Genomic DNA, 56,951 nt, shown 5'->3' with positions numbered 1-56,951 from the left:
GAATTGAACGCCCGTTCGATCGGGTGGAATGGTTGAAAACCTATCCAAGAGGAATTTGAAAATGGCAGCAATTACTGCAGCGTTGGTCAAAGAACTGCGCGAGCGTACCGGCGAAGGCATGATGGACTGCAAGAAAGCCCTGGAAAAGGCTGACGGCGACATCGAAAAAGCCATTGATGACATGCGTGCTTCGGGTGCGATCAAGGCTGCGAAAAAAGCCGGCAACGTTGCCGCTGAAGGCGCAATCGCCATCAAATCGAATGACAAGGCAGCCGTGCTGCTGGAAGTTAACTCGCAGACCGACTTCCTGGCTCTGCAAGACGACTTCAAAAACTTCGTTGCTGCCAGCGTAGAAAAAGCCTTCGACGAAAAACTGACCGACGCAGCTCCGCTGATCGCCGCTCAGGAATCGGCTCGTGAGGCTCTGGTTGCCAAAGTCGGCGAGAACGTCAACATCCGTCGTCTGGTTCGCGTAGAGGGTGACGTTGTCGGCACCTACCTGCACGGTAACAAGATCGGTGTTGCAGTTGTCCTGAAAGGCGGTGACGTCGAGCTGGCCAAAGACATCGCAATGCACGTTGCTGCAAGCAACCCAGAGTTCCTGCTGCCTTCGCAAGTCTCCGACGAAGCGATCGAGCGTGAAAAAGCTGTGTTCCTGCAGCTGAACGAAGAGAAGATCAAAGGCAAGCCAGAAAACATTGTTGAGAACATGGTCAAGGGCCGTATCAGCAAGTTCCTGGCAGAAGCGAGCCTGGTCGAGCAGGCGTTCGTCAAGAACCCTGAAGTCAAGGTTGGCGAACTGGCCAAGAAAGCCGGTGCTGAAATCGTTTCCTTCACTTACTTCAAAGTAGGCGAAGGCATCGAGAAGCCGGTCGACAACTTCGCTGAAGAAGTTGCTGCCCAGCTGGCTGCCGCCAAGCAATAAGACGGTTTTTCAACTGTCGCCGAAAGAGGCTGCCCGCTCACGCGCGCAGCCTCTTTTCAGATCGGGTACCAGTTTTTTATTGGTTTCCGCTTGGAACTGACTTACAAAGCCATGTTCCGATGGCGCTGAAGCAGCGCCAAGCTAGAGTGAACGGCAGCTGTAAACAGCTCGCACAGAATTTTAAATACGCCGCAGGAGAGATTCGCAATGGCTCAGCAGGGCAGTGGTTATCAGGCTCGCTATAAACGCATTCTACTCAAGCTTAGCGGCGAGGCCCTGATGGGCTCGGAAGAGTTCGGGATCGATCCAAAAGTGCTGGATCGGATGGCGCTGGAAGTCGGCCAGTTGGTCGGTATCGGCGTTCAGGTCGGTCTGGTGATCGGCGGTGGCAACCTGTTCCGCGGCGAAGCCTTGAGCAAAGCCGGGATGGACCGGGTCACGGGCGATCACATGGGCATGCTGGCCACTGTGATGAACGCTCTGGCCATGCGTGATGCGCTGGAACGTGCCAATATCTCGGCCATCGTGATGTCGGCCATTTCCATGGTCGGCGTGACCGATCACTACGATCGCCGCAAAGCCATGCGCCACCTGAACTCCAAGGACGTGGTGATCTTCGCTGCCGGTACTGGCAACCCGTTCTTCACCACGGATTCGGCAGCCTGCCTGCGCGCAATCGAAATCGACGCCGATGTCGTGCTCAAGGCGACCAAGGTTGATGGCGTTTACACTGCAGATCCATTCAAAGACCCGCATGCCGAGAAGTTCGATCATCTGACTTATGATGAAGTACTGGATCGCAAGCTGGGAGTCATGGACCTGACCGCTATCTGCCTGTGCCGCGATCACAAGATGCCATTGCGTGTCTTCAACATGAACAAACCGGGCGCCCTGCTGAACATCGTTCATGGCGGCGCTGAAGGTACTTTGATCGAGGAAGGTCAACAATGATCAACGAAATCCACAAAAACGCCAAAGAGCGCATGCAGAAATCGCTGGAGTCTCTGACCCACGCGTTCGGCCAGATCCGCACCGGCAAGGCTCACCCGAGCATCCTGGGCAGTGTCATGGTGCCTTATTACGGTACTGATACCCCGCTGAGCAGTGTGGCCAACGTCACCGTGAAAGACTCGCGCACCCTGCAGGTTGTGGCCTTCGAGCGCAACATGCTCGCGGCCGTCGACAAGGCGATCCAGAGCGCCGGTCTGAACCTCAACCCGACCAACCTTGGCGAATTGCTGTTGATCCCGATGCCGGCCCTCACCGAGGAAACGCGCAAAGGCTTCACCAAGCAGGCCCGTAGCGCAGCGGAAGACGCGCGTGTTGCCGTGCGTAACATCCGTCGTGACGCGTTGGGTGATCTGAAGAAGCTGGTCAAGGACAAGGAAATCAGCGAAGACGAAGAGCGTCGTGCCATCGCTGATATCGACAAGCTGACCAAAGAGTCCGAAGCCCAGATCACCAAGGCTACGGACGAGAAAGAAAAAGACCTGATGGCCGTATAAGGGTCGAGCTTTAAATGGACAAGACCAAGCAGTCTGCGCCGTCCGCGGTGCCGCGCCATGTCGCGATCATCATGGATGGCAACAATCGCTGGGCGAAAAAACGCTTTATGCCAGGTGTCGCCGGGCATAAAGCGGGCGTGGATGCTGTGCGTGCAGTGATCGAGGTGTGCGCCGAGGCCAAGGTTGAGGTGCTCACCCTGTTCGCGTTTTCCAGTGAGAACTGGCAGCGTCCGGCCGACGAAGTCAGTGCCTTGATGGACCTGTTCTTCAAGGCCTTGCGTCGCGAGGCCAAGCGCCTCAACGACAACAACATCAGCCTGCGCATCATTGGCGATCGCTCGCGTTTTCATCCGGAGCTTCAGGCCGCCATGCGTGAAGCCGAAGCGATGACAGCGGGCGCCAACCGCTTCATCCTGCAGATCGCCGCCAACTACGGCGGTCAATGGGATATCGCCCAGGCAGCGCAGCGCCTGGCCCGTGAAGTCCAGGCCGGGCATTTGCGCCCGGAGGACATCACTCCGGATCTGCTGCAGACCTGTCTGGCAACCGGCGATCTGCCGTTGCCGGACCTGTGCATCCGCACGGGCGGTGAGCATCGCATCAGCAATTTCCTGCTGTGGCAGCTGGCCTACGCCGAGTTGTATTTCTCCGACCTGTTCTGGCCGGACTTCAAACACGATGCCATGCGCGGTGCGCTGGCTGATTTCGCTTCGCGCCAGCGTCGCTTCGGTAAAACGAGTGAGCAGGTCGAAGCTGGAGCCCGGGTTTAATGCTTAAACAACGAATCATCACTGCACTGATCCTGCTGCCGATTGCCTTGTGCGGGTTCTTCCTGCTCAAGGGCACCGGTTTTGCCCTGTTCATCGGGCTGGTCGTGTGCCTGGGTGCCTGGGAATGGGCGCGCCTGGCCGGCTTCGCTGCGCAATCGTACCGCGTCGGTTTCGCTGCGGTCGTTGCACTGTTGCTGTTCATCATGCATGTGCTGCCCGGCCTCGCGCCTTGGGTGCTGGGCGCTTCGGTGCTCTGGTGGATCGTGGCAACGTACCTGGTATTGACCTATCCGCGTTCCAGTGCGCATTGGTCCAGTGCCGCCACCAAACTGGTGATCGGTCTGTTGATCCTGCTGCCGGCCTGGCAGGGCCTGGTGCAGATCAAGCAATACCCGCTGGGTAACTGGCTGATCATGGCGGTGATGGTGCTGGTCTGGGGGGCCGATATCGGCGCTTATTTCTCGGGTCGCAAATTCGGCAAGCGCAAGCTGGCGCCGCACGTCAGTCCCGGCAAAAGCTGGGAAGGCGTATACGGTGGTCTGGCGCTGAGCCTGGTGATTACCGCGATTGTCGGGCTGGTGCGTGACTGGACCGTGGCCGAACTGCTCAAGGGCTTGATTGGTGCGGCCGTGATCGTTTTCATTTCGGTGGTCGGCGACCTGACCGAAAGCATGTTCAAGCGCCAGTCCGGCATCAAGGACAGCAGTAACCTGCTGCCCGGTCATGGTGGTGTGCTCGATCGCATCGACAGCCTCACGGCAGCGATTCCGGTATTTGCCGTGCTGCTGTGGATGGCCGCGCCGTGAGTCGCCCGCAGCAGATTACCGTCCTGGGTGCGACAGGCTCGATCGGTCTGAGCACGCTCGACGTCATCGCTCGCCATCCTGAGCGCTATCAGGTTTTCGCGCTGAGCGGCTTTAGTCGTCTGAGCGAGCTGCTTGCCTTGTGCGTGCGTCATGCGCCGCAATTTGCCGTGGTGCCACAGGCGGCCGCCGCGCGCAGTTTGCAGGATGACTTGCGCTCTGCCGGTTTATCGACCCAAGTGCTGGTGGGCGAGGAGGGCTTGTGTCAGATCGCCTCCGCGCCGGAAGTCGATGCGGTGATGGCGGCGATCGTCGGTGCGGCGGGATTGCGCCCGACTCTGGCGGCCGTTGAGGCGGGCAAGAAAATCCTGCTGGCCAACAAGGAAGCGCTGGTGATGTCAGGCGCCTTGTTCATGCAGGCCGTGCGTAAAAGCGGTTCGGTGTTGCTGCCGATCGACAGCGAGCACAACGCGATTTTCCAGTGCATGCCACAGGATTTTGCCCGTGGGTTGGGCGCGGTCGGTGTCCGCCGGATCTTGCTCACAGCCTCTGGCGGTCCGTTCCGGCAGACGCCGATGAGCGAACTGGCGCATGTTTCACCTGATCAGGCCTGTGCGCATCCGAACTGGTCGATGGGTCGCAAGATCTCTGTCGATTCGGCAAGCATGATGAATAAAGGCCTCGAGCTGATCGAGGCCTGCTGGTTGTTTGATGCCAAGCCTGCGCAGGTCGAGGTGGTGATCCACCCGCAGAGCGTGATTCACTCGCTGGTCGATTACGTCGACGGCTCGGTGCTGGCGCAGTTGGGCAATCCCGACATGCGTACGCCGATCGCCAGTGCACTGGCATGGCCTGAGCGCATTGATTCCGGGGTGGCGCCGCTGGATCTGTTCGCCATTGCACGGCTGGACTTCGAGGCACCGGATGAAGGGCGCTTCCCTTGTCTGCGTCTGGCGCGGCAAGCTGCCGAGGCGGGCGACAGCGCTCCGGCAATGCTCAATGCGGCCAACGAAGTGGCGGTACAGGCGTTTCTCGACGGGCGGGTCCGGTACCTGGAAATCGCGAGTATCATCGAAGAGGTTCTGAGCCTCGAGCCGGTGGTGGCCCTGGCTGATCTCGAGGCGGTGTTTACTGCCGATGCCAAGGCCCGTGATCTGGCGCGGCAATGGCTCAAGCGTCACGATCGATAGAATTTGCAATACATTGGCTACACGCGGCACTGAACAGGATTGCGGAGAAAGTAGATGAGCGCGCTCTATATGATTGCCGGCACCCTGATTGCTCTGGGTGTGCTGGTCACCTTTCACGAATTCGGCCACTTCTGGGTCGCGCGGCGCTGTGGCGTCAAGGTTCTACGCTTTTCCGTAGGCTTTGGCATGCCGTTGCTGCGCTGGCATGACAAGCAGGGCACCGAATTCGTGATCGCCGCGATCCCGCTGGGCGGCTACGTCAAGATGCTCGACGAGCGTGAAGGCGAAGTCCCGGTCGATCAGCTCGATCAGTCGTTCAACCGTAAAACCGTTCGTCAGCGCATTGCCATTGTTGCAGCCGGCCCCGTGGCCAACTTCCTTTTGGCGCTGGTGTTCTTCTGGGTGCTGGCCATGCTCGGCAGCGAGCAGGTGCGTCCGGTCATCGGTGCGGTCGAGTCCGGCAGCATTGCCGCCAGGGCGGGTTTGAATGCGGGCGAGGAAATTGTCGCCATCGATGGCGAGCCGACTTCCGGGTGGGCAGCCGTCAATCTGCAATTGGTACGACGTCTCGGTGAAAGCGGTTCTCTGCAATTGCTGGTGCGCGAGCAAGGTTCTAGCGCGGATTCGCCGCGTGAACTGAAACTGGACAACTGGCTCAAGGGCGCCGATGAGCCGGATCCGATCCGTTCTCTGGGTATTCGCCCGTGGCGCCCGGCGTTGCCACCGGTACTCGCCGAGCTTGATCCGAAAGGCCCGGCGCAGGCTGCTGGCCTGAAAACCGGCGATCGCCTCCTGGCGCTGGATGGCCAGCCGTTGAACGACTGGCAGCAAGTGGTCGATACCGTTCGTACGCGTCCTGATACCAAAATCATGCTGCGCGTCGAGCGCGACAGTGCTCAAATCGACGTCCCGGTGACTTTGGCGGCGCGCGGTGAAAGCAAGGCGCCGAGCGGTTATCTGGGCGCGGGGGTCAAGGCAATCGACTGGCCACCGGAGATGATTCGCGAGGTCAGTTACGGGCCGTTGGCGGCAATTGGCGAGGGCGCCCGTCGCACTTGGACCATGAGCATTCTGACCCTCGATTCACTGAAGAAAATGCTGTTCGGCGAGCTCTCGGTAAAAAACTTGAGTGGACCGATAACCATTGCTAAAGTGGCGGGCGCTTCTGCCCAGTCGGGCGTCGCTGATTTCCTGAATTTCCTTGCTTATCTGAGTATTAGCCTGGGGGTTCTGAATTTGCTGCCCATTCCTGTACTGGATGGGGGGCATTTGTTGTTTTATCTGATCGAGTGGGTGCGTGGTCGCCCCTTGTCGGATCGGGTGCAAGGTTGGGGGATACAGATCGGTATCAGTTTGGTGGTCGGGGTGATGTTGCTTGCTCTGGTCAACGATCTGGGTCGACTGTAACGCTTCGCTGAATTGCGAATCTGCCGCATTTTGCGGCAGTTTGTTTATTGCCAGTTGGAATAAGAAAGGACTTCATGAAACGTCTGCTGCTAACTGCGGTTCTCACCGTATTGATGATCGCCGAAGTTCACGCCGAGTCCTTCACTATCTCTGATATTCGCGTCAATGGCCTCCAGCGGGTCTCCGCGGGTAGTGTCTTTGGTGCCTTGCCGTTGAACGTCGGCGAGCAGGCGGATGATCGTCGCCTGGTGGAATCCACTCGTGCGTTGTTCAAAACCGGTTTCTTTCAAGATATCCAGCTGGGCCGCGAAGGCAACGTTCTGGTGATCACGGTCGTCGAACGTCCGTCGGTTGCCAGTATCGAGATCGAAGGCAACAAGGCGATCTCGACCGAAGACCTGATGAAGGGCCTCAAGCAATCCGGTCTGGCCGAAGGCGAAATCTTCCAGCGCGCCACCCTCGAAGGCGTGCGTAACGAACTGCAGCGTCAGTACGTCGCGCAGGGTCGCTACTCGGCTACCGTCGATACCGAAGTGGTCTCGCAACCGCGCAACCGTGTCGGTCTGAAAGTGAAGATCAACGAAGGTACCGTTGCCGCGATTCAGCACATCAACGTGGTCGGCAACACGGTGTTCCCCGAGGAAGACCTGACCGACCTGTTCGAACTGAAAACCACCAACTGGCTGTCGTTCTTCAAGAACGATGACAAGTATGCCCGCGAAAAACTCTCCGGTGACCTGGAGCGTCTGCGTTCCTACTATCTGGATCGCGGCTATATCAACATGGACATCGCTTCGACCCAGGTATCGATTACCCCGGACAAGAAGCACGTCTACATCACCGTCAACGTCACCGAAGGCGAGAAGTACACCGTTCGTGACGTCAAGCTCAGTGGTGATCTGAAAGTCCCTGAAGACCAGGTCAAATCCCTGCTGCTGGTGCAGAAAGGCCAGGTGTTCTCGCGCAAGCTGATGACCACCACCTCCGAACTGATCACCCGCCGTCTGGGTAACGAGGGTTACACCTTCGCCAACGTCAACGGCGTGCCTCAGCCGCATGACGACGACCACACTGTCGATATCCTGTTCGCGGTCGATCCGGGCAAGCGTGCCTACGTCAACCGCATCAACTTCCGTGGCAACACCAAGTCCGAGGACGAAGTGCTGCGTCGTGAAATGCGTCAGATGGAAGGTGGCTGGGCTTCGACCTACCTGATCGATCAGTCCAAGACCCGTCTTGAGCGTCTGGGCTTCTTCAAGGAAGTCAACGTCGAGACCCCGGCTGTTCCGGGCGTGGATGACCAGGTGGACGTGAACTACGCGGTAGAAGAGCAGGCGTCCGGTTCGATTACCGCCAGCGTTGGTTTCGCCCAGAGTGCCGGTCTGATCCTCGGTGGTTCGATCACCCAGAACAACTTCCTCGGTACCGGTAACCGCGTCAGCATCGGTCTGACCCGCAGCGAATACCAGAGCCGCTACAACTTCGGCTACGTTGACCCCTACTGGACCGCCGATGGCGTGAGCCTGGGCTACAACGCGTTCTACCGCACCACCGACTACGATGAACTCGATGCCGATATCTCGAGCTACGCCGTAGACAGCCTGGGTGCCGGCGTGAACATTGGCTATCCGATCAGCGAGACTTCGCGTCTGACGTTCGGTTTGTCTGCCCAGCAGGACACGATCAACACCGGTCGTTACACCGTTGACGAGATTTTCGACTTCGTCGAGAAGGAAGGCGACAGCTACCTGAACTTCAAGGCTTCGGCCGGCTGGTCCGAGTCGACCCTGAACAAGGGCGTACTGCCGACCCGTGGTCGTTCCCAGAGCCTGACCCTGGAAAGCACCATTCCGGGCAGCGACCTGTCGTTCTTCAAGCTCGACTACCGTGGCCAGTTGTTCCAGCCGATCACTGAAAACTACACCCTGCGCCTGCATACCGAACTGGGTTATGGCGACGGTTATGGTTCGACCGATGGCTTGCCGTTCTATGAAAACTACTATGCTGGTGGTTTCAACTCGGTGCGTGGCTTCAAGGACAGCACCCTCGGTCCGCGCAGTACGCCGAGCCGTGGTACCAACCCGGGCACCATCGCGGACCCGGACCAGGATCCACTGCCGTTCGGTGGTAACGTCCTGATCCAGGGTGGCGTGGAAGTCCTGTTCCCACTGCCGTTCGTGAAAGATCAGCGCTCCCTGCGTACCTCGGTATTCTGGGATGTCGGTAACGTATTTGACTCGCAGTGCAAGGACACTACGAACGCTAACGGTTCGTCGTCCAACACCAAGTGCAACGACATCAGTCTGAGCAACATGGCCAGTTCCGTGGGTGTGGGTGTGACCTGGGTCACCGCACTGGGTCCTCTGAGCTTCGCGTTGGCCATGCCGATCAAGAAACCGGATGACGCTGAAACTCAAGTGTTCCAATTCTCCCTCGGCCAGACGTTCTAAGCGTCTGACCCAAGACAACGACAATGGATTTTGTAGGAGTGCATCGTGCGTAAGTTGACTCAATTGGTTCTCCTGGCCTCCGTACTGGTGGCAGGCCCGGCATTTGCCGACATGAAAATTGCCGTTCTGAACTATCAAATGGCTCTGCTGGAATCCGACGCGGCGAAGAAATACGCCGTGGATGCCGAAAAGAAGTTCGGTCCGCAACTGACCAAGCTGAAGACTCTGGAAAGCAGCGCCAAGGGCATTCAGGATCGTCTGATGGCCGGTGGCGACAAGATGCAGCAAGGTGAGCGTGAGCGTCTGGAGCTGGAATTCAAGCAAAAGGCCCGTGACTTCCAGTTCCAGTCCAAAGAGCTGAACGAAGCCAAAGCCGTTGCCGACCGCGAAATGCTCAAGCAACTGAAGCCGAAACTGGACAGCGCTGTGGAAGAAGTCATCAAGAAAGGTGGTTTTGACCTGGTGTTCGAGCGTGGCGCAGTGATCGATGTCAAACCGCAGTACGACATCACGCGCCAGGTTATCGAGCGCATGAATCAGCTGAAGTAACCCATGACTGTGACCATCAAGCTCGGCCAGTTGGCCGAGTTCCTCGGCGCCACCCTGCGTGGCGACCCCGAGAAGCAAATTACTGGGCTAGCCACTTTGCAAGAGGCTGGCCCAGCTCAGTTGAGCTTTCTGGCAAACCCTCAATACCGCAAATACCTGGCGGGCTCTCAGGCAGCAGCGTTGCTGCTCAAGGAAGCCGACGCCGAAGGTTTTGCCGGTAATGCGCTGGTGGTGCCGGATCCTTATCTGGCCTACGCGCGCCTCTCGCATTTGTTCGATCCCAAGCCAAAAGCGTCTGCGGGTATCCACCCTTCAGCAGTGATTGCTGCGGACGCGGTGGTTGATCCAACCGCCAGCATCGGGCCGTTTGTGGTGATCGAGGCTGGCGCGCGAATCGGCGCGCAAGTGACCCTGGGTGCGCATTGCGTCATCGGCGCTCGCAGCGAAATTGGCGAAGGCGGCTGGCTCGCTCCGCGCGTAACGCTGTATCACGATGTGCGCATCGGCAAGCGTGTGGTCATTCAGTCCGGTGCCGTGCTCGGTGGCGAGGGCTTCGGCTTCGCCAATGAGAAGGGCATCTGGCAGAAGATCGCGCAGATCGGTGGCGTGACCATCGGTGATGATGTCGAGATTGGCGTGAACACCGCCATCGACCGCGGCGCCCTGGCCGATACCGTGATCGGCAATGGCGTGAAGCTCGACAACCAGATTCAGATTGCACACAACGTTCAGGTCGGTGATCACACCGCCATGGCCGCGTGCGTGGGGATCTCCGGCAGCACCAAAATCGGCAAGCACTGCATGCTCGCCGGCGGTGTCGGTCTGGTTGGCCACATTGATATTTGCGACAACGTTTTCCTGACCGGGATGACCATGGTGACCCACTCGATTACCGAGCCGGGTGCCTATTCTTCCGGCACAGCCATGCAACCGGCGGCCGAATGGCGCAAAAGCGCGGCCCGTATCCGTCAGCTCGATGACATCGCGCGACGGCTCAAACAGCTGGAAAAGCGCGTAGGGGAAGTGACCCCTGACGGCAATGCTTCATCTGATGGCTGATACCATTTCCATATCAAGTGTGTGCAGCCTCTGGACTGCCTCGTTGATTTGCTAGAGGAGTGCACGTCAGTCGCGCTCCCAATCTTTACATAGGCTTCCCCCTGAAATGATGGACATCATCGAGATTCGCGAATACCTGCCTCACCGTTACCCGTTCCTGCTGGTGGACCGGGTGGTGGAACTGGACACTGAAGGCAAGCGAATTCGCGCCTACAAGAATGTCAGCATCAACGAACCGTTCTTCAATGGTCATTTCCCTGCGCATCCGATCATGCCGGGCGTGCTGATCATCGAAGCGATGGCTCAGGCTGCCGGGATCCTCGGTTTCAAGATGCTCAACGTCAAACCGGCCGACGGCACCCTGTATTACTTCGTCGGTTCCGACAAGCTGCGTTTCCGCCAGCCAGTCAAACCGGGCGACCAGTTGATCCTTGAAGCGACCTTCATCAGTTGCAAGCGCAAGATCTGGAAATTCGAATGCCAGGCTTCGGTCGATGGCAAACCGGTGTGCTCGGCCGAGATCATCTGCGCGGAACAAAAAGTATGAGTTTGATTGACCCTCGCGCAATCATCGATCCGTCGGCCGTCCTGGCCGACGGCGTCGAGGTCGGCCCGTGGTCGATCGTCGGCGCAGGTGTGGAAATCGGCGAGGGTACCGTGATCGGGCCGCATGTGGTCCTCAAGGGCCCGACCCGCATTGGCAAGCACAATCGCATCTACCAGTTTTCTTCGGTAGGCGAAGACACCCCCGATCTGAAGTACAAGGGTGAAGAAACCCGCCTGGTGATCGGTGACCACAACGTCATCCGTGAAGGCGTGACCATTCACCGTGGCACCGTGCAGGACCGTTCGGAAACCACGCTGGGCGATCACAACCTGATCATGGCCTATGCGCATATCGGTCACGACAGCGTCATCGGCAACCACTGCATTCTGGTCAACAACACGGCGCTGGCCGGCCATGTGCACGTGGATGACTGGGCGATCCTTTCCGGATTCACCCTGGTGCACCAGTATTGCCACATCGGCGCCCACAGTTTTTCCGGCATGGGCACCGCGATCGGCAAGGATGTTCCGGCGTTCGTCACCGTGTTCGGCAACCCGGCCGAAGCACGCAGCATGAACTTCGAAGGCATGCGCCGTCGTGGTTTCAGCGAGGATGCGATTCACACCTTGCGTCGTGCCTACAAAACCGTTTATCGCCAGGGGCTGACCGTCGAGCAGGCACTGGCCGAACTCGCCGAGCCGGCTGCGCAGTACCCGGAAGTCGCGGTGTTCCGTGATTCCATCCTGTCGTCGACTCGCGGCATCACCCGCTGATCATGGCCAGTCTGCGTATTGCGCTGGTGGCCGGTGAAGCTTCCGGCGACATTCTCGGTGCGGGTCTCATGCGTGCGATCAAGACACAGCACCCGACAGTCGAGTTCATCGGTGTCGGCGGGCCGTTGATGCAAGCTGAAGGCCTGACTTCCTACTTCCCCATGGAGCGCTTGTCGGTCATGGGGCTGGTGGAAGTCCTCGGCCGGCTGCGCGAACTGTTAAAGCGCCGCAAGGAACTGATCGCCACGCTGATCGCCGAAAAGCCGGACGTGTTCATCGGCATCGACGCGCCAGACTTCAACCTCAATATCGAACTCAAGCTGCGTCAGGCCGGGATCAAGACCGTGCATTATGTCAGCCCGTCGGTGTGGGCGTGGCGCCAGAAGCGCGTGCTCAAGATCCGCGAAGGCTGCGACCTGATGTTGACGCTGCTGCCGTTCGAAGCAAAATTCTACGAAGAGAAGGGCGTGCCGGTGCGGTTCGTCGGCCACACCCTGGCCGACACCATTCCGCTTGAAGCCGACCGTGCCGCGGCGCGTGCCGAACTGGGTTTGCCCGACGGTCCGCTGGTCGCGTTGATGCCTGGCAGCCGGGGCGGCGAAGTGTCGCGTCTCGGCGGGCTGTTTCTCGATACGGCCGAACGCTTGCGTGCCATGCGTCCGGGCTTGCGCTTCGTTATTCCGTGCGCCAATTCCGAGCGTCGCACGCAGCTTGAAGAATTGCTCGCTGGCCGCGATTTGCCGGTGACCTTGCTTGACGGCAAATCGCATCTGGCGCTGGCGGCGTGCAACGCGGTGTTGATCGCTTCCGGCACCGCCACCCTTGAAGCGCTGCTGTACAAGCGGCCGATGGTGGTGGCGTACCGTATGGCGCCGCTGACATTCTGGATTCTCAAGCGCATGGTAAAGAGCCCATACGTGTCGTTGCCAAACTTGCTGGCACAGCGCTTGCTGGTGCCCGAGCTGTTGCAGGATGATGCGACAGTCGAGTCTCTGGCGTTGACGCTCTCGCCGTTGATCGATGGCGGCGAAGAGCAGACTCGCGGTTTCGACGAGATCCATCGCACGTTGCGCCTGGATGCCTCCAATCAGGCGGCGGATGCCGTCCTCAACCTGATCGGTCAAACACGATGAGCAAGACAAGCATGCAGATGGGCCTGGATTTCACCCTCGTCGCCGAAGTCGAGCAACTGGTGGCCGGCGTTGATGAAGTCGGTCGCGGCCCGTTGTGCGGTGCGGTGGTGACGGCGGCGGTGATCCTCGATCCGAACCGGCCGATCCTCGGTCTGGACGACTCGAAGAAACTCACCGAAGCCAAGCGTGAAAAGCTCTACGACGAGATCTGCGAAAAAGCCCTGAGCTGGTGCATTGCCCGCGCCGAAGTCGAGGAAATCGATGAGCTGAATATCCTCCACGCGACCATGCTGGCCATGCAGCGCGCGGTGGCCGGGCTGCACATTCAGCCGAAACTGGCGATGATCGACGGTAACCGCTGCCCACAATTGCCGATGCGTGCCGAAGCGGTGGTGCAGGGCGACGGCAAGGTCCCGGCGATTGCTGCCGCGTCGATTCTGGCCAAGGTCAGCCGCGACCGCGAAATGGCCGCTTTCGAATTGATCTATCCGGGTTACGGCATCGGTGGCCATAAAGGCTACCCGACGCCCGTTCATCTGGAAGCGCTGTCGCGGCTCGGACCGACACCGATTCACCGACGCTCGTTCGCCCCGGTGCGCCTGGCTTACGAGGCGCGGGAAGTGCTGACCCAGGTTTAGGCACAAGGCTGATGTTTTATTCGAGGCCCGGTACAATCCGGGCCTCGTTGTCTCTATGTAACTGGACAGGATCACTATGCCGGCTTCATTCGTACATCTACGCCTGCACACTGAATACTCCCTGGTCGACGGGCTGGTGCGGATCAAGCCGCTGGTCAAGGCGCTCACGGCCCTGAACATGCCGGCGGTCGCGGTCACCGACCAGAACAACATGTGTTCCCTGGTCAAATTCTATAAAAACACCATGGGCGCCGGCATCAAGCCGATCTGCGGCGCCGACCTGTGGCTGTCGAACAAGGATCCGGACGGACCGCTGAGCCGGATCAGCCTGCTGGTGATGAATGCCAAGGGCTACCGCAACCTCACCGAGTTGATCTCGCGCGGCTTCATCGAAGGCCAGCGCAACGGCATGATCATTGTTGAGCGCCAGTGGGTCGCCGAAGCCAGTGAAGGCCTGATCATGTTGTCCGCGGCCAAAGAAGGCGAGATCGGCATGGCGCTGATCGGCGGCAACCCGGCCGAAGCCGAGACGCTGACGCGTGAGTGGATGGCGGTATTCCCGGACCGTTTCTATCTGGAGATCCAGCGCACCAACCGTCCCAACGACGAAGAGCAATTGCACGGCGCCGTGGCGCTGGCCGACAAGCTCGGTGCGCCGCTGGTGGCGACCAACGATGTGCGTTTCATCAAGCAGGAAGACTTCGCTGCTCACGAAACCCGCGTCTGCATCGGTGAGGGTCGCGCCCTCGACGATCCGCGGCGCTCGAAGAATTACAGCGATCAGCAATACCTGAAAAGCGCCGAGGAAATGCTCGAGCTGTTCAGCGATATTCCCGACGCGATCGAAAACACCGTCGAGATCGCCAAGCGTTGCAACATCGAGGTCAAGCTGGGCACGCACTTCCTGCCCAACTTCCCGATCCCCGATGGCATGACCATCGACGAATACTTCCGCAAGGTTTCCTTCGACGGTCTCGAAGAGCGCCTGGCGGTGCTGCTGCCCAAGGACACCACCGAAGACTACGAAGCCAAGCGTCAGGTCTACGTCGACCGCTTGAATTTCGAGCTGGATATCATCATCCAGATGGGCTTCCCCGGTTACTTCCTGATCGTGATGGACTTTATCCAGTGGGCCAAGAACAACGGCGTACCGGTCGGTCCCGGCCGTGGATCGGGTGCCGGTTCGCTGGTGGCCTACGTACAGAAGATCACTGACCTCGATCCGCTGGAATACGATCTGCTGTTCGAACGTTTCCTTAACCCGGAACGGGTTTCGATGCCCGACTTCGACGTCGACTTCTGCATGGACGGTCGTGACCGGGTGATCGATTACGTGGCCGAGAAGTACGGCCGCAACGCGGTAAGCCAGATCATCACCTTCGGTTCCATGGCCGCCAAGGCTGTGGTGCGTGACGTGGCGCGGGTGCAGGGCAAGTCCTATGGCCTGGCGGATCGTCTGTCGAAGATGATCCCGTTTGAAGTCGGCATGACCCTGGAAAAAGCCTACGAGCAAGAAGAAATCCTGCGTGACTTCATCAAGGTCGATGAAGAGGCTGCGGAAATCTGGGAGATGGCGCGCAAGCTTGAAGGCGTGGTGCGTAACGTCGGCAAGCACGCCGGTGGTGTAGTGATCGCCCCGACCAAGCTGACCGACTTCTCGCCGATCTATTGCGACGAGGCCGGTGACGGTCTGGTGACCCAGTTCGACAAGGACGACGTCGAGGCGGCCGGTCTGGTGAAGTTCGACTTCCTCGGCCTGCGAACCCTGACGATCATCGATTGGGCCCTCAAAACCATCAACCGCGACCGCGCCAAGGTCAACGAGCCGCCGCTGGACATCGCGTTTATCCCGCTCGACGACAAGCCGACCTACAGCCTGCTGCAAAAAGCCGAAACCACTGCGGTGTTCCAGCTTGAATCGCGCGGCATGAAAGAACTGATCAAAAAGCTCAAGCCCGACTGCCTGGAAGACTTGATCGCACTGGTGGCGCTGTTCCGTCCGGGCCCGCTGCAGTCCGGCATGGTGGATGACTTTATCAACCGTAAGCACGGCCGCGCCGAGCTGGCGTATCCGCACTCGGACTACCAGTACGAAGGCCTCAAGCCGGTACTCGCGCCGACTTACGGCATCATCCTGTATCAGGAACAGGTGATGCAGATCGCACAGGTCATGGCCGGTTACACCCTCGGCGGTGCGGACATGCTGCGCCGGGCCATGGGTAAGAAAAAGCCCGAAGAAATGGCCAAGCAGCGCGGCGGTTTCATTGAGGGCTGCGCCACCAACGGCATCGATGCCGACCTTGCCGGTAACATTTTCGACCTGGTAGAAAAATTCGCCGGTTATGGCTTCAACAAATCCCACTCCGCTGCTTACGGTCTGGTGTCGTATCAGACGGCCTGGCTGAAAGCGCATTACCCGGCGCCGTTCATGGCCGCGGTACTTTCGGCGGACATGCACAACACCGACAAGGTCGTGACCTTGATCGAGGAAGTGCGGACGATGAAGCTGCGCCTCGACGCGCCGGACGTGAACACCTCGGAGTTCAAGTTCACGGTGAACGACGACGGCCGCATCGTTTACGGCCTCGGCGCGATCAAAGGTGTCGGCGAAGGCCCGGTTGAAGCCATTACCGAGGCGCGTCAGGCCGGTCCGTTCAAGGATCTGTTCGACTTCTGCGCGCGGGTCGACCTCAAACGCATCAACAAACGTACCCTCGACGGTCTGATCCGCAGCGGTGCGCTGGATCGTCTGGGCCCGTATTTCCATGACGAGCAAAAGGCTTATCAAGCCAATATCGACCGCAACCGCGCCGTGCTGCTGGCGGCGATGGAAGAGGCGATCAAAGCGGCCGAGCAGACCGCGCGCACCCACGACTCCGGGCACGCCGACCTGTTTGGCGGTTTGTTCGTTGAGGAAGATGCTGACGTTTACGCGTCCCATCGCAAGGCAAAGGAGCTGACCCTCAAGGAACGTCTCAAAGGTGAAAAAGACACCCTGGGCCTGTACCTGACCGGTCACCCGATTGACGAATATGAAGGCGAGATCCGCCGTTTCGCCCGTCAGCGCATCATCGACCTGAAGCCTGCGCGCGACACCCAGACCGTGGCCGGGATGATCATTGCCTTGCGGGTAATGAAGAACAAAAAGGGCGACAAGATGGGCTTCATCACCCTCGACGACCGCTCCGGGCGGATCGAGGCGTCGCTGTTCGCCGAGGCGTTCCATTCCGCGCAATCGCTGTTGCAGACCGACGCGATGGTGGTGGTCGAAGGCGAGGTCAGCAACGACGACTTCTCCGGCGGCCTGCGCCTGCGGGTCAAGCGGGTGATGAGCATGGAAGATGCGCGCACCAACCTCGCCGAGAGCCTGCGCCTGAAACTGCAGACCCAGGACCTGAAAGGCGATCAGCTACGCTGGCTGGGGGATCTGCTCAAGCGTCACCGCGGCGCGTGCCCGATCACCATGGAATACACAAGTCCGGATGCGAAGACCTTGCTGCAGTTCGGCGAGACCTGGCGGATCGACCCGGCGGATGCGTTGATTCAAGCCCTGCGTGACCAGTTCGGGCGAGACAACGTCTTCCTCCAATACCGTTGACCGGCGAGTGCCATCACTGCGCTCGCCCGCAACCTGAATTTTTAATCTCGACCTTAGCGCGCCTCTCCCTTAAGGTAGGGCGCGAATAGACAACCGGCCGGCCCAAGCTCATTTGGGACACGACCCAAGACGGACGCCTATGAACCCGAATTTTCTAGATTTCGAACAGCCGATCGCCGACCTGCAAGCCAAGATCGAAGAGTTGCGCTTGGTCGGTAATGACAATTCGCTGAATATCGGCGATGAGATCTCCCGCCTGCAGGACAAGAGCAAGACGCTCACCGAAGACATCTTCGGCAAATTGACCAGTTGGCAGATCGCACGCCTGGCGCGTCACCCGAAACGCCCTTACACCCTCGACTACATCGAGCACATCTTCACCGAATTCGACGAGCTGCACGGCGACCGTCACTTCTCCGACGACGCCGCGATTGTCGGCGGTATCGCCCGTCTGGAAGACCAGCCGGTGATGATCATCGGCCACCAGAAGGGCCGTGAAGTGCGTGAGAAGGTTCGCCGCAACTTCGGCATGCCGCGACCGGAAGGCTATCGCAAGGCCTGCCGTCTGATGGAAATGGCCGAACGCTTCAAGATGCCGATCCTGACCTTCATCGACACGCCGGGTGCCTACCCGGGTATCGACGCGGAAGAGCGCAACCAGAGCGAAGCCATTGCCTGGAACCTGCGCGTGATGTCGCGCCTGAAAACCCCGATCATCGCCACCGTTATCGGTGAAGGTGGTTCCGGTGGTGCACTGGCGATCGGCGTCTGCGATCAACTGAACATGCTGCAGTACTCGACCTACGCGGTGATCTCGCCGGAAGGTTGCGCATCGATCCTGTGGAAAACCGCCGAAAAAGCGCCGGATGCTGCTGAAGCCATGGGCATCACCGCCGAGCGTCTGAAAGGCCTGGGCATCGTCGACAAGGTAATCAGCGAGCCGCTGGGCGGCGCGCACCGCGACCCGGCCGCTGCCGCGGCATCGATCCGTGCCGAGCTGAGCTCGCAACTGGCGATGCTGAAGCAGTTCGATAACGAAGCGCTGTTGAAGCGCCGTTATGATCGACTGATGAGCTACGGTCTCTAAAGTCGAGCGCTACCCCCTGTAGGAGTGAGCCTGCTCGCGATAACGATGTAACATTCGACCCATGTGTTGACTGTTGCACCGCTATCGCGAGCAGGCTCACTCCTACATTCGATTGGGGCAAAGAGAAAGATATGGGCCCGTCCCCCACTGATTTGCCGTCCCGGCTATTACTGAACCTCAAACCCTGGCGCGACGCCGCTCACTGGCGCATCGCCTTCTCCGGTGGCCTCGATTCCACTGTCCTGCTGCACTTGCTCGCCCATCTCGCAAAATCCGAGTCCCTGCCTGCGCTCAGCGCCATCCATATCCATCACGGTCTTCAGGCGGCTGCCGATGCGTGGCCGCAACATTGTCAGGCGGTCTGCGATGCGCTGGGCGTGCCATTGAACATCGAACGGGTGACGGTGCAGCCGGGCGCGAGCCTGGAGCGCGCGGCGCGGGATGCGCGTTACGCGGTGTTCAATGCGCTGACCGCGCGCAATGATGTGTTGCTGACCGGCCAGCATCGTGACGATCAGGCGGAAACCCTGTTGTTCCGGTTGATGCGTGGGGCCGGTGTGCGCGGTTTGTCAGGTATTCCCGCGCAGCGCCCCGCGGGGCAGGGCATGCTGGTTCGTCCGTTGCTGGACGTTTCGAGCGCCGAGCTGGAGGCGTACGCCAAAGCCCATGAGCTGACATGGATCGAAGATCCGTCGAATCAGGATCGGCATTTCTCACGCAATTATCTACGCCATCAAGTCATGCCGGCGCTGACCGAGCGCTGGCCGCAGGCGCAGGCAAGCATGGCCCGCAGCGCCGGGCATCTGCGTGAGGCGCAGGGCTTGCTCGATGAGCTGGCACAAATGGATTTGGACCAGGCTCGCACGGCACATGATTTTGCATGGCTGGGGCTGCCGTCGCTGGAGCTGGCGCCGCTGGCAGCGCTGTCTGCGGCACGCCAGCGCAATGCCCTCAGCCATTGGCTCGAACCGCTGACCCGCTTGCCGGATGCCGACCACTGGTCGGGTTGGAGCGATCTGTGCGAGGCCGCTGCCGACGCTTCGCCGATCTGGCGTCTGGCCGATGGTGAACTGCACCGCAGTGCCGGCCGGTTGTGGTGGCTGAATGGCCAATGGTTGCGCGCACCCGCGATCGGCGTCGACTGGCAGACCCCGTCGTTGACGCTACGCTTGGCCGATAACGGCAGCGTGATATTCAGCGGGCCGGCGCCTGACGGGCCATTGCGCATTGCTTACCGTCGGGGCGGCGAAGTCATGCAGATCGCCGAGCGCGGTCATCGTGACCTCAAGCGCCTGCTCAACGAGCGCGCCGTGCCGGGTTTTCTCCGTGGCAGATTGCCGCTGCTGTTTCGCGGCGCTGAACTGCTCGCGGTGGCGAACCTGCCGGGGCTCGACGGCCCGGCGCAGGGTGGCTGGAAATTGCAATGGCAGCCAAGCGATGAAGATCAAGGTTTGAGCTGAAAGGAGCATTCCGGTAGACTACGCTCCCTTCTTGATACAACTTCTGTGGATTCGCCTGAATTGCAGGAGTTGCCGATTACCAAGCAGTCTTTGCTGGGCGATTCCAAAAAATGTGTAGCGAGCAACGTACCGGTGTTTCACCTGCCGGTCTGTCCCAACGCGGCGGTTTTTTTGAAAGGTGCACTGTGATTAATGCAGGTGATCGGGGGCTTCGGCCTTCCTTCGCTTTCCCCGGCGGCTCGTTCCGCTTTAACGCAGACTTCTAGGGTTTTTCATGACGCGCTACATATTCGTCACGGGCGGTGTTGTTTCTTCATTGGGGAAAGGCATTGCCTCGGCTTCATTGGCGGCTATCCTGGAGGCGCGGGGGCTTAAGGTCACCATGCTGAAGCTGGATCCGTACATCAACGTCGATCCAGGCACCATGAGCCCGTTCCAGCACGGTGAAGTGTTCGTCACCCACGACGGCGCCGAGACCGACCTGGACCTGGGGCACTACGAGCGGTTCATCCGCACGACCATGACCCAGAACAACAACTTCACCACTGGCCGTGTCTACGAGCACGTGCTGCGCAAAGAGCGCCGTGGTGACTACCTGGGTGCAACCATCCAGGTGATCCCGCACATCACCGACGAAATCAAGCGCCGCATCATCAAGGGTGCCGGTGACGCTGACGTGGCGATGGTCGAAATCGGCGGCACCGTTGGCGACATCGAGTCGCAACCGTTCCTCGAGGCGATCCGCCAGTTGCGTTTCGAAGTCGGCGCCAAGCGCGCGATGCTGATGCACCTGACACTGGTGCCGTACATCGCCACTGCCGGCGAAACCAAGACCAAGCCAACCCAGCACTCTGTCAAGGAACTGCGTTCGATCGGCCTGCAGCCAGACGTGCTGGTGTGCCGTTCCGATCACCCGATCGACATCTCGTCGCGTCGCAAGATCGCCCAGTTCACCAACGTTGAAGAGCGTGCGGTCATCGCGCTGGAAGACGCCGACACCATCTACAAGATCCCGGGCATCCTGCACTCGCAGGGTCTGGACGATTTCGTCGTCGAGCGTTTCGGTCTGCAATGCAACAGCGCCGATCTGTCCGAGTGGGACGCGGTGGTCGATGCCAAGCTGAACCCGGAACACGAAGTGACCATCGCCATGGTCGGCAAGTACATGGAACTGCTCGATGCCTACAAGTCGCTGATCGAAGCGATGAGCCATGCCGGCATCAGCAACCGCACCAAGGTCAACCTGCGTTACATCGATTCCGAAGACATCGAAAACCAGGGCACCGCGCTGCTCGAAGGTGTCGACGCGATACTCGTACCGGGCGGCTTCGGTCTGCGCGGTGTGGAAGGCAAGATCACAGCCGTTCAGTACGCCCGCGAAAACAAGGTGCCTTACCTCGGCATCTGCCTCGGCATGCAAGTGGCGGTGATTGAATTCGCCCGTAACGTGATGGGCTGGAAAGACGCTAACTCCACCGAGTTCGACCGCGCCAGCGGCCACCCGGTCGTCGGTCTGATCACCGAGTGGGAAGACGCCACCGGTGCTGTCGAAGTACGCACCGAAGCGTCCGATCTGGGCGGCACCATGCGTCTCGGCGCTCAGGACTGCCTGCTCGAGCCGGGCTCCAAGGTCCACGATTGCTACGGCAAGGACGTGATCGTCGAGCGTCACCGTCACCGTTACGAAGTGAACAACAACCTGCTGCCACAGCTGATCGAAGCCGGCCTGAAAATTTCCGGTCGCTCTGCTGATGCGGCGCTGGTTGAAGTGGTTGAAGCGGCTGACCATCCGTGGTTCGTTGCTTGCCAGTTCCACCCTGAGTTCACCTCGACTCCACGCGACGGTCACCCGCTGTTCAGCGGTTTCGTCAAGGCCGCGTTGGCTCAACACCAGAAGAAGGCGTAACCCCGATGGCACAGAAGATCATCCGCGTCGGCGACATCGAGATTGCCAACGACAAACCCATGGTGCTGTTCGGCGGCATGAACGTGCTCGAAAGCCGTGACATGGCCATGCAGGTTTGCGAAGAGTATGTGAAGGTCACCGAAAAACTCGGTATCCCTTACGTGTTCAAGGCCAGCTTCGACAAGGCCAACCGGTCTTCTGTGACCTCTTATCGCGGCCCTGGCCTGGAAGAGGGCATGCGCATCTTCCAGGACATCAAGCAAGCCTTTGGCGTGCCGATCATCACTGACGTTCACGAGCCTGACCAGGCCGCGGTCGTCGCTGAGGTCTGCGACATCATTCAGCTACCGGCCTTCCTGTCGCGCCAAACCGATCTGGTTGTCGCGATGGCCAAGACCAACGCCGTGATCAATATCAAGAAAGCCCAATTCCTCGCGCCTCAGGAAATGAAACACATCCTGAACAAGTGCGTGGAAGCGGGTAACGATCAATTGATTCTCTGCGAGCGTGGTTCGAGCTTCGGCTACAACAACCTCGTGGTCGACATGCTCGGCTTCGGCATCATGAAGCAGTTCGAATACCCGGTATTCTTCGACGTGACCCATTCGCTGCAAATGCCTGGCGGTCGTTCCGACTCCGCCGGCGGTCGCCGCGCTCAGGTCACCGATCTGGCCAAGGCCGGCATGAGCCAGTCGCTGGCGGGTCTGTTCCTTGAAGCGCACCCGGATCCGGACAACGCCAAATGCGATGGCCCTTGCGCCTTGCGTCTGGACAAACTGGAGCCATTCCTGGCCCAGCTCAAAGCCTTGGACGAACTGGTGAAGAGTTTTCCGACGGTAGAAACCGCGTAAGACTCATTTCTCCGGTAAAGTACCGCACGATTTGTCGCTCATGCCCTCGGGCATGAGCGTTGTCGTCTGCAAGTCTGCCCGCTGTACTTCGCTTGCCGACGATTGAAGATTTCCTCTAGCTGCGTCGTTTTCGTCAACTTTGGAGTGTTTACAACAATGGCAAAAATCGTCGACATCAAAGGTCGTGAAGTTCTCGACTCCCGTGGCAATCCCACCGTGGAAGCGGACGTGCTTCTCGACAACGGCATCATCGGCAGCGCCTGCGCGCCGTCCGGTGCATCCACTGGCTCGCGTGAAGCACTCGAGCTGCGTGATGGCGACAAGAGCCGTTACCTGGGCAAGGGCGTGCTCAAGGCGGTAGCCAACATCAACGGTCCGATCCGCGATCTGCTGCTGGGCACCGACCCGAGCGACCAGAAAGCCCTTGACCACGCGATGATCAAGCTCGACGGTACCGAAAACAAGGCAACCCTGGGCGCCAACGCCATCCTCGCGGTATCCCTGGCTGCGGCCAAGGCGGCTGCGCAGGATCAGGATCTGCCGCTGTACGCACACATCGCCAACCTCAACGGCACCCCGGGTGTGTACTCGATGCCGGTGCCGATGATGAACATCATCAACGGTGGCGAGCACGCCGATAACAACGTCGACATCCAGGAATTCATGGTGCAGCCGGTTGGCGCCAAGTCGTTCTCGGAAGGTCTGCGCATGGGCACCGAGATTTTCCATCACTTGAAAGCTGTGCTGAAGGCCCGTGGCCTGAGCACTGCGGTGGGCGACGAAGGCGGTTTCGCACCGAACCTGGCGTCCAACGAAGACGCGCTGAAAGTGATCTCCGAAGCCGTGGCCAACGCCGGTTACAAGCTGGGCACCGACGTGACCCTGGCGCTGGACTGCGCGGCGAGCGAATTCTACGAAGACGGCAAGTACAACCTGTCCGGCGAAGGCCAGGTGTTCACCGCTGAAGGTTTCGCTGACTACCTCAAAGGCCTGACCGAGCGTTATCCGATCATCTCGATCGAAGACGGTCTGGACGAGTCCGACTGGGCTGGCTGGAAGATTCTCACCGACAAGATCGGCGAGAAGACTCAGCTGGTAGGCGACGACCTGTTCGTCACCAACACCAAGATCCTCAAGGAAGGCATCGATAAAAAGATCGCCAACTCGATCCTGATCAAGTTCAACCAGATCGGCACGCTGACCGAAACCCTGGAAGCCATCCAGATGGCCAAGGCTGCCGGTTACACCGCCGTGATCTCGCACCGTTCGGGCGAAACCGAAGATTCGACCATTGCCGACCTGGCGGTGGGCACCTCGGCTGGCCAGATCAAGACCGGTTCGCTGTGCCGTTCCGACCGCGTATCGAAGTACAACCAACTGCTGCGTATCGAAGAGCAGTTGAACGGCAAGGCCAGGTACAACGGCCGCAGCGAGTTCCGCGGCTGAGTACAAACTGATGGAAGGACACCGGATTGTGTCGAAAAAGTCGTGACAGCGATGGATTTGCCACTAATCTGATGCCTTGAAAGCACAAGCCTGGATCTTTCCAGGCTTCGTGCTATCAGATGCTTCAAGTTTTCGCGTGGCGGTCTTTTTTCACTGGATACCTGATATTCGATGCGCAGTCCTTACTGGTTGTTTCTCGTTTTGCTCTTGCTGCTGGCCGGTCTGCAGTACCGCCTGTGGGTGGGCAACGGCAGTCTGGCGCAGGTCGCCGAGCTGAAGCAGCAAATTGCTGACCAACATGCCGAGAACGAAGGTTTGCTGGAGCGCAATCGCGTGATGGACGCTGAAGTCAGCGAGTTAAAAAAAGGCATGGAGACCGTTGAAGAGCGGGCTCGTCACGAACTGGGCATGGTCAAGGACGGTGAAACCCTTTACCAGTTGGCCCAATGATCGATACCTTGCCGGCCTTCTGGGCCGTGATTCCTGCCGCGGGCGTCGGTGCCCGAATGGCCGCGGACCGTCCCAAGCAATATCTGCAACTGGGCGGGCGCACAATTCTCGAACACAGCCTCGGCTGTTTTCTCGATCACCCGAGCCTCAAGGGGCTGGTGGTCAGTCTTGCGGTTGATGATCCTTACTGGCCGAACCTGGCGTGCGTCAGCGATCCGCGCATTCAGCGCGTCGACGGCGGTGCCGAGCGTTCCGCTTCGGTGCTCAACGCCTTGCTGCATCTAAATGCGCAGGGTGCCGATGATGACGACTGGGTACTGGTGCATGATGCAGCACGGCCCAATCTCAGTCGCGACGATCTGGACAAGTTGCTGGCTGAGCTGGCGGATGACCCGGTGGGTGGTTTGCTGGCCGTTCCCGCCCGCGACACGTTGAAACGCGTCGACAAGTTCGGGCGCGTGGTTGAAACCGTTGATCGTAGCGTGATCTGGCAGGCGTACACGCCGCAGATGTTTCGCCTGGGTGCGTTGCATCGGGCGTTGGCGGACAGTCTGGTGGCGGATGCGCTGATTACTGACGAAGCCTCGGCGATGGAGTGGGCTGGATTGAAGCCGCGTCTGATTGAGGGCAGGGCGGACAACCTCAAGGTGACCCGGCCGGAAGATCTGGAGTGGTTGCGGCAGCGCTGGGCTAACCGGCGCTGATTGTTGTGGCGCGTTTAAGATCACCTTCGCGAGCAGGCTCGCTCCCACAGTTGACCGCGTTCGCCTGGTAAATACATTCCCCCTGTGGGAGCTAGCCTGCTAGCGAAGGCGGCCGCACGAACAACCCATCACTCAGCTTCTGTACTCCGGCCGCTCAGCCAACCCCTCCTTAAGAAAATCCACCAACTTGCGCACCTTCGGCGACAAATGCCGCTGCTGCGGATACAACGCCCACACCGCAGTATTCGGCGGCTGATGCGCCTCCAGCAGGGAAATCAGCGCGCCGCTGTGCAAATGCTCCAGCACGTAATAATCCGGCAACTGACACAATCCCACGCCCTGTAATGCCGCATCCAGTACCGCCTGGCCACTGTTGCAGCGCCAGTTGCCCTGCACCCGCTGGGAAAACTCCCGACCGTTCTGCTCAAGCTGCCAGATATCCGAACTGCCGATCAGGCAATTGTGCCGACTCAATTCTGACAAGCTATGTGGGCGACCATACCGTTCCAGGTAGGACGGTGACGCGCAGAGATACATGCGCCGGGGCGCCAGCCGTGTGGCAACCAACCGCGAATCCTGCAGACGACCGAGGCGAATCGCCAGGTCGAGGCCTTCATGGACCAGATCGAGCTGGCGATTGCTCAGCTCGATATCGATGCGTAACTGCGGGTACACACCCATGAAGCGCGTCACCAGCGGCACGATGAAACGTTCGCCATACGCCACGGCACAGGTCATGCGCAGCATGCCTTTCGGCTCGCTGGCCAGATCGCCGACCGCGCGCAACGCCTCTTCGCGGCCGTCCTGCAAGCGTTGGCAATGTTGCAGAAAAGTCTGCCCGGCTTCGGTCAAGGTAACGCGGCGCGTGCTGCGATAAAGCAGGCGCGTCTGCAAACGCTCTTCCAAGCGTGCGATTTGTCGGCTGATGTGCGAGGACGAAACCCCAAGCCGTTCGGCGGCGGCGGTGAACTGGTTGCATTCGGCCACGGCGACAAACTCGTCTATGCCTTCCCAGCGGTTTTCCAGCATTGGGATTATCCCTGTATGGCAATAATGTTTTGCTTTCGCCCGGATTATTCATCAAGCGGCGCTGAACTACACTGCCTGTCTGGTTTTTTATTCAATGGATTCACTGGAGAGTCAGCATGATCAAGTCGCGCGCCGCCGTTGCCTTCGAGGCCAAGAAGCCGCTGGAAATCGTAGAAGTCGATGTCGCCATGCCCAAGGCCGGTGAAGTGTTGCTGCGCGTGGTCGCTTCCGGGGTTTGCCACACTGACGCTTACACTCTGTCCGGTGCTGATCCGGAAGGGATCTTTCCGTCGATTCTCGGCCACGAAGGTGGGGCCATCGTCGAAGCCATCGGCGAGGGCGTGACCTCGGTTGCGGTCGGCGATCACGTCATTCCGCTGTACACCCCGGAATGCGGCCAGTGCAAATTCTGCAAGTCGGGCAAGACCAACCTGTGTCAGGCGATTCGCGCCACTCAGGGCAAAGGCTTGATGCCGGACGGGACTTCGCGTTTTTCCTACAAGGGCGAAACGATTTTCCATTACATGGGCACGTCGACTTTCTCGGAATACACCGTGCTGCCGGAAATCTCCGTAGCGAAGATTTCCAAGGACGCGCCACTGGAAAAGGTCTGCCTGCTGGGCTGCGGCGTTACCACCGGTATCGGCGCGGTGATCAACACGGCCAAGGTCAAACCGGGTGACACCGTGGCCATTTTCGGTCTGGGCGGCATCGGTCTGTCGGCGGTCATCGGCGCGGTAAAAGCCAAGGCTGCACGCATCATCGCCATCGACATCAACCCGGCCAAATTCGAAATCGCCAAACAGCTGGGCGCCACCGACTGCGTCAATCCGAAAGACTTCGATCGTCCGATCCAGGAAGTCATCGTCGACATGACCGATGGCGGCGTCGACTTCTCTTTCGAGTGCATCGGCAACGTGCAACTGATGCGCGCAGCCCTTGAGTGCTGCCACAAAGGCTGGGGCGAGTCGGTGATCATCGGCGTCGCCGCGGCCGGCCAGGAAATCGCTACCCGTCCGTTCCAACTGGTGACCGGCCGCGTCTGGCGCGGTTCGGCATTCGGCGGCGTGCGTGGTCGTAGCGAGTTGCCAAGCTACGTCGACATGGCCCAGAGCGGTGAGATCCCGCTGGATACCTTCATCACCCACACCATGGGCCTGGAAGATATCAACAAGGCGTTCGACCTGATGCACGAAGGCAAGAGCATCCGTACCGTCATCCATTTCTAACAGCAGCTCCAGGTTACAAGCTTCAAGCTGCAAGCAAGGGCGAGCGTGCCTTTTCTTGTAGCTGGAAGCTTGCCGCTTGCCGCTGGGGAGGATCCCTTGAATCTGGAAAATATTTCCTGTCAGAAGAGCTTCGGTGGGTGGCACAAGCGCTATCGCCATCGCTCCGAAGTGCTCGATTGCGACATGGTGTTTGCCGTGTATTTGCCGCCGCAGGCGGAGCAGGGCGGTAAATTGCCGGTGCTGTACTGGCTCTCAGGCTTGACCTGTACCGATGAAAACTTCATGCAAAAGGCCGGCGCCATGCGCATGGCCGCCGAACTCGGTCTGATCATCGTCGCGCCGGACACCAGTCCGCGCGGCCCGGATGTCCCGGACGATGCGGACAAGGCCTGGGACTTCGGTCTCGGCGCCGGTTTTTATCTGAATGCCACGCAGCAACCGTGGGCGCGGCACTATCGGATGCATGACTACGTTGTGCAGGAGTTGCCTGCGCTGGTCGAAGCGCATTTCCCCGCGTCGGACAAACGCAGCATCAGCGGCCACTCCATGGGCGGCCACGGCGCGTTGATCTGTGCGTTGCGCAATCCGGGGCGTTATCAATCGGTGTCGGCCTTTTCGCCGATCAACAACCCGATGGATTGCCCGTGGGGGCAGAAGGCTTTCTCCCATTATCTGGGAGAAGACCGTTCGAAGTGGAAGGAGTGGGACGCCTGCGCACTGCTGGCCGATGCAAAGGAGAAACTGCCGCTGCTGGTCGATCAAGGTGATCGCGATGATTTCCTCGCTACCCAGCTCAAGCCCGAAGCCCTGCAACACGCGGCAAAACAAGCGGGGCATCCGCTGGAGTTGCGCCTGCAACCGGGCTACGACCACAGCTATTTCTTCATCTCAAGCTTCATTGACGACCACTTGCAGCATCACGCACGCGCTCTAGGCGCCTAATGTTCGCCAAAGCAGGTAGAATCACGCCCTGACAAAAATCGGGGCGTTTTTTTTATGCGTATTGGCCACGGCTATGATGTGCACCGTTTCGCTGAAGGCGATTTCATTACTCTGGGCGGCGTGCGCATTGCACACGGCTTCGGGCTGCTCGCTCATTCCGACGGTGACGTCCTGCTGCATGCCTTGAGCGATGCCTTGCTCGGCGCCGCGGCGCTTGGCGACATAGGCAAACACTTCCCTGACACCGACCCGCAATTCAAGGGCGCCGACAGCCGTGCGCTGCTGCGTCATGTGGTTGCGTTGATCCACGCCAAGGGCTGGAAAGTCGGCAACGTCGATAACACCATCGTCGCTCAGGCGCCGAAAATGGCCCCGCATATCGAATCGATGCGCGCGCTGATCGCCGCGGATCTTCAAGTTGAGCTCGATCAAGTGAACGTCAAGGCTACCACCACCGAAAAGCTTGGCTTTGTCGGTCGCGAAGAAGGCATCGCCGTGCATTCCGTTGCCTTGTTGCTGCGCGCATGAATGACCTGCAATTGCTCGGCCCGCGCGCCTATGGCGAGCCCCTCGGCACGGCAGTACTGAAAGCCATCGCGGAAGATTTCCAGGTTGATGAAGTGCTCGACATTCCCTTCAGCGGCGACGGCGAGCACCTGTGGATCTGGGTCGAAAAACGCGGTCTGAATACCGAAGAAGCGGCCCGTCGAATCGCCAAGGCGGCGGGTGTGCCGTTGCGCACCGTCAGTTATGCCGGCCTCAAGGACCGTCAGGCGCTGACCCGCCAGTGGTTCAGCGTGCAATTGCCGGGTAAAGCCGATCCGGATCTGTCGGCGGCACAAAACGACACACTGAAAATACTTAAGACCACCCGCCACAAGCGCAAGCTGCAACGGGGCGCGCACTCGGCCAACGGTTTCACGTTGCGCCTGACCCAGTTTGCCGGCGACAAGGCAGCGATCGAAGAACGTCTGCAACTGATCGCCAAACAAGGCATCCCCAACTATTTCGGCGCCCAGCGTTTCGGCCATGACGGCGGCAATGTCGTCGATGCCCGTGGCTGGGCGGCGCGCAAGGCATTGCCGGAGCAGCGCAACGTGCGTTCACGGCTGCTATCGACCGCGCGCAGTTTTCTCTTTAACAAGGTGCTGGCAGCACGCGTGGCGGACGGCACCTGGCAGAAAGCCTTGGTCGGCGATCTGCTCGCGTTCACCGATAGCCGCAGTTTTTTCCCTGCCGGCGAAGCAGAGTGCAGCGACCCGCGCCTGGCGATTCTCGACTTGCACCCCACCGGTCCGCAGTGGGGCGAAGGTGACTCTCCGGCGTCGGGGGCTGTCCATGATCTGGAGCAGGGGATCGCTGGCGCTGAAGCCGAACTGCGCGATTGGCTGGTCAATGCCGGAATGAGCCACGAACGGCGCATCCTGCGGCTGCCCATTGGCGGGTTGACGTGGCATTATCCCCAGCCTGACATTCTGCAACTGGAATTCGTCCTCCCGGCCGGATGCTTCGCCACCGTATTGGTGCGCGAACTCGTTGATCTGGTGCCGGTGGGGCAGACGGACAGCCCATGCGTATTCTGATTTCTAACGACGATGGGGTAACTGCACCCGGTCTCGCCGCGCTTTATGCTGCGCTGGCGGATTACACCGAGTGCGTGGTTATCGCCCCTGAGCAGGACAAGAGCGGCGCCAGCAGTTCGCTGACGCTCGACCGTCCGCTGCACCCGCAATACCTGGCCAACGGCTTCATCAGCCTTAACGGCACACCGACCGACTGCGTGCACCTGGGCCTCAACGGCTTGCTGGAGCGCGAGGCGGACATGGTGGTGTCCGGCATCAACCTCGGCGCCAACCTGGGCGATGACGTGCTGTATTCCGGAACCGTGGCCGCAGCCCTCGAAGGTCGCTTTCTCGAGCGTCCATCGTTTGCCTTTTCGCTGGTATCACGCCAGGTGGATAATCTGCCGACAGCGGCCTACTTCGCGCGCAAACTGGTCGAGGCGCATGCCAGCCTTGACCTGCCACCGCGTACGGTACTCAACGTGAACATCCCCAATCTGCCCCTTGACCATATTCGTGGCATTCAACTGACCCGGCTCGGCCACCGTGCCCGCGCGGCGGCGCCGATGAAAGTGGTCGATCCGCGCGGCAAGGCCGGTTACTGGATCGCGGCAGCCGGCGATGCCGAAGACGGCGGTCCGGGGACTGATTTTCATGCGGTGATGCAGGGCTACGTGTCCATCACTCCGTTGCAGCTCGATCGCACCTTCAATGATGCGTTCAGAAGTCTCGACGGCTGGCTGGGAGGGCTGAGCTAATGGCCCGCGAACACGAAGACCGACTACGCAGCGGCATCGGCATGACCTCCCAGCGCACTCGCGAGCGACTGATCCAGCGCCTGTATGAAGAAGGCGTGTCGAACGCCAAGGTGCTGGAAGTCATTCGCCGGACACCGCGTCACCTGTTTGTCGACGAAGCGCTGGCCCATCGCGCCTACGAAGACACCGCGCTGCCGATCGGCAACAACCAGACGATTTCCCAGCCTTATATGGTCGCGCGGATGAGCGAGCTGCTGCTTGAGGCGGGCCCGCTGGATAAAGTGCTGGAGATCGGCACCGGTTCCGGTTATCAGACTGCGGTCTTGTCGCAGCTGGTCGAACGCGTTTTCTCGGTCGAGCGCATCAAGGTGCTGCAGGATCGCGCCAAGGAGCGCCTGGTCGAACTGAACCTGCGCAATGTGGTGTTTCGCTGGGGCGATGGCTGGGAAGGCTGGCCGGCACTGGCACCGTATAACGGCATTATCGTCACCGCCGTGGCCACCGACATACCGCAAGCCTTGCTCGATCAACTGGCACCGGGAGGGCGCATGGTGATCCCGGTGGGCTCGGGCGAAGTGCAGCAACTGATGCTGATCGTGCGCGAGGAAAACGGGTTTTCCCGACACGTTCTCGGTGCCGTGCGTTTCGTGCCATTGCTCAACGGGCCACTCGCCTGAGCATTTATAAAAGCGTGCTGAATTCCTTTCGTTCGCCTGTGTCTTACACCGGCAGCGAAGAATTAAACGCAGCGAGTTGGCCAGTGGCAAACGTGTGCGTGCAGCGATTTCGCGTCATTAAAGGTAAAGCCGAACCGGCCCGTTATACTTGCGACAACCTGGGCCGGGATGCGGCACTTGTACATTTTTCAGCCACCACAAAGGAGCGGCGGGTGAGTCTCACAGTCATAGCGCAGCGTATGGGTAACACGAGCTTTCAGCGCCTGGTGACTGGCCTTGTCTTGAGTACTTTGCTGGTCGGTTGCTCCAGCACCAAATCGAGCAATGTCCGGGTGGTCGATCGCAACAATGCCGTTGCACAAAGGCCTACCGTGACGACCGGGCAGTATGTAGTCCGTCCCGGCGACACCTTGTTTTCGATCGCCTTCCGCTATGGCTGGGACTACAAAACCCTCGCCGCCCGGAACAACATTCCTACGCCGTATACGATCCATCCGGGTCAGACGATTCGCTTCGACGGCCGTAGCGGTTCAACGCCGACCGCGGTGGTCAGCACCAGCAGTTCGTCACCTTCCTCGTCGAGCAAAACCACGGTAATCCGACGCCAGGCAAATGGCACCACCACCACTACAACCCGCGGATCTACTGGCGTTGCACCGTCCGTCGCAAGCAAGCCAGCACCTGCACCACTACCTCCATCCGGCCCGGCCCCGACCGGCTGGGGATGGCCATCTAATGGCGTTCTGATTGGAAAATTCTCTTCAAACGGTAGTTTGAATAAAGGCATTGATATCGCCGGAGATTTGGGACAGCCTGTTTTAGCTGCGTCTGATGGGACGGTGGTTTACGCCGGGAGTGGCTTAAGGGGCTACGGCGAATTAGTCATCATCAAACACAGCGAAACCTACGTCAGTGCCTACGGACATAACCGCAGGCTGTTGGTTCGGGAGGGGCAGCAGGTCAAGGTCGGACAGACAATTGCCGAAATGGGGTCAACGGGTACAGACCGGGTGAAACTGCATTTTGAGATTCGCCGCCAAGGTAAACCTGTAGATCCACTGCAGTTCCTGCCCAGACGTTGATGTGTAAGCCAGCCTGTTCCGTCGCGTAGAGGGGACAGGCTCCAGCGTTGCCAAGGATAAAGGCGTCGCTTGAGCTTGGGGTCGAACTCACCAAAGGACTATAACAATGGCTCTCAGTAAAGAAGTGCCGGAGTTTGACATCGACGATGAGGTTCTCCTTATGGAGACCGGCATCGATTCGGATTCGATGTCGAATGATGAAGGGGCTGCTCCACCTTCCGTTCGTTCCAGATCCAGACACTCCGCAACACTCAAACAACACAAGTACATTGATTACACGCGTGCACTTGATGCCACGCAGTTGTATCTCAACGAAATCGGCTTTTCCCCTCTGCTGTCCCCGGAAGAAGAAGTTCATTTTGCGCGTTTGTCGCAAAGTGGCGATCCCGCCGGGCGCAAGCGCATGATCGAAAGTAACCTGCGGCTGGTGGTCAAAATCGCCCGGCGTTACGTCAATCGGGGGCTGTCGCTGCTGGATCTGATCGAAGAGGGCAACCTCGGGCTGATCCGGGCGGTGGAAAAGTTCGATCCCGAGCGCGGCTTCCGCTTCTCGACCTACGCGACCTGGTGGATTCGTCAGACCATCGAACGCGCGATCATGAATCAGACCCGGACCATCCGGCTGCCGATCCATGTGGTCAAGGAGCTCAACGTGTACCTGCGGGCTGCACGGGAGCTGACGCAAAAACTCGACCACGAACCTTCACCCGAAGAAATCGCCAACCTGCTGGAAAAACCGGTGGGCGAGGTCAAGCGCATGCTCGGCCTGAACGAGCGGGTTTCTTCGGTCGACGTCTCGCTGGGTCCGGATTCGGATAAAACCCTGCTGGATACCCTCACCGATGACCGTCCGACCGATCCGTGCGAACTGCTCCAGGATGACGACCTGTCGCAGAGCATCGATCAATGGCTGTCGGAACTGACCGACAAGCAGCGCGAGGTGGTGGTACGTCGCTTCGGCCTGCGCGGTCATGAGAGCAGTACGCTGGAAGATGTAGGCCTGGAGATCGGTCTGACCCGGGAACGGGTGCGGCAGATCCAGGTGGAAGGCCTCAAACGCCTGCGTGAAATCCTTGAGAAGAACGGGTTGTCGAGCGAGTCGCTGTTTCAATAAGCGCCTGCACGACCGCCCGCAAAAAGCCCCGACTGGTTCGGGGCTTTTTATTGCCTGCATAAAACACGGTCGATCGTGCGCAGGTGCCGGATGAACGAGATGTAGTCTCGCTCTGTAAGCCAATGCTTACTGTTTCGTAAGTGTTCGATATTTTTACAGTGTGGCGGACGGCTATTCCGCTTGCTGATTTTACGTAAGTAATTGATAGGAAAACATATTTCTGATTATTAAAACCCCGTGACAATAACTTCTGGCGCTCGAGGCCGATTGTCCCGTTCTGGAAAATCATTAGTATCTGAATTGTGTCGACGGACAGACACGCCCTTCACGGAGGAGGGGGAACGGACATCGCAGGACGTGATTCATCAGGACGATGAAAGGGAATACAGGGAATAGGGAAAAAATGTGGGCGGGTCATACCGCCCCTTTTTTTGCCTGCAGAAAAGCAAAAAGGCCCGCGAGGGGCCTTTTCTTTCGAGCGCGGGGCAGATCAGCGTTCGAGAAGTGCGATCTTGTTCGGCTTGCCGTCCCACTCTTCAGCGTCGGGCAACGAATCTTTCTTCTCGGTGATATTCGGCCAGATCTCAGCCAGCTCAACGTTGAGCTGAATGAAGTTTTCCATGCCGGCCGGGATTTCATCTTCCGAGAAGATGGCCACAGCAGGGCATTCTGGTTCGCACAGTGCGCAGTCGATGCACTCGTCCGGGTGAATCACCAGGAAGTTCGGGCCTTCGTAAAAGCAGTCCACCGGACACACTTCTACGCAGTCGGTGTACTTGCACTTGATGCAGTTGTCGGTGACGACGAAGGTCATTTCTAATTTTCTCCTCAGGCGGCGGCAGCGTTGCCCCTTCACGGTTGGGGTCGCCAGGTTCGGGAGCGATACCTGCTGGCCAGGCTATGAGCCAGCAGCATCCCGAACCGCGCGAGATTCTAACAGCTTGAAGCGATTTGCGTTATATCCGCTTCTTCAGTGCTTATATCCGGCTCTTCAGTGCATAGAGCATTTCGAGCGCGCGGCGCGGGGTCATGTCATCCAGGTCGACTTTCGCCAGTTCATCCAGCACCGGGTGCGGCAGGCTGGCGAACATATCGCTTTGCTGCGGCGCAGCGGGTTTGCCTTTGGCTGCCGGTTTCGGCGCCTCATGGGGCAGCGCGGTGTCTTCCAGGCGACTCAGATGCTCACGGGCGCGGACGATCACTTCGCTCGGCACGCCGGCCAGTTGCGCCACGGCGAGGCCATAACTCTGGCTGGCTGGTCCCGGCAGCACGTGGTGCAGGAACACGATGCGCTCGTTGTGCTCGGTGGCATTGAGATGCACGTTGGCCACCAAGGGTTCGGCCTCCGGCAGCACGGTCAGTTCAAAATAGTGCGTCGCGAACAGCGTATACGCACGCAGGTGCGCCAGACGTTCAGCCGCAGCCCAGGCCAGCGACAGACCATCGAAGGTGCTGGTGCCGCGACCGACTTCGTCCATCAGTACCAGGCTGCGTTCGGTGGCGTTGTGCAGAATGTTGGCGGTTTCACTCATCTCGACCATGAAGGTCGAACGGCCGCCGGCGAGGTCATCGCTCGAGCCGATGCGGGTGAAGATGCGGTCGACCAGTGACAATTCGCAACTGGCCGCCGGCACGAAGCTGCCAATATGCGCCAGCAGTACGATCAGTGCGGTCTGGCGCATGTAGGTGGATTTACCGCCCATGTTCGGGCCGGTGATCACCAGCATGCGCGTGTTGTCGTCCAGGCTCAGGTCGTTGGCCACGAACGGCGTGGTCAGCACTTGCTCGACCACCGGATGACGACCCTGAGTAATGCGCATGCACGGCTCGCTGACGAAGCGCGGGCAGTTCAGGTCGAGGTTCAGTGCGCGTTCGGCGAGGTTGCTCAGCACGTCCAGTTCGGCCAACGCGCCTGCAGTGTCCTGCAGCGGCGGCAACTGGCTGATCAGGTCTTCGAGCAAGGCTTCGTAGAGCATTTTTTCACGCGCAAGGGCACGGCTCTTGGCGGACAGTGCCTTGTCTTCGAACTCTTTCAGCTCAGGGGTGATGAAGCGCTCGGCGCCTTTCAGGGTCTGGCGGCGGATATAGTCCGCTGGCGCCGACTCGGCCTGCTTGCTCGGCAGTTCGATGAAATAGCCATGAATGCGGTTATAGCCAACTTTCAGATTGGCCAGGCCGGTGCGGGCTTTTTCCCGGGCTTCAAGATCGATCAGGAACTGACCGGCGTTTTCGCTCAGCGATTGCAACTCGTCCAGTTCACTGTCGTAACCGGTTTTCAACACGCCGCCGTCGCGGATCACCGCGGGCGGGTTGTCGATGATGGCTTTCTCCAGCAACGCCGCCAGTTCCGGGTAGGTACTGGTAATCGTCGCCAGACTCTGCAGGTGCGGCGCCTCCAGATCGGTCATCGCCGCTTGCAGTTCCGGCAGTGCACCCAGCGCATCACGCATACGCGCAAGGTCACGCGGGCGCGCATTGCGCAGGCCGATCCGCGCGAGAATGCGCTCGATGTCACCGATTTCCTTGAGCTGCGGTTGCAGCTTTTCGAAGCGATAGCGATCAAGCAGGCAAGTGATCGAAGTCTGGCGCGCCAGCAACACGGTCAGATCGCGCAGCGGGCGGTTCAGCCAGCGGGTCAGCAAACGGCTGCCCATGGCGGTCTGGCAACGATCGACCACCGATTGCAGGGTGTTGTCGCGACCGCCGGCGAGATTGGTATCGAGTTCCAGGTTACGTCGGCTCGCACCGTCGAGTACCACCGTGTCATCCAGCCGTTCGTGGCGCAGGCTGCGCAAGTGGGGCAGGGCAGTGCGCTGGGTTTCCTTGGCGTACGCCAGAAGGCAGCCAGCGGCGCCGATGGCCAGCGTCAGGTTCTCGCAGCCGAAGCCTTTCAGATCCTGGGTGGAAAACTGCTGGCAAAGGCTTTTCAGCGCCGAGTCGCGCTCGAAATCCCACGGCGCACGACGGCGCACGCCACGGCGTTTTTCCGCCGGCAGGTCTTTCGGCCAGTCATCCGGGATCAGCAGCTCAACCGGATTGACCCGCTCCAGTTCCGCCAGCAGGTTTTCCCAGCCCTTGATTTCCAGCACGGTGAAATTGCCGCTGGTGATATCCAGTACCGCCAGACCGAACAGGCGCTCGTCACCCAGTACCGCCGCGATGAGGTTGTCACGGCGCTCATCGAGCAACGCTTCGTCGCTGACCGTTCCCGGTGTGATGATCCGCACCACCTGACGCTCGACCGGGCCTTTGCTGGTCGCCGGGTCGCCGACCTGCTCACAGATCACCACCGACTCGCCAAGCTTGACCAGCTTCGCCAGATAACCTTCCGCCGCATGGTAAGGAATACCGCACATCGGAATCGCCTGACCCGCCGATTGCCCGCGCGCCGTCAGAGTGATGTCGAGCAGCTTCGCCGCCTTCTTCGCGTCCTCATAGAAGATCTCGTAGAAGTCGCCCATGCGGTAGAACATCAGCTGATCCGGGTGCTGATTCTTCAGGCGCCAGTACTGCTGCATCATCGGAGTGTGGGAGGACAGGTCGGAGACGGCTTTATTCATCGGATTGTCAGGCAACTCATTAGAAGATGTAGGGCAAAAGCGCGGCATCGGCCGGGCGTTTCCGCGATGGACGCAAGGTTACCATGGGCGCTCAATCGGACGCAGGCATCGCGGTCGATTGGCGGGTTTGTTCATCGAAATCTTGCTTTATGCATGTTCTATGCAAAACAGCATTTGTCTTCCCAAAAAACTTCAAGCACTATGCGCGTTATGCAAAAACGCAACGTAGCCTCCGTCTTAAGAGCACTGCTCGATCAGCACGGGATCTCCCCCACGGAGCTCCACCGTCGCACCGGCGTGCCTCAATCCACACTCTCGCGGATTCTCAGCGGGAAGATCGTCGACCCTTCGGATAAACATATTTCGAAAATCGCCGAATACTTCGCCGTGAGCACCGATCAGCTGCGCGGGCGCGCGGACGTCGCAGCGACGGCCGGCGGCGGGCGTGATGAGGTGCATGCGGAACTCAAGGACATAAGCCTGTGGGACGACGACACCCCTGTCGATGACGACGAGGTGTCGGTGCCCTTTCTTCGCGAGGTTGAATTGGCTGCTGGATCAGGAAGATTCGTCATCGAAGAGAGCGAACGCTCTAGTCTGCGCTTCGGCAAGCGCAGCCTGCGCCATAACGGTGTGCAGTTCGATCAGGCCAAATGCGTGACCGTACGTGGCAACAGCATGTTGCCGGTGCTGCGTGATGGCGCCACCGTCGGTGTGAACGCGGGCAAGTGCGGCATTGGCGACATCATCGATGGCGACCTTTATGCGATCAACCACAACGGTCAGTTGCGAGTGAAACAGCTCTACCGTCTGCCCACCGGCATCCGTCTGCGCAGCTTCAATCGCGACGAGCACCCGGACGAGGACTACAGCTTCCAGGAAATCCAGGAAGAGCAGATCGTCATCCTTGGCCACGTCTTCTGGTGGGGCATGTATGCCCGTTAGGCCCATGACTTTCAGATAAACCCGCCCTCGGCGGGTTTTTTTTCGCCTGGACGAAACCGACAAACCCTTTGATAGCGGGGCTTTCATGCATTCGCGCATTTCTTGTGCATAAATAAATGCATTTACGCATTGACTGTATATGCATCCATGCATATTCTTGCCACCAAGCCGCTCGACAAAGCGGCTGGCAAGACAAGCTCTTTAGTTCCACAAGAACAGGCAGCGATGAACCGGCCTCAACGGTTCAGAGGGTTGGCAACTGACCCGGGTGTGCAGCGTAAAGCACCAGAAGCAGTTATCCGGCGGGCAGGGACCGCGGTCGGAAAAACAATCTGAATGGACTCGTACCGCGCCAGTAGCGCCGAAAAGTCAGCTTCCTTCATGACTACAGGATTTGAAGGAAGGCGAAGGAGCGCATTACTGAAAAGCCTGGCGTGCAAGCGCCGGGCTTTTTGGAATGCCTGCCGAATCAAACGCGACATCCCTTGAAAAAACACAGAACGAGGAATACCCATGAGTCTCTATGCATTGGTTGAATACAACAGAGTCGTCCAGCTAAAAGAAAGTGAAGTCATCCCCGAAGCGCCTGCTTCGCCAACCTCCACCTGGGTTGATGTTACCGGCAGCACGGATATACGGGTGGGCTGGGGGGCGACGTTCAACGGCATCTGGACCTTCTCGGCACCCACCGATGAAGAGCTGCGAAACGAAGCCGAACAACAAAAATGGCAACTTCTGAATGTCGCCGCCAATTGGCTGTTGATGAACTCATTGCAGTTCAAGGTTGATCTGGCCGTGGCTAGCGCAGAAGAACAAGCCCGATTGCTGGCTCACAAGCAGTACTGCATTGCGCTCAGCGACATCGATAAGCAGTCGGGTTACCCGACAAACATCATGTGGCCGGTTGCTCCTTACTGACGTATGCAGTCTGCCGTGAAAAAGCAGACCCATCGCTCAGCCTGGCGCCCTGAGTCAGACGAGCCAAGACACTTTTCCAAACCTGATCACGGATGAAAAACAAATGCTGAACAAGAAAATCGCTGCGCTTCTCGCTACCTTAGCACTGCTCGGCAGTGCCAACGCACTGGCAGCCAATCTGCTTGTGAACGGCAGTTTCGAACAGTCAAGCTGCGGCGCCGGCTGCATTCTGGACACACCGGCAAAAGCCGATGCCATTACAGGCTGGACTACCTTTTTGTCGGGGGCCGAATACTTCAATATGCCCAATGCGATCGGCGGCTCTGTTGCAGCAGATGGCGTCATGATTGTAGATCTTGCCAACTACGTTTACGGCAATGGCGGCGGGATCCAGCAAAACTTTGCAACCACCGCAGGCGCTAAATATCGTCTGACCTTCAGCGCGGGTAACTCTCGGTTTGCCAGTCGTGCCGGGGATGGTGTCGTTCAGGTAAAAGTGGCTGGTCAAACAGCGACCTTCAATACGCCGACAGCGAAAGGTGTTGCCGTTGAGTGGGCCACCATTACCTACGATTTCACCGCAACCACCGCGCAGACCACGCTGGCATTTTCCAATGAACAAAACCCGAATGCCTACTTCGCCTTCATCGACAATGTCGTCGTCGAAAGGCTTTGAGCTTCGAGCAACGGGCGTTTCGGTGTCCTCTCAAAATTTGGCGGTGGCATCTGTGCGGTGTCGCCTCCCATCCTGCTCACATCAACACATCCAGGAGGCGTGACATGACAAACGAGCAACAAGCGTTGGCGGACATGCCGATCTGGCTGGTCATCCTCCTGGCCGTCGTCGGCGGGGTGTCCGGCGAAATGTGGCGCGCGGACAAGGAAGGTGCACGCGGCTGGTCATTGCTGCGGCGCCTGGCCTTGCGCTCCGGCGCCTGCATGATCTGCGGCGTGTCGGCGATCATGCTGTTGTATGCCGCAGGACTGTCCATATGGGCCGCCGGCGCATTCGGCTGCCTGACCGCCATGGCCGGTGCCGACGTCGCCATCGGCCTGTACGAACGCTGGGCCGCCAAGCGCATCGGCGTCTGCGAAGTGCCACCGCGCGATTCACAGTAACCCCACACTTTTTGACTCGCTGCACGCCGTGCGGCGGGTTTTCGCGTGGACATTCGAAAAGGAGGTCATGCATGCCCACCCCGATCCAGCAGCCTTCGCAGCTATACACGGCGATGGCAACAACCTTGCGCAACAGCGTCGGCCTCAACGTGCAGGTCGGCCATCAGGAAGATTTCAGCGCACCTGGCGAACAGGCCTGGGTGTTGATCGATTTTGACCGCAATGCACCGGGCGTTCGTGCTGCCGATGGACGTATCGCCCATGTGCTGACGCTGTCGCTGCAAGTCATCCCGGCGCTTGCAGCCAGTGCCTTCGCTGCCTGCGATCTGATCGCCGTGCTGAAAAATCTGATCACCGACAATCGCTGGGGGCTGCCCGGCGATCAGTGTGATCTGCCGATGAATATCGACGGCCTGCCGTCCATGTTCGGCCAGCAATACAAGGCCTGGACGCTGACATTCGAGCAGACGCTTTATCTCGGCCCGACGTTGCTTGACGATCCGCTGGGCATTCCGAAATTCGCCCGTACATGGGAGGTCAGCAACATTGACGACCCCGACCAATACACCGCGCTGGAGGCCTGAGCGATGTTCGATGCACTACTGCGTATGCAACTGGGCCCGATCATCGAGCGCCTGGCGGAAATGGAAGCAGACATCGACGACCTGCACCGCCGCGCCGAGAGTTTCTGTCGGATCGGCCTCTGTCAGAGCGTCGATGCCGCCAGCAATACCTGCACGGTCAGCCACGGCGGTTTGCTCACTCCGGCGATCAAGTTTTTCAACCCCAGCGCTGGTGCACAAAGCGAATCGCGGATTCCGTCGGTGGGCGAGCAATGCCTGCTGTTCAACTACGGCAGCGGCGAAAGCGGTGCGCAGACAGTGGCCTTGTTTGGCTTGAACAGTGACCGCTTTCCACCCGTCGCCACGGTGCCGACGCTGACCCGTCGAGTGCACCAGGACGGCAGCGAAAGCGGCTACGACGACGCCACTCACACCTTGCACTGGCAAAACGGCCCGGCCGCGTTCAACGGTTCTCGCGACTCGCTTGAACTCAGCATCGGCCCAGCGCGACTGGCGCTGACGCCACAACTGATCACCCTGCAACTGGGCGCCGTCGGCGTGACCATCGACGCCTCGGGCGTGCACTTCAGCGGTCCGCTGGTCGACCACCAGGGCCGCGTCATCAGCCCCTGATTTCAAGAGCTTCCCATGATCGGAATCCATAGAGACAGCGGGGCCACGGTCGACGACTGGCTGCAATTTGTGCAGCGCGCGACCCGAGCCCTGACCACACCGCTGGGCACCCGGCAAAAACGGCCTTTATACGGTTCGCTGATCCCCGCGCTGCTGGGGCAGAACCTCGGCGATGACATCCTGCTGCTTGCGCAGAGCCACGCAGCGCAAGCGTTCTATAACGCACAGAACGGCATTGGCGATTTTCAACCGCAAGTGATCGTCGCCAGCCGTCAGGGCGCCGGTCTGCTCCTGCGTTTCGCCGGCACATGGAAAAACCGCCAACAAACCTTCGAGGTCGTGACATGAGCATGTTGATTCCCGGCCAGAACCAACTGGCTGAACCGGCGCTGATCAAGGTCGATGGCTTCGAGGACCTGCTTGCCGAGTTCAAGGCCTTCGTCGTCGACTACGTCGCGGCGCGCTCGCCAGACAGCGCGGCGAAACTGCACACCAGCCTGGAGAACGAAAGCGAGTTGCTGACCCTCGCCCTCGAAGCGTTCTGCGTACGGTTGCAAACCCACGAACGTAAATACAACGCCCGTATCAAGCAGATGCTGGCGTGGTGGGCGACCGGTAGCAATCTTGATGCGCGGCTGGCGGACATGGGGCTTGAGCGGCAGTTGCTCGATCCCGGCGACCCGGCGGCATTCCCACCGGTGCCGGCGATTTATGAAAGCGACGACGATGCCCGTCTGCGCTATTACCTGGCACCCCACGCTCCGGCGGCGGGCTCGCGCATGCAGTATCGGCGCGAGGTGTTCACCCTCGGCGAGCGGCCCACGGTGAAAGTCGAATCCAGCGATGCCGGCGTGGTCAATGTCACGTACACGTTCAACCCGGACGGTCTCGCGGCGCAAATCAAGGATGGCAACGGTCGGCGCACCGCACCGGGCGAAGTGCAGGTTACGGTACTTGCACGAGAAGGCGATGGCACGCCTTCCGCCGCCTTGCTTGAGGGCGTTCGTGCGCATTTTGCGCGGCCGGATGTGCGACCGGAAACCGACCTCGTCACCGTCAAGGGCGCCGACATTCAGCGCTACAAAATACGCGTCGTCGCGAGAATCAATTCCGGCCCTGATTCGGGCCTGACCAAGGTCGCCGCTGAACAACAATTGCAGGCTTACGCCGACAGTTGTCATCGACTCGAAGGCCGGGTCGATCCGAGCTGGATCGACTACACGCTGCACAGCGCCGGCGCCGTGCAACTGCAGATTCTCGAGCCGCTGACGCCGATCGTCACCACCGCGTTTCAGGCGCCGTACTGCACGGCGGTCGAAGTCGAGGTGCTGACCTTATGAGTGAAGCAACTCAACGTCCGACACTGCTGCCGGCCAACAGCTCAGCCCTTGAGCGCGGGCTCGATCTGGGCTTCGGCGCCTTGCTCGATCGCATCGCGCCGCCGTTTCCCGAACTGATGAACCCCAGCACCACCCCGGTGGCTTTCCTGCCGTACCTGGCGGCCGATCGCGGCGTCGCCGAATGGAGCAGCGATGCGCCGGAAGCGGAAAAACGCCTGACCGTCGAACTGGCCTGGCCCACCGCACGCCAGGCCGGCACTCGCAAGGCGCTGGAAAACGCCGCCAAGGGTTTGCAACTGCGCCCGGAAATCCGCGCCTGGTACGAACAGACTCCACCCGGCGCGCCCTACAGCTTTTCCGTGCGTGCTTTTACTGAACAACCCTACAGCGAAGCCATTGACGCCCGTCTCGACCGACGCCTGGCCGATGCCAAAAGCGAACGGGACATTCTCTCGGTGTCGGTGGGCTTGAGCGCGTTCGGCAATCACGTCATCGGCGCCGCGACGTTCTGCGGCGAGCTGACCACGGTTTATCCGGTGTTCATCGAAGGCCTGGAAACTTCTGGCGAGGCGTTCATGGCCGCCGCTTTGTACACCGTCGAAACATCCACTATTTATCCTCAGGGGGCCTGAATGGCTGACTATTACACCCTGCTCACCAACGCAGGGATTGCCTACGAAACGGCGTGCAAGGCCGCGGGTGTGCCAATCAAGTTGACGCAGATTTCCGTCGGCGACGGCGGCGAGGGCGGGGTATACAACCCGGCCGCAACCGCCACCGCGCTGAAACGCGAAGTCTGGCGCGGACCGCTCAATGCACTGTTCCAGGACGAGAAAAATCCGAGCTGGCTGCTCGCCGAAGTGACCATTCCGCCGGATGTCGGCGGCTGGTATGTACGCGAAGCCGGGCTGTGGACCGATACCGGTATTCTCTACGCCATCGTCAAATACCCGGAGTCGTTCAAACCGGTGCTGGCGACGTCGGGCTCGGGCAAGGAGTTTTACATCCGCTCGATTTTCGAGACGAGCAATGCGTCGCTGGTGACCTTGTTGATTGATGACACTGTGGTCAAGGCCACGCGTGCCTGGGTCATGAGTTATCTGGCCGAAGAACTCGGCAAGCTCGATGGCAAACAATCGGTGCGTGCTGCCGCCACTGGCAACGTCGTGTTGAACGGCGCACAACAGATTGATGGTGTGGCGGTGATCGCTGGCGACCGTGTATTGCTGCCGAGCCAGACCTTGGCCAAGGACAACGGCCTGTGGATCGTTGCCAACGGCGACTGGCAGCGCGCGACTGATGCCAACAGCAGCGCCAAAATCACGCCGGCCCTGACGGTGATGGTCGAGGAGGGCACGGCGAACGGTGATTCGCTGTGGCACCTGACTACCAACGCGCCGATCACCCTCGGCACCACGGCGCTGACCTTCAAGATGCTGGCCGGGCGTACCGGGATTGCTGCCGGGACTTATAAAAGTCTCACCGTCGATGAATATGGTCGCGCAACGGCCGGTGCCAATCCAGAAACGCTGGCCGGTTTCGGTATCAAGGATTCGTACACCAAGGCTGAAGTTGAAGCGCTGATTGCCAAGGCCTCGGCGTTGCCGGTGGGGTCGATTGTGGCGTTCCCTGTCGATGCCCCGCCACCGGGGTTTCTGGAGCTGGATAACAGCGTCAAGAGCAGCGCGACTTACCCGGACTTGAGCGCTTATCTGGGCGGCAAGTTCAACAAGGGTGATGAGGGGGTTGGTAATTTCCGGCTGCCTGAAGCGCGAGGGGAGTTTTTGCGGGGTTGGGATCATGGGCGGGGGGTGGATGCCGGTCGCCAGCTTGGTACGGCCCAACTCGATGCCATGCAGCGTCTCACTGGTGCAATATCTGCAGCAGACTCTACTGGTATGGGCCAAATTCTCAACGGTGTATACGGCGGGTCGAAATCCGGAGTGTCGAAGGGTGTGAATGCTGCGCCCGACGCCTACACCTCCATAGATTTTGACAACGCGCGACAAGCCCGGACATCGGCAGAAAACCGCCCACGCAACGTCTCCGTCATGTGGTGCATCAAAGCCTGGAATGCCCCGGTCAATCAGGGAAACATCGACGTAGCGGCGCTGGTCAAGGAAGTTTCACGGCTTGGATCTGCCGTACCGGTCGGCGCTGTGATGGCCTTTCCTACAGGTATTGTTCCGCCGGGTTTTCTGGAACTTGATGGCAGTGCGCAGAGCACTGCGACTTATCCGGATCTGGCTGCTTACCTCGGTACGAAATTCAATAAAGGCGACGAGGGCGCAGGCAACTTCCGGTTACCGGACAGCCGTGGCGAGTTTTTGCGAGGATGGGATCATGAGCGAGGCGTAGACGCCGGTCGTGTGATTGGCTCAACTCAAAAGGGCACGGTGACTACGTTTGACAGTAACCCTAATCCGAACCTGACGGTTGAGGTTATACAGGCATCGGTGGCGGCTGCTCAGGCTGACGTATTCCTGGCCACCGATTATCCGGGCGTGGCCAGGACGTATACGACTTCCGGGGTTGTGACCTCGTCAATCCTGGCTGATGGCGGTGTTGTAAGACCGCGCAACTTGGCTGTCATGTGGTGCATCAAAGCCTGGAACGCACCGATCAATCAGGGAAACATTGATATCGCTGCGTTGGCAGGAGAAGTTAAAACCTTGCGGCTTAATGGGCCAGCGGTCGGTGAAACTCGTAATTTGCGACTCTCGCTATCAACTGCGTCTTCAGTTGCCTCTCTCACAGCTGATTACGTGATTGTTGAACAGCCGGGAACCGCAAACTATAAATTGACGAACGTCAATTTATCGATTGACCTTACGGTCGTGGGTGCTGGCGGCATGGATGTTGGGCCTTCGCCGGCTAGCGGTAGTGTTGGAATTTACGTTATATACAATCCGGAAACGAAAACTTCAAAACTGATAGGGGTGAATGCTACCTCGGTTTCGATTCCGGAAATTTATACTGGAAACAATCTGCCGTCTGGTTATACGGCAAGTGCGCTAATTAGCGTTTGGCAAACCAATGCAAATAGATTGCTGGTAGCTGGTAGCCAGTTTCAGCGACAGATATCCATCGCCAGGATGCCTGTTGTATCAAATGGTACTGCCTTAACCTGGACCCCCGTTTCGCTGGTTTCCGTCGTTCCAAAAAACACTAAGTCTGTGGGTGGGTACGTTCATTACATCGGAAGCACTACAAATGCAGGGGGAGGTTATCTCGGGCTTGCTTCAGATGCATTGGGGGTCGGTCTTAAGGCGTTTGGAATTGGAGGCACACCCGGTCTAGGGGTCCTTGGTTCGTTCTCCGACTTGACTGTGACAACACCGCAAACGATTTTTTACGTCCTGGATGCAATCCTTTCACAGGCCAACTCCGTGCATATTTCCCAATACACGTTTTGAGGAGTTATCAATGTTAAGAGCGTACTCAAACAATGGAGCGACTTTTCGGTGTGTCGCTCCGGACTGGCCATTAGCAGATGATGAAGTTCTCTTTGATCATGAGCCTGATGAAAATGAATTGGAGAACGCTTTTGGTTACGCCCGAGGAGAGTTATCCAAGAAACGTCTGTTGCGCTTGATCGCTGAACAGCGATTCCGTCGAGAAGTGTCGGGAATAGTGGTTGACGGTATGGTTGTTGAAACCTCCCGGGAAAGTCAGGCGCTGATCGCTGGGATGGCTATATCAGCAATGCTCGATTCTGAATATAAATGTAATTACAAGGCTGTCACCGGATTCGTTGAGTTGGTCTCCTCGCAAATTCTTGGTATTGCGACGGCTGTACGTTCATATGTTCAAGCCTGTTTCAATCAGGAGAAAGCACTGCTGGAGAAAGTTGCCAGTGGTACCTACACAGACGAAATGCTCGAAGAAGGCTGGCCCGACACTTCGGCGACCGAGTCAGTCGACGCACTTCAATAAACGCCCCTGCGCAGGGGCGTTTTCTTGTCCGCGTAAAAACATACAAACCCCGCCAAGCCCCTCCCTAGAGGGGCTTTCCCGTTTATGGAGAAACGAAAAATGGCAAACCGCCAAACCTACACCGTGCTCGTCCCGTTCCCCACAGGTCGTGGGCACTGGTCGAGCGTCGGTCAAGAGCTGGATCTGCTCGACGTCGAGGCCAGTGCCTTGCACAGCGCCGGGCGTCTGCAACTGAAAACATCTTCCACCCAGGCCAAAAAGGCCGCTGCCAAGAAGGCTGACTGAACATGGCTGAGGTTTTGAACTTCGAGCACAACGGCATTACCGTCAATGCCACCGAATCCCCCGAGGCCATGGGTGGCCTGGGTGACAACGTCATCGGTCTGGTCGGCACCGCGCCGAATGCCGATCCGCTGATTCCGCGTAACGCACCGTTCCGCATCAACAGTTTCACCACCCATGCGCTGCTCGATCCGAGCGGTGCGGAAGAGGGCACGCTGTACCACGCGGTCTACCAGATCCTCAAAGTGGTCAAGGTGCCGGTCTACGTGGTGATCGTCGAAGCGGGCGCGACCCCGGCCGATACGGTCAACGCGGTGATTGGCGGTGTCGAGCCGGCCACTGGCCGCAAACTCGGTCTGGCTGCATTGGGGAGCGTTCCGGAAGACCTGACCATCATCGGCGCGCCGGGCTTCACCGGCAGCAAAGCGGTGGCCGGTGAATTCGCCTCGTTCGGCAAGCGCATCAAGGCCCGTGTGGTACTGGACGGCAAAGACGTTTCGGTGGCCGATCAGGTGCTGTACAGCCAGGAACTCGGCGGCGCCGATCTCGGTTTCGACCGTTGCCTGGTGGTGCACAACATGCCTGCCGTGTACTCGAAAGCGGCGAAGAAAAACGTCTTCCTCGCCCCGTCCAGCCTGGCGATCGCTGCGCTGGCCAAGGTCAAGCAGTGGGAGAGCCCGGGCAATCAGGTGACCTTCGCCGAAGACGTCTCGCGGGTTGTCGAATACAACATCCTCGACACCTCCACCGAAGGCGATCTGCTCAACCGCTACGGCGTCAGCTATTACGCGCGCACCGTGCTGGGTGGCTTCTCGCTGCTGGGCAACCGCTCGATCACCGGCAAGTTCATCAGCTACGTCGGTCTCGAAGATGCGATCAGCCGCAAGCTGGTCAAGGCCGGCCAGAAAGCCATGGCCAAGAACCTCACCAAGTCGTTCATGGACCAGGAGGTCAAGCGCATCAACGACTGGCTGCAGACTCTGGTTGCCGACGAAACCATTCCTGGCGGCAGCGTCTATCTGCACCCGGAACTCAATAGCGTCGAGAAGTACAAGAACGGCACCTGGTACGTGGTCATCGACTACGGCCGTTACGCGCCGAACGAACACATGGTTTATCAACTCAACGCCCGCGATGAAATCATCGAGCAGTTCCTGGAGGACGTTCTCTAATGTTTACCAACCGTAATCGCCAGGCCATCGCGGCCACCCTGCAAGGCTTGCCGCTGTCGGCGACCGTAGAGGAATTCACCCCGCCGAAAATCGAATTCGACATGGAAGAAATGCGCGGCGGGCGTTTTATCGTTGAAGAGATGGCCAAGGGCGGCAAGGCGCTCAACGCCAAGCTGACCCTGCAAGGCCTCGGCACCGAAGTGATGCTCGCACTGGGTGTGAAGCTGGGCGACGACATCCTGCTGAACGTGCGTGAAGCCGGTCAGGATCAGGACGGCAACACCTGGTTCACTTACCACACCGTGGGCGGTCAGCTGAAATCCCTCGAAGAAACCGCAGTGAAGATGGGCGAAAAACCCAAAACCAATCTGGAGCTGTCCTGCCGCACCTACAACCGCCTGGAAAACGGCGTACCGGTGATCGACATCGACGTGCGCACGCAGAAGTTCGTGCTCAACGGCGTCGACATCCTTGGGGACGCGCGGCGTGCGGTGCTGATGCCGTAATCCCGGCAGCACACCACACACACAAAACCTGTGGGAGCGGGCTTGCCCGCGATAGCGGTGGGTCAATCAACCCAATGTTGGAAGTGACGCCTCATCGCGGGCAAGCCCGCTCCCACAAAGGATTTCAATAATTCCCAAAGAATCACCAAGGAATTCATACATGTCGTGGATGCCACCCCAACATGAGCTGCTGTCGCCGATCACTGGCGAGGACGGTTCGCAAATCGAAACCCTGCAGCTCAAACCGCTGTTCTACGCCGCACAGAAAGAAGCACTGGAACGCGCCGGCGATGACGAGGACGACCAGTTTTTTGAACTGGCACTGCTCGCCACCGGCCTGTCGGTTAAGGAACTCGACCAGCTCAAGCGCCCGGATTACGTGAGCATTGCGCAGTACGTTCACGAGATGTCGACGCGCCCTGCGTCGTTCTTTCTGAAGCAGGTCGAAGACGCCGAAAAATCTGACGACCCTGATCAAGTGCAACTGCTGCAACCGCTCGCCATCACCGGCCGTACCGTGACCTCGCTGAGCCTGGAAATGCCCGCGCTGCGCGCCACCAAAGTGATGAAGAAACTGAAAACGGCCAAGGAACGCGCCGAATTCATCACCGCCCATTGCACCGGCCTGATGATCCCCGATCTGGCCCATCTGAGCGTGCCGGACTGGACGCAATTGCAGGTGCGCATCGACGATTTTTTAAACCAGCCGGCGGCCTACTTTCGGAACGCGACATCGAAGTAATCCTCGATATCGTCCCGCTCATTTACCCGGTAAGTGAAGCGGAGATTCTGGAATGGGACGCCGAAAAGGCGTTGCGCCGCTACGACATAGCGATCACTCGCCTTGGCGTGAAACAGGAGTAGAGCGGCATGGCAGAGAACAAGTTTGCGCTCACCTACGTCGGTGAGGGCGGCCTTACAACAAGCGGATCCACGCTAGGCGATAACCTCGTCAAACCTGTGCAGGATTTGACCCTGGCACTGGCATTGGCAAGCGTGGACATCCGTCTGCTGACCCAAGAGCAGATCAAATTGCGCGAACTGCTGGTGAGCCAGCAATCGCTATTCAAAGTCGTGGCGGCGGCCCCGTCTGCCAATAGCGAGGCGAAGTCAAAACTCAAGGCAGAAGTCGAGCAGCGCTCACCACCTAAAGCCATGCAAGCGGCGATGGCGCAGCAGACCGCTTTGTCTGAGCTCAATCGAGTGGTGAAACTGGATAAAGACCAGCTCGCGGCGCTATCACAAGAAACCTTGAGAATGGCCAGCGAAAAACCGGTTGCTCCCAGTGGCGCAACCGGTGTGGATTTATTGCAGGTGCAACTGGCAGCCGCCAGATCCGGGGTGGGTGAAGGTCTTGAGCCCGAGCGCAAAGCTGCCGCCTTGACCGAATTCGCTCGCGACGCGGCGATCAACGCTTCGGCGTTCGGCGTTTATGTGAAAACAGCCAGTGAGATGATGTTGGCCTGGCAGTCAGCGATGAATCTTGATCGCGGCAAAAGCCAACGCCTGGCCGATGCGACCAACTATCTGGGACATAGCACGCTGGACGCAAAATCTGCGGATATCGGCTCAGTCGTGCAAAGTGTGGGTGAAAAAGCTGTCGCTGGCGGGCTTGCGCCGGAGCAGGTCGCTGCATTGGCCGCAGCGTTTTTGAACAGTGGTGTCGACAAATCCGCAGCGGGTGCCGGGCTCAACAGTTTGATGACCTTGCTTGCCAAGGCCGACACGGCCACGGATGAGCAGCGCACTGCCTGGGCTTCGCTGGGCAAAGATCTGGGGCCAGAGGCTGTCGCCACAGGCATGAAGACCGATACGTCGGCGACCATCATCAAGATCATGGAAGCCCTCAAGGACAAGAAGCCCGAAGAGAAGGAGGCGTTGACCAAAACGCTGTTCGGTGGCAACGACGCGATTCTCAAGCTGCTGAAAAAACCTGAGGATGTGACCAAGGCGTTCGGTCTGCTGACTGTAGCGAATCCACAAGCTCCAACGAAGCTCGATTACGTTGGGTCAGTCGGCAAAGACGCCGACCAGTCAGGGAGCACTTCGCAAGGGCGCTTCAATGCCTTGGATGCCAGCGGTACACGGTTGTCTACGGCCGTTGGCGGAGCATTCACCAATGTGTTCGACGGTGTAGTGTTTTCTCTGGACGCTGTCGCCAGTGGTATGGCCAGGTTTGCCGAGGAACAGCCCAAGGCGACGGCGGCTCTGCTCATGCTAGGCGGCGTGATTGCTCTATCGCGCGGCACACAGATCAAAGTCGCCACGGCCTCGCTCATTCGTGGTGCGGCGACGAAATTGCTGACGACGGCAGGAGCCGGTCCCCTGATCGATGTTCTTGATAGGTCTGTCGCCGCTGGCGATACCGACAAACCCGACAAATCCGAAAAGTCGACGAAGCCTGTAAAACGCCGCAAATCAGCCAGTCCCAAAGCCCCCGTCAAACGGTCATCCGTCGCGCCACGAAAACCTGCACAAACACGCCCGACATTGAGCAGCCGTTTCGCCGACGCCAGGGCTATGGCCAAGGGTTTCAGCAAGTCCAATGCTTTGCTGACCGTAGCTGCGGCGGCGCCTGACGTGATCAAGGGGCTGCAGGAAGGCGATAACAAAATGGTCGGCGGTGCGCTAGGTTCAGCCGGCGGCAGTCTGGCGGGTGGTTATGCAGGTGCGGTGACGGGCGCGATGATAGGCAGTTTCATTCCCATCATCGGCACGGCTGTCGGTGGTCTGGTCGGCGGTATTGTCGGCAGCACGTTGGGCAACATGGGCGGTTCGTGGCTTGGTGAAAAACTGGCACCGGCGTCCGACCGACTCGCCCCGCCGGCAGAGGTCGCCAAAGAACTGCCAAGCGCACAGACGCAAAACCAACAGGTGAGCTTTTCACCTCTGATCCAGGTCACCTGTCCGGCTCCAGACACGGCTGAACAAATCCGCACAATCATCGGACAGCAACTGAGCGGGCAATTTCACGGCCAGTTTCTGCCGTTGATGACCAACAACTCCCTCGCCACTCGCCGCGACGCAGCCCTCACCGATGGAGCCGTCACATGAAACAACAAATGGCATTGGGCAGTTTCATCTTCGGCCTCTCGCGCCAATTTGCGTATCACTCGCTGGCGCGCAAGTCCGATGGTGGCTGGACCGAGATACAGATCCTCACCAGCAAACCCAAATCCAGTCAGACCGGACAAAAACCCGAAACCCTGACCATCACCGGCAAATCGATGTACGCCGTGGCCATGGATCGGCTCGATGAGTTGCGCGCCTTGCAGGCACTGCGTGTGCCGTTGCCGCTGATCGATGGCATCGGGCGCAATTGGGGCCTGTGGCGAATCAGCAATATTTCAGAAACCCAAAGCCAGATCATCGATGACGGCACGGCGATGGTGGTCGATTGGGTCATCGAACTGGCGGAGTTCAACAATGCGTAAGGTACGAAGCGTGGCCGGTGATTCGGTGAATCTGTTGCTCTACCGCGAAACCGGACGCAGCGATGATGCCGCTGAAGAAGCCCTGTGGAAACTCAACCCGAGCCTGGCCGAACATGGCCCGGTGCTGCCCGCTGGCATCTGGGTCGTGCTGCCGGAACTCGACAGCAAACCCGCCGCGATCAAAGCGCTCACGGCCTGGGATTAAGGAGGTTGTATGGCATTGGGTTTTACCCCGGTCGTGCAGATTTATGGCGCCAACGCGGATCTTCTCAACCAGCGTCTGATCAGTTGGGAACACATTGATGCCGCCGGCATCGAGTCGGATCAACTGACCCTGACCATCGATCTGGAAGGCCTCGAAGGGCTGCCGAACCTCGGCGGGAAAATCGGCCTGCGGGTGGGTTACCTGGAAATGGAAGAGATGGTTGACAAGGGCCAGTTCAAAGTCACTCGCCTGACCCCGACGCTGTTTCCGTTTCGCTTGACCCTGGTGGCCACTGCAGCGCCTTTCAGCAAGGATGACGAGACCGGCTTCAAGCAGCGCCGCACCGCCAGTCATGGCCCGACGACGCTCGGTCAATTGTTCAGCAAACTGGTGTCGCAGCACGGCTTTTCATCGCGTGTCGCTGCGGACGTGTCGATGATCAAGATCGCCCACGTCGACCAGACCAATGAAACCGACATGGGCTTTCTGACGCGCCTGGCCAGGAAGTACAACCTGGTCGCCAAACCTTATGGCGATGCGTATGTGCTGGCGCGGCCCGGTCAGATCAAATCGATCTCGGGGCAGAAACTGCAGGATGTGACGTTGTCGGTGACCCACAACAATCGTCCCGGCGATCACGCCTTCATCAGCGCCACGCTGGAAGAGGCCGCCCGCGAACAGGCCAAGGGCTGCAAAACGTGTTTTGTCGATGCTGTTACAGGCGTTTTGCATTGGATCGAAACGGGACTCGCGCCATTCAAAACCATCCGCCAGAAGCAACCCAGTGAAGCCGACGCCATTGCCGTGGGAGAGGGCGAAGTGCGCAAGATGCTCCGGCAAAAATTCAAGCTGAAAATCACCTGCCCGGGCAACCCGCTGCTGGCCGCCGAAGGTCTGCTATTGCTCGATGGCACCTGGCCGGATTTCATGCGCGGGCGCTGGTCGATCGACAAAGTTACCGCCAGCGGCAATCGCGAAAACAGCTATCGCTGCCTGATCGATGCGAGCGGCCTCGATCCCAAGGCCGAAGACTGATCTCTCAACATCACAAATCCCTTGTAGGAGTGAGCCTGCTCGCGATTGCGGTGTGTCAGTCACCATCGATTCTGACTGTAAGTCCGCTATCGCGAGCAGGCTCACTCCTACATGAGTCCTGCGGTAACTCCCACTATTTGGAACACCCCCCATGAAGATCACCCCGATCCTCACGCAGCTGCGTGGGCAATGCCCAAGCCTTGCCAATCACATTTCGGTGGGCGTCGATCTGGCCTTGCTGCAAGGCAACGCGGATCTGCCAACACCCTCGGCCTACGTGCTGCCAATCGCCGATCTGGCCGGCAACAGCACTGCCCAAAACCTCACCAGCCAACCGATCCGCGACCGCTTCGAAATCGTCGTCGTGCTTGACGCCAGCGACGCGACAAAAGCGCTGGATCTGTTGCACGACCTGCGCGCCGAACTGTGGCGCGCACTGGTGGGTTTCAAAGTGGATTCCGACTACAGCGCCATCGTTTATGACGGCGGTGAACTGGTCTCGCTCAACAGCAGCCGCGCGTTTTATCGGCTGCGCTTTTTTGCCGAGTTCCAGCTCGGCCGCAATCTGCCAAGTCAGCCTGCGGAGAGTTGGCATGAACGCGAACTGGACGGTTTGTCGTCCTTTACCGGGGCCACCGTGCGGGTCGATGCGATCGATCCGGCCGACCCCAACCTGCAACACCCGGGCCCTGATGGGCGCGTGGAAATGACTTTCTCTGGAGACGTAACCCCATGAGCAACCGCATCACTGTGCTGCCGGCCGCCGGCCGCGTCGTACCTGACCCGGAGGCCGGCGACCTGCTGCCGCCAGAAGGCCGTGAAGTGCCCGACAGCGCCTGGTGGCGCCGCCGTCTGGCCGACGGCGACATCACCCTCAAAACCGCAACAGCCAAACCAAAGGGAGCCAAATAATGGCGATCGGATTCAGCAACATCCCGGCGGACATTCGTGTACCGCTGTTCTATGCCGAAATGGACAATTCGGCCGCCAACAGTGCGACGTCGGCCATGCGCCGTCTGATCGTCGCGCAGGTCAACGACAACGTCGCCCCGACCGAGGTCGGCAAACTGGTGCTGGTCTCCAGTGTGGCGCTGGCAAAAAGCATTGGCGGTCAAGGCTCGATGCTCGCCTCGATGTACGAAACCTTCCGCAAGGCCGACCCGATCGGTGAGATCTGGTGCCTGCCGCTGCACAACACCGAAGGCGCGATCGCCAAAGGCGTGCTGACCCTGACTGGTGCAGCCACTCAGGCCGGCGTGCTCAACCTGTATATCGCCGGCGTGCGGGTGCAGGCCACCGTGGTCAACGGTGCCACCGCCGTGCAAGCGGCCACCGCCCTGGCGCAGAAAATCAACGCCACCGCCGACCTGCCAGTCAGCGCTGCGGCCGCTGAAGGTGTAATCACCCTAAGCGCCAAATGGACCGGCGACAGTGGCAACGACATCAGCCTGCAATTCAATCGCCTGGGCAAGAGCAATGGCGAAGAAACCCCGGCCGGCCTGACCACTGCGATCACCGCCATGACCGGCGGCGCCGGCGTGCCGGATCAAGTGGCTGCGGTGGCGGCATTGGGCGACGAGCCGTTCGAATTCATCGCGCTGCCGTGGTCCGATCTGTCGACCCTCAACACCTGGCAAGCGGTCATGGATGACAGCACCGGTCGCTGGTCGTGGGCCAAGCAACTGTTCGGTCACGTCTACAGCGCCAAGCGCGGCACCGTTGGCACCCTGGTCGCCGCAGGCCAGGCGCGCAACGACCAGCACATGACCATCCAGGCGCTGGAGCCGGGCGTTCCACAACCGTTCTGGGTACAAGCGGCGGCACTGGCTGCACGCACCGCGGTGTTCATCTCGGCAGACGCCAGCCGTCCGACGCAAAGCGGCAGCCTGCCGGGTGTCGATCCGGCGCCGGCCAGCGAGCGGTTCACCCTGACCGAGCGGCAGTCGCTGCTCAACTATGGCATCGCCACCGCGTACTACGAAGGCGGTTACGTGCGCATCCAGCGCTCGATCACCACCTACCAGAAAAACGCTTACGGCCAGGCCGACAACTCCTACCTGGACAGCGAAACCATGCACCAGTCGGCGTTCATCGTGCGTCGTCTGCAAAGCGTGATCACCAGCAAATACGGTCGGCACAAACTGGCCTCCGACGGCACCCGTTTCGGCGCCGGCCAGCCGATCGTTACCCCGGCGACCATTCGTGGCGAGCTCATTGCGCAGTACGCCAAGCTCGAACTGGAAGGCCACGTCGAGAACGCTGAACTGTTCGCCGAGCACCTGATCGTCGAGCGCGACGTGCAGGACCCAAGCCGCGTGAACGTGCTGTTCCCGCCGGATTACATCAACGGTCTGCGCGTGTTCGCACTGCTCAACCAGTTCCGTCTGCAATACGACGACGCGGCCTGATCGCCGCGTTTGACCGTAAGCATTCAGCCCACCTCGGTGGGCTTTTTTATTTGAAGGGAGTAACACCATGGGTCAACTGATTGCAGGCACCTGCTACGTCAAGGTCGACGGCGCACAACTGACGATCAATGGCGGCTGCGAAGCCCCGCTGATGGCAGTCAAACGTGAAACCGTCGTGCCCGGTTTCTACAAGGAAACCGACATCGCGCCGTCGTTCAAAGTGACTGCGCTGCACACCGCCGATTTTCCGCTGAAAAAGCTGATCGAAGGCACCGACATCACCGTCACCTGCGAATTCAGCAACGGCAAAGTCTACGTACTGGCCGGTGCCTACCTGGTCGAAGAACCGGTTTCCAAGGGCGATGACGCCACCATCGAACTGAAATTCGAAGGCATCAAGGGGACCTGGCAATGAGCGGCGCCGTGAAGCTTCAGGTTGCGATCGAAGCTCACGGCGAGCCCCTGACCGAACTCGTCCTGCGCCGCCCGACGGTGCAGGAAGTGCGAGCGATCAAGGCGCTGCCGTACAAGATCGACAAGAGCGAAGAAGTCAGCCTCGACATGGACGTGGCAGCCAAATACATCGCCGTCTGCGCCGGCATTCCGCCGTCGTCGGTCAACCAGCTGGATCTGGCTGACCTCAACGCGTTGAGCTGGGCCGTTGCGAGTTTTTTCATGAGTGCGGCGTCGGCGCCATCACCGACCTGATCGCCGTCGCCTATGACCTGGCCTGGTTCTGGAAGGTTGACCCCGAACAGATGATGGCCAGGCCACTGGATGTGCTCCGCGAATCGCTGGAGCACGCGCAACGGATCAATGCGATGCAGCAGGTGCAGTGATGGCAGACGAAGAGAAGAAAACCCCGAAACCGGTGCTGATCACCGGCATCGATGAACTCTCGCCCAAACTCGGCGCCCTGCGCGTGAAGGTCGAGAGCTTCAAAAACAATCTCGAACAGACTGGCCTTGGCAAACTCGACATCAGTGGTCTGTTCAAGGGCGGCAGTGTGATTACGCCGTTCGTGGAAGGGATCAAATCGGCGGCGGCGTTCCAGGGCAAATTGAACGAAGTGAGCGACACGGCGAAAACCGTCGACCTGCCCGCCGCGCCGAAAGCCGCCGCGCAGAACATGAATGTGTTCAGTGCCTCGATGGAAAAGGTCTCGGCCTCGGTCGACGCCGCGCTGGTGCCGGCCGTCGGGGCGTTGGTGGTCGGTCTGGAACCGGTGCTGACCCAGGTCGGCAGCTTGCT

General features: G+C 59.4%; 58 protein-coding genes (1 of these 58 only partly in view). 55 read left to right on the top strand and 3 right to left on the bottom strand.

From position 1 onward, the window contains the following. Positions 1 to 61 precede the first annotated feature (61 nt). From tsf to ispD, 22 genes are all read left to right on the top strand, one after another. A complete protein-coding gene (gene tsf / locus J3P75_RS22165) occupies positions 62 to 925 on the top strand; it encodes a translation elongation factor Ts (RefSeq protein WP_016771476.1) in 864 nt (287 codons plus the stop codon). Between the two features lie 207 nt (positions 926 to 1,132). Continuing rightward, complete coding sequence (pyrH, locus tag J3P75_RS22160; protein WP_003222124.1) at positions 1,133 to 1,876, top strand: UMP kinase; 744 nt, start codon at positions 1,133 to 1,135, stop codon at positions 1,874 to 1,876. Continuing rightward, a complete protein-coding gene (frr, locus tag J3P75_RS22155; RefSeq protein ID WP_203420931.1) occupies positions 1,873 to 2,430 on the top strand; it encodes a ribosome recycling factor in 558 nt (185 codons plus the stop codon). The genes pyrH and frr overlap by 4 nt, the downstream gene beginning before the upstream one ends. Positions 2,431 to 2,444: 14 nt before the next feature. Next, on the top strand, positions 2,445 to 3,200 hold the full coding sequence (uppS, locus tag J3P75_RS22150) for a polyprenyl diphosphate synthase (RefSeq protein WP_090282001.1): 756 nt from the start codon (positions 2,445 to 2,447) through the stop codon (positions 3,198 to 3,200). Continuing rightward, complete coding sequence (locus J3P75_RS22145; RefSeq protein ID WP_090282002.1) at positions 3,200 to 4,006, top strand: phosphatidate cytidylyltransferase; 807 nt, start codon at positions 3,200 to 3,202, stop codon at positions 4,004 to 4,006. The genes uppS and J3P75_RS22145 overlap by 1 nt, the downstream gene beginning before the upstream one ends. Further along, positions 4,003 to 5,193 carry a 1-deoxy-D-xylulose-5-phosphate reductoisomerase gene (gene ispC, locus J3P75_RS22140; RefSeq protein ID WP_434708190.1) on the top strand — a complete coding sequence of 397 codons (1,191 nt, stop codon included), beginning with the start codon at positions 4,003 to 4,005 and terminating at the stop codon, positions 5,191 to 5,193. The genes J3P75_RS22145 and ispC overlap by 4 nt, the downstream gene beginning before the upstream one ends. 54 nt (positions 5,194 to 5,247) lie before the next feature. Then, on the top strand, positions 5,248 to 6,600 hold the full coding sequence (gene rseP, locus J3P75_RS22135; RefSeq protein WP_434708189.1) for a sigma E protease regulator RseP: 1,353 nt from the start codon (positions 5,248 to 5,250) through the stop codon (positions 6,598 to 6,600). A 74-nt stretch (positions 6,601 to 6,674) separates the two neighbouring features. Continuing rightward, entirely contained in the window at positions 6,675 to 9,050 is a 2,376-nt protein-coding gene (gene bamA, locus J3P75_RS22130; protein ID WP_434708188.1) for an outer membrane protein assembly factor BamA, read from the top strand. A gap of 45 nt (positions 9,051 to 9,095) precedes the next feature. Then, on the top strand, positions 9,096 to 9,599 hold the full coding sequence (locus J3P75_RS22125; protein ID WP_003222140.1) for an OmpH family outer membrane protein: 504 nt from the start codon (positions 9,096 to 9,098) through the stop codon (positions 9,597 to 9,599). A gap of 3 nt (positions 9,600 to 9,602) precedes the next feature. Further along, positions 9,603 to 10,658 carry a UDP-3-O-(3-hydroxymyristoyl)glucosamine N-acyltransferase gene (gene lpxD, locus J3P75_RS22120; RefSeq protein ID WP_434708187.1) on the top strand — a complete coding sequence of 352 codons (1,056 nt, stop codon included), beginning with the start codon at positions 9,603 to 9,605 and terminating at the stop codon, positions 10,656 to 10,658. Between the two features lie 106 nt (positions 10,659 to 10,764). Further along, entirely contained in the window at positions 10,765 to 11,205 is a 441-nt protein-coding gene (gene fabZ / locus J3P75_RS22115; protein WP_090282007.1) for a 3-hydroxyacyl-ACP dehydratase FabZ, read from the top strand. Then, a complete protein-coding gene (gene lpxA / locus J3P75_RS22110) occupies positions 11,202 to 11,978 on the top strand; it encodes an acyl-ACP--UDP-N-acetylglucosamine O-acyltransferase (RefSeq protein ID WP_434708186.1) in 777 nt (258 codons plus the stop codon). The genes fabZ and lpxA overlap by 4 nt, the downstream gene beginning before the upstream one ends. Before the next feature lie 2 nt (positions 11,979 to 11,980). Continuing rightward, positions 11,981 to 13,111, top strand: coding sequence for a lipid-A-disaccharide synthase (lpxB, locus tag J3P75_RS22105; RefSeq protein ID WP_434708185.1), 1,131 nt, complete (start codon positions 11,981 to 11,983; stop codon positions 13,109 to 13,111). An 11-nt stretch (positions 13,112 to 13,122) separates the two neighbouring features. Beyond that, on the top strand, positions 13,123 to 13,749 hold the full coding sequence (gene rnhB / locus J3P75_RS22100) for a ribonuclease HII (protein ID WP_206416128.1): 627 nt from the start codon (positions 13,123 to 13,125) through the stop codon (positions 13,747 to 13,749). A 76-nt stretch (positions 13,750 to 13,825) separates the two neighbouring features. After that, positions 13,826 to 17,347: a DNA polymerase III subunit alpha gene (gene dnaE / locus J3P75_RS22095; protein ID WP_434708184.1), complete on the top strand. Its 3,522-nt coding sequence runs from the start codon at positions 13,826 to 13,828 to the stop codon at positions 17,345 to 17,347. A gap of 139 nt (positions 17,348 to 17,486) precedes the next feature. Then, entirely contained in the window at positions 17,487 to 18,434 is a 948-nt protein-coding gene (locus tag J3P75_RS22090) for an acetyl-CoA carboxylase carboxyltransferase subunit alpha (RefSeq protein ID WP_262140254.1), read from the top strand. Between the two features lie 131 nt (positions 18,435 to 18,565). Next, positions 18,566 to 19,894, top strand: coding sequence for a tRNA lysidine(34) synthetase TilS (tilS, locus tag J3P75_RS22085; RefSeq protein ID WP_434708183.1), 1,329 nt, complete (start codon positions 18,566 to 18,568; stop codon positions 19,892 to 19,894). A 274-nt stretch (positions 19,895 to 20,168) separates the two neighbouring features. After that, entirely contained in the window at positions 20,169 to 21,800 is a 1,632-nt protein-coding gene (locus J3P75_RS22080; RefSeq protein ID WP_090282014.1) for a CTP synthase, read from the top strand. A 5-nt stretch (positions 21,801 to 21,805) separates the two neighbouring features. Next, positions 21,806 to 22,651, top strand: a complete 846-nt coding sequence (gene kdsA, locus J3P75_RS22075) for a 3-deoxy-8-phosphooctulonate synthase (protein WP_007954807.1) — start codon at positions 21,806 to 21,808, stop codon at positions 22,649 to 22,651. Between the two features lie 156 nt (positions 22,652 to 22,807). Continuing rightward, positions 22,808 to 24,097 carry a phosphopyruvate hydratase gene (eno, locus tag J3P75_RS22070; protein ID WP_258450356.1) on the top strand — a complete coding sequence of 430 codons (1,290 nt, stop codon included), beginning with the start codon at positions 22,808 to 22,810 and terminating at the stop codon, positions 24,095 to 24,097. Positions 24,098 to 24,268: 171 nt separating this feature from the next. Continuing rightward, complete coding sequence (gene ftsB / locus J3P75_RS22065; protein WP_007964293.1) at positions 24,269 to 24,547, top strand: cell division protein FtsB; 279 nt, start codon at positions 24,269 to 24,271, stop codon at positions 24,545 to 24,547. Then, a complete protein-coding gene (gene ispD / locus J3P75_RS22060; RefSeq protein ID WP_434708182.1) occupies positions 24,544 to 25,251 on the top strand; it encodes a 2-C-methyl-D-erythritol 4-phosphate cytidylyltransferase in 708 nt (235 codons plus the stop codon). Before ftsB ends, ispD begins: the two co-directional genes overlap by 4 nt. 132 nt (positions 25,252 to 25,383) lie before the next feature. Here the strand turns inward: ispD and J3P75_RS22055 are convergent, their stop codons facing one another. Beyond that, positions 25,384 to 26,280 carry a LysR substrate-binding domain-containing protein gene (locus J3P75_RS22055; protein WP_434708181.1) on the bottom strand — a complete coding sequence of 299 codons (897 nt, stop codon included), beginning with the start codon at positions 26,278 to 26,280 and terminating at the stop codon, positions 25,384 to 25,386. Between the two features lie 116 nt (positions 26,281 to 26,396). On the opposite strand from J3P75_RS22055, the gene J3P75_RS22050 reads away from it, so the two are divergent. From J3P75_RS22050 to rpoS, 8 genes are all read left to right on the top strand, one after another. Continuing rightward, entirely contained in the window at positions 26,397 to 27,509 is a 1,113-nt protein-coding gene (locus J3P75_RS22050) for an S-(hydroxymethyl)glutathione dehydrogenase/class III alcohol dehydrogenase (protein WP_434708180.1), read from the top strand. A gap of 96 nt (positions 27,510 to 27,605) precedes the next feature. After that, the gene (gene fghA, locus J3P75_RS22045; protein ID WP_434708179.1) at positions 27,606 to 28,451 is read left to right on the top strand and encodes an S-formylglutathione hydrolase; all 846 of its coding nucleotides are present in this window, start codon (positions 27,606 to 27,608) and stop codon (positions 28,449 to 28,451) included. A 54-nt stretch (positions 28,452 to 28,505) separates the two neighbouring features. Beyond that, positions 28,506 to 28,979 (top strand): 2-C-methyl-D-erythritol 2,4-cyclodiphosphate synthase, encoded by a 474-nt coding sequence (gene ispF, locus J3P75_RS22040; protein WP_020795989.1) that lies wholly within the window; start codon positions 28,506 to 28,508, stop codon positions 28,977 to 28,979. After that, entirely contained in the window at positions 28,976 to 30,034 is a 1,059-nt protein-coding gene (truD, locus tag J3P75_RS22035) for a tRNA pseudouridine(13) synthase TruD (protein ID WP_434708178.1), read from the top strand. The genes ispF and truD overlap by 4 nt, the downstream gene beginning before the upstream one ends. After that, positions 30,022 to 30,771: a 5'/3'-nucleotidase SurE gene (gene surE / locus J3P75_RS22030; RefSeq protein WP_434708177.1), complete on the top strand. Its 750-nt coding sequence runs from the start codon at positions 30,022 to 30,024 to the stop codon at positions 30,769 to 30,771. Before truD ends, surE begins: the two co-directional genes overlap by 13 nt. A 41-nt stretch (positions 30,772 to 30,812) precedes the next feature. Then, a complete protein-coding gene (locus tag J3P75_RS22025) occupies positions 30,813 to 31,448 on the top strand; it encodes a protein-L-isoaspartate(D-aspartate) O-methyltransferase (protein ID WP_172833348.1) in 636 nt (211 codons plus the stop codon). A 212-nt stretch (positions 31,449 to 31,660) separates the two neighbouring features. Beyond that, positions 31,661 to 32,530 (top strand): peptidoglycan DD-metalloendopeptidase family protein, encoded by an 870-nt coding sequence (locus tag J3P75_RS22020; RefSeq protein ID WP_434711354.1) that lies wholly within the window; start codon positions 31,661 to 31,663, stop codon positions 32,528 to 32,530. A 106-nt stretch (positions 32,531 to 32,636) separates the two neighbouring features. Then, complete coding sequence (rpoS, locus tag J3P75_RS22015) at positions 32,637 to 33,644, top strand: RNA polymerase sigma factor RpoS (RefSeq protein ID WP_203420947.1); 1,008 nt, start codon at positions 32,637 to 32,639, stop codon at positions 33,642 to 33,644. Positions 33,645 to 34,134: 490 nt separating this feature from the next. Here rpoS and fdxA read toward each other — a convergent pair whose 3' ends face one another. Together fdxA and mutS are read right to left on the bottom strand one after the other, a co-directional pair. Then, positions 34,135 to 34,458 carry a ferredoxin FdxA gene (gene fdxA / locus J3P75_RS22010; protein ID WP_434708176.1) on the bottom strand — a complete coding sequence of 108 codons (324 nt, stop codon included), beginning with the start codon at positions 34,456 to 34,458 and terminating at the stop codon, positions 34,135 to 34,137. A gap of 163 nt (positions 34,459 to 34,621) precedes the next feature. Continuing rightward, positions 34,622 to 37,204, bottom strand: a complete 2,583-nt coding sequence (mutS, locus tag J3P75_RS22005; protein WP_434708175.1) for a DNA mismatch repair protein MutS — start codon at positions 37,202 to 37,204, stop codon at positions 34,622 to 34,624. Between the two features lie 210 nt (positions 37,205 to 37,414). On the opposite strand from mutS, the gene J3P75_RS22000 reads away from it, so the two are divergent. The 25 genes from J3P75_RS22000 to J3P75_RS21880 all read left to right on the top strand — a co-directional run. Continuing rightward, on the top strand, positions 37,415 to 38,149 hold the full coding sequence (locus J3P75_RS22000) for an XRE family transcriptional regulator (RefSeq protein WP_434711353.1): 735 nt from the start codon (positions 37,415 to 37,417) through the stop codon (positions 38,147 to 38,149). Between the two features lie 513 nt (positions 38,150 to 38,662). Beyond that, positions 38,663 to 39,067, top strand: coding sequence for a tail fiber assembly protein (locus J3P75_RS21995; protein ID WP_434708174.1), 405 nt, complete (start codon positions 38,663 to 38,665; stop codon positions 39,065 to 39,067). A gap of 103 nt (positions 39,068 to 39,170) precedes the next feature. Continuing rightward, positions 39,171 to 39,743, top strand: coding sequence for a DUF642 domain-containing protein (locus J3P75_RS21990; RefSeq protein ID WP_434708173.1), 573 nt, complete (start codon positions 39,171 to 39,173; stop codon positions 39,741 to 39,743). Between the two features lie 104 nt (positions 39,744 to 39,847). Beyond that, entirely contained in the window at positions 39,848 to 40,186 is a 339-nt protein-coding gene (locus J3P75_RS21985) for a phage holin family protein (protein ID WP_186550225.1), read from the top strand. Between the two features lie 71 nt (positions 40,187 to 40,257). Further along, complete coding sequence (locus J3P75_RS21980) at positions 40,258 to 40,770, top strand: hypothetical protein (RefSeq protein WP_434708172.1); 513 nt, start codon at positions 40,258 to 40,260, stop codon at positions 40,768 to 40,770. Between the two features lie 3 nt (positions 40,771 to 40,773). After that, a complete protein-coding gene (locus J3P75_RS21975; protein WP_434708171.1) occupies positions 40,774 to 41,382 on the top strand; it encodes a phage baseplate assembly protein V in 609 nt (202 codons plus the stop codon). A 15-nt stretch (positions 41,383 to 41,397) separates the two neighbouring features. Next, entirely contained in the window at positions 41,398 to 41,730 is a 333-nt protein-coding gene (locus J3P75_RS21970; protein WP_434708169.1) for a phage baseplate protein, read from the top strand. After that, complete coding sequence (locus J3P75_RS21965; protein WP_434708168.1) at positions 41,727 to 42,722, top strand: baseplate J/gp47 family protein; 996 nt, start codon at positions 41,727 to 41,729, stop codon at positions 42,720 to 42,722. Before J3P75_RS21970 ends, J3P75_RS21965 begins: the two co-directional genes overlap by 4 nt. Continuing rightward, positions 42,719 to 43,354 (top strand): phage tail protein I, encoded by a 636-nt coding sequence (locus tag J3P75_RS21960; protein WP_434708167.1) that lies wholly within the window; start codon positions 42,719 to 42,721, stop codon positions 43,352 to 43,354. The genes J3P75_RS21965 and J3P75_RS21960 overlap by 4 nt, the downstream gene beginning before the upstream one ends. Then, positions 43,355 to 46,138, top strand: a complete 2,784-nt coding sequence (locus tag J3P75_RS21955) for a phage tail-collar fiber domain-containing protein (RefSeq protein WP_434708166.1) — start codon at positions 43,355 to 43,357, stop codon at positions 46,136 to 46,138. 10 nt (positions 46,139 to 46,148) lie between these two features. Continuing rightward, a complete protein-coding gene (locus J3P75_RS21950; protein ID WP_434708165.1) occupies positions 46,149 to 46,658 on the top strand; it encodes a DUF4376 domain-containing protein in 510 nt (169 codons plus the stop codon). A 99-nt stretch (positions 46,659 to 46,757) separates the two neighbouring features. Beyond that, on the top strand, positions 46,758 to 46,943 hold the full coding sequence (locus J3P75_RS21945; protein WP_208938516.1) for a hypothetical protein: 186 nt from the start codon (positions 46,758 to 46,760) through the stop codon (positions 46,941 to 46,943). Between the two features lie 2 nt (positions 46,944 to 46,945). Continuing rightward, positions 46,946 to 48,112, top strand: a complete 1,167-nt coding sequence (locus J3P75_RS21940) for a phage tail protein (RefSeq protein WP_434708164.1) — start codon at positions 46,946 to 46,948, stop codon at positions 48,110 to 48,112. After that, positions 48,112 to 48,618, top strand: a complete 507-nt coding sequence (locus J3P75_RS21935) for a phage major tail tube protein (RefSeq protein ID WP_203420959.1) — start codon at positions 48,112 to 48,114, stop codon at positions 48,616 to 48,618. The genes J3P75_RS21940 and J3P75_RS21935 overlap by 1 nt, the downstream gene beginning before the upstream one ends. Before the next feature lie 160 nt (positions 48,619 to 48,778). Next, entirely contained in the window at positions 48,779 to 49,360 is a 582-nt protein-coding gene (locus J3P75_RS21930; protein ID WP_434708163.1) for a phage tail assembly protein, read from the top strand. A gap of 128 nt (positions 49,361 to 49,488) precedes the next feature. Beyond that, positions 49,489 to 51,672: a phage tail tape measure protein gene (locus tag J3P75_RS21925; RefSeq protein ID WP_434708162.1), complete on the top strand. Its 2,184-nt coding sequence runs from the start codon at positions 49,489 to 49,491 to the stop codon at positions 51,670 to 51,672. After that, positions 51,669 to 52,052, top strand: a complete 384-nt coding sequence (locus tag J3P75_RS21920) for a phage tail protein (RefSeq protein ID WP_434708161.1) — start codon at positions 51,669 to 51,671, stop codon at positions 52,050 to 52,052. Before J3P75_RS21925 ends, J3P75_RS21920 begins: the two co-directional genes overlap by 4 nt. After that, the gene (locus J3P75_RS21915; RefSeq protein WP_090282040.1) at positions 52,045 to 52,257 is read left to right on the top strand and encodes a tail protein X; all 213 of its coding nucleotides are present in this window, start codon (positions 52,045 to 52,047) and stop codon (positions 52,255 to 52,257) included. The genes J3P75_RS21920 and J3P75_RS21915 overlap by 8 nt, the downstream gene beginning before the upstream one ends. A gap of 9 nt (positions 52,258 to 52,266) precedes the next feature. Continuing rightward, positions 52,267 to 53,292 carry a phage late control D family protein gene (locus J3P75_RS21910; protein ID WP_434708160.1) on the top strand — a complete coding sequence of 342 codons (1,026 nt, stop codon included), beginning with the start codon at positions 52,267 to 52,269 and terminating at the stop codon, positions 53,290 to 53,292. Between the two features lie 151 nt (positions 53,293 to 53,443). Then, the gene (locus J3P75_RS21905; protein WP_434708159.1) at positions 53,444 to 54,028 is read left to right on the top strand and encodes a phage tail terminator protein; all 585 of its coding nucleotides are present in this window, start codon (positions 53,444 to 53,446) and stop codon (positions 54,026 to 54,028) included. Further along, a complete protein-coding gene (locus tag J3P75_RS21900; RefSeq protein ID WP_208938508.1) occupies positions 54,025 to 54,204 on the top strand; it encodes a DUF2635 domain-containing protein in 180 nt (59 codons plus the stop codon). Before J3P75_RS21905 ends, J3P75_RS21900 begins: the two co-directional genes overlap by 4 nt. Then, positions 54,204 to 55,700, top strand: coding sequence for a phage tail sheath subtilisin-like domain-containing protein (locus J3P75_RS21895; protein ID WP_434708158.1), 1,497 nt, complete (start codon positions 54,204 to 54,206; stop codon positions 55,698 to 55,700). Before J3P75_RS21900 ends, J3P75_RS21895 begins: the two co-directional genes overlap by 1 nt. A 67-nt stretch (positions 55,701 to 55,767) precedes the next feature. After that, positions 55,768 to 56,115, top strand: a complete 348-nt coding sequence (locus tag J3P75_RS21890; RefSeq protein WP_007908779.1) for a phage tail tube protein — start codon at positions 55,768 to 55,770, stop codon at positions 56,113 to 56,115. Beyond that, a complete protein-coding gene (locus J3P75_RS21885; protein ID WP_007908778.1) occupies positions 56,112 to 56,408 on the top strand; it encodes a phage tail assembly protein in 297 nt (98 codons plus the stop codon). The genes J3P75_RS21890 and J3P75_RS21885 overlap by 4 nt, the downstream gene beginning before the upstream one ends. 130 nt (positions 56,409 to 56,538) lie before the next feature. After that, positions 56,539 to 56,951: the 5' portion of a phage tail protein gene (locus J3P75_RS21880; RefSeq protein ID WP_434708157.1), read on the top strand. Its footprint extends 1,354 nt past the window's final position; the window shows 413 of its 1,767 coding nt (coding positions 1–413); the start codon lies at positions 56,539 to 56,541; its stop codon lies beyond the right edge, outside the window.

Source organism: Pseudomonas sp. R1-1 (assembly GCF_051132135.1).
In the GTDB taxonomy this organism is placed as follows: Bacteria; Pseudomonadota; Gammaproteobacteria; order Pseudomonadales; family Pseudomonadaceae; genus Aquipseudomonas.
The sequence above is the reverse complement of the archived record's forward strand: the minus strand, read 5'-3'. Positions and strand labels throughout refer to the sequence as shown.

Coding starts and splice junctions, on each gene's coding strand:
- J3P75_RS21930 (WP_434708163.1), top strand. CDS start 48,779: ATGTCGTGGATGCCACCCCAACATGAGCTGCTGTCGCCGATCACTGGC.
- J3P75_RS21945 (WP_208938516.1), top strand. CDS start 46,758: ATGGCAAACCGCCAAACCTACACCGTGCTCGTCCCGTTCCCCACAGGT.
- ftsB (WP_007964293.1), top strand. CDS start 24,269: ATGCGCAGTCCTTACTGGTTGTTTCTCGTTTTGCTCTTGCTGCTGGCC.
- J3P75_RS22145 (WP_090282002.1), top strand. CDS start 3,200: ATGCTTAAACAACGAATCATCACTGCACTGATCCTGCTGCCGATTGCC.
- truD (WP_434708178.1), top strand. CDS start 28,976: ATGAATGACCTGCAATTGCTCGGCCCGCGCGCCTATGGCGAGCCCCTC.
- lpxD (WP_434708187.1), top strand. CDS start 9,603: ATGACTGTGACCATCAAGCTCGGCCAGTTGGCCGAGTTCCTCGGCGCC.
- J3P75_RS21995 (WP_434708174.1), top strand. CDS start 38,663: ATGAGTCTCTATGCATTGGTTGAATACAACAGAGTCGTCCAGCTAAAA.
- J3P75_RS21935 (WP_203420959.1), top strand. CDS start 48,112: ATGTTTACCAACCGTAATCGCCAGGCCATCGCGGCCACCCTGCAAGGC.
- ispF (WP_020795989.1), top strand. CDS start 28,506: ATGCGTATTGGCCACGGCTATGATGTGCACCGTTTCGCTGAAGGCGAT.
- J3P75_RS22080 (WP_090282014.1), top strand. CDS start 20,169: ATGACGCGCTACATATTCGTCACGGGCGGTGTTGTTTCTTCATTGGGG.
- J3P75_RS21970 (WP_434708169.1), top strand. CDS start 41,398: ATGATCGGAATCCATAGAGACAGCGGGGCCACGGTCGACGACTGGCTG.
- J3P75_RS21905 (WP_434708159.1), top strand. CDS start 53,444: ATGAAGATCACCCCGATCCTCACGCAGCTGCGTGGGCAATGCCCAAGC.
- J3P75_RS22090 (WP_262140254.1), top strand. CDS start 17,487: ATGAACCCGAATTTTCTAGATTTCGAACAGCCGATCGCCGACCTGCAA.
- tsf (WP_016771476.1), top strand. CDS start 62: ATGGCAGCAATTACTGCAGCGTTGGTCAAAGAACTGCGCGAGCGTACC.
- J3P75_RS21955 (WP_434708166.1), top strand. CDS start 43,355: ATGGCTGACTATTACACCCTGCTCACCAACGCAGGGATTGCCTACGAA.
- J3P75_RS21980 (WP_434708172.1), top strand. CDS start 40,258: ATGCCCACCCCGATCCAGCAGCCTTCGCAGCTATACACGGCGATGGCA.
- fdxA (WP_434708176.1), bottom strand. CDS start 34,458: ATGACCTTCGTCGTCACCGACAACTGCATCAAGTGCAAGTACACCGAC.
- J3P75_RS21975 (WP_434708171.1), top strand. CDS start 40,774: ATGTTCGATGCACTACTGCGTATGCAACTGGGCCCGATCATCGAGCGC.
- J3P75_RS21895 (WP_434708158.1), top strand. CDS start 54,204: ATGGCGATCGGATTCAGCAACATCCCGGCGGACATTCGTGTACCGCTG.
- frr (WP_203420931.1), top strand. CDS start 1,873: ATGATCAACGAAATCCACAAAAACGCCAAAGAGCGCATGCAGAAATCG.
- J3P75_RS21920 (WP_434708161.1), top strand. CDS start 51,669: ATGAAACAACAAATGGCATTGGGCAGTTTCATCTTCGGCCTCTCGCGC.
- J3P75_RS21890 (WP_007908779.1), top strand. CDS start 55,768: ATGGGTCAACTGATTGCAGGCACCTGCTACGTCAAGGTCGACGGCGCA.
- J3P75_RS22025 (WP_172833348.1), top strand. CDS start 30,813: ATGACCTCCCAGCGCACTCGCGAGCGACTGATCCAGCGCCTGTATGAA.
- J3P75_RS21925 (WP_434708162.1), top strand. CDS start 49,489: ATGGCAGAGAACAAGTTTGCGCTCACCTACGTCGGTGAGGGCGGCCTT.
- kdsA (WP_007954807.1), top strand. CDS start 21,806: ATGGCACAGAAGATCATCCGCGTCGGCGACATCGAGATTGCCAACGAC.
- J3P75_RS21960 (WP_434708167.1), top strand. CDS start 42,719: ATGAGTGAAGCAACTCAACGTCCGACACTGCTGCCGGCCAACAGCTCA.
- J3P75_RS21990 (WP_434708173.1), top strand. CDS start 39,171: ATGCTGAACAAGAAAATCGCTGCGCTTCTCGCTACCTTAGCACTGCTC.
- rnhB (WP_206416128.1), top strand. CDS start 13,123: ATGCAGATGGGCCTGGATTTCACCCTCGTCGCCGAAGTCGAGCAACTG.
- surE (WP_434708177.1), top strand. CDS start 30,022: ATGCGTATTCTGATTTCTAACGACGATGGGGTAACTGCACCCGGTCTC.
- uppS (WP_090282001.1), top strand. CDS start 2,445: ATGGACAAGACCAAGCAGTCTGCGCCGTCCGCGGTGCCGCGCCATGTC.
- J3P75_RS21950 (WP_434708165.1), top strand. CDS start 46,149: ATGTTAAGAGCGTACTCAAACAATGGAGCGACTTTTCGGTGTGTCGCT.
- bamA (WP_434708188.1), top strand. CDS start 6,675: ATGAAACGTCTGCTGCTAACTGCGGTTCTCACCGTATTGATGATCGCC.
- ispD (WP_434708182.1), top strand. CDS start 24,544: ATGATCGATACCTTGCCGGCCTTCTGGGCCGTGATTCCTGCCGCGGGC.
- J3P75_RS21910 (WP_434708160.1), top strand. CDS start 52,267: ATGGCATTGGGTTTTACCCCGGTCGTGCAGATTTATGGCGCCAACGCG.
- rpoS (WP_203420947.1), top strand. CDS start 32,637: ATGGCTCTCAGTAAAGAAGTGCCGGAGTTTGACATCGACGATGAGGTT.
- eno (WP_258450356.1), top strand. CDS start 22,808: ATGGCAAAAATCGTCGACATCAAAGGTCGTGAAGTTCTCGACTCCCGT.
- rseP (WP_434708189.1), top strand. CDS start 5,248: ATGAGCGCGCTCTATATGATTGCCGGCACCCTGATTGCTCTGGGTGTG.
- mutS (WP_434708175.1), bottom strand. CDS start 37,204: ATGAATAAAGCCGTCTCCGACCTGTCCTCCCACACTCCGATGATGCAG.
- J3P75_RS22055 (WP_434708181.1), bottom strand. CDS start 26,280: ATGCTGGAAAACCGCTGGGAAGGCATAGACGAGTTTGTCGCCGTGGCC.
- fabZ (WP_090282007.1), top strand. CDS start 10,765: ATGATGGACATCATCGAGATTCGCGAATACCTGCCTCACCGTTACCCG.
- J3P75_RS21985 (WP_186550225.1), top strand. CDS start 39,848: ATGACAAACGAGCAACAAGCGTTGGCGGACATGCCGATCTGGCTGGTC.
- J3P75_RS21885 (WP_007908778.1), top strand. CDS start 56,112: ATGAGCGGCGCCGTGAAGCTTCAGGTTGCGATCGAAGCTCACGGCGAG.
- J3P75_RS22000 (WP_434711353.1), top strand. CDS start 37,415: ATGCAAAAACGCAACGTAGCCTCCGTCTTAAGAGCACTGCTCGATCAG.
- J3P75_RS21900 (WP_208938508.1), top strand. CDS start 54,025: ATGAGCAACCGCATCACTGTGCTGCCGGCCGCCGGCCGCGTCGTACCT.
- J3P75_RS21940 (WP_434708164.1), top strand. CDS start 46,946: ATGGCTGAGGTTTTGAACTTCGAGCACAACGGCATTACCGTCAATGCC.
- pyrH (WP_003222124.1), top strand. CDS start 1,133: ATGGCTCAGCAGGGCAGTGGTTATCAGGCTCGCTATAAACGCATTCTA.
- J3P75_RS21965 (WP_434708168.1), top strand. CDS start 41,727: ATGAGCATGTTGATTCCCGGCCAGAACCAACTGGCTGAACCGGCGCTG.
- tilS (WP_434708183.1), top strand. CDS start 18,566: ATGGGCCCGTCCCCCACTGATTTGCCGTCCCGGCTATTACTGAACCTC.
- J3P75_RS21915 (WP_090282040.1), top strand. CDS start 52,045: ATGCGTAAGGTACGAAGCGTGGCCGGTGATTCGGTGAATCTGTTGCTC.
- J3P75_RS22050 (WP_434708180.1), top strand. CDS start 26,397: ATGATCAAGTCGCGCGCCGCCGTTGCCTTCGAGGCCAAGAAGCCGCTG.
- dnaE (WP_434708184.1), top strand. CDS start 13,826: ATGCCGGCTTCATTCGTACATCTACGCCTGCACACTGAATACTCCCTG.
- lpxA (WP_434708186.1), top strand. CDS start 11,202: ATGAGTTTGATTGACCCTCGCGCAATCATCGATCCGTCGGCCGTCCTG.
- lpxB (WP_434708185.1), top strand. CDS start 11,981: ATGGCCAGTCTGCGTATTGCGCTGGTGGCCGGTGAAGCTTCCGGCGAC.